Origin of the sequence: Mycobacterium palustre, assembly GCF_002101785.1 — a bacterium.
Classification (GTDB): domain Bacteria; phylum Actinomycetota; class Actinomycetes; order Mycobacteriales; family Mycobacteriaceae; genus Mycobacterium; species Mycobacterium palustre.
This window is the reverse complement of record NZ_LQPJ01000021.1, coordinates 1-54,986: the sequence shown is the minus strand read 5'-3', so window position 1 is coordinate 54,986 and position 54,986 is coordinate 1. Positions and strand designations below refer to the sequence as shown.

At 66.2% G+C, this 54,986-nt stretch carries 61 protein-coding genes and 2 pseudogenes (1 of these 63 running past the window's edge); 38 read left to right on the top strand and 25 right to left on the bottom strand.

Going from position 1 to position 54,986, the window contains the following annotated elements; genetic code table 11:
* The 4 genes in view from AWC19_RS01870 to AWC19_RS01855 are tightly spaced (at most 40 nt apart) and all read right to left on the bottom strand, a layout consistent with a single transcriptional unit that may run on beyond the window.
* Positions 1–586, bottom strand: partial view of a cytochrome P450 gene (locus tag AWC19_RS01870; RefSeq protein WP_085076398.1) — the 5' end (the start) only. Its footprint begins 791 nt before the window's first position; only the first 586 of its 1,377 coding nucleotides appear in the window; it begins with the start codon at positions 584–586; its stop codon lies beyond the left edge, outside the window.
* Positions 587–600: 14 nt separating this feature from the next.
* A complete protein-coding gene (locus AWC19_RS01865) occupies positions 601–801 on the bottom strand; it encodes a ferredoxin (protein ID WP_085076397.1) in 201 nt (66 codons plus the stop codon).
* Between the two features lie 19 nt (positions 802–820).
* Positions 821–1,696, bottom strand: coding sequence for a mycofactocin-coupled SDR family oxidoreductase (locus tag AWC19_RS01860; RefSeq protein ID WP_085076396.1), 876 nt, complete (start codon positions 1,694–1,696; stop codon positions 821–823).
* Between the two features lie 40 nt (positions 1,697–1,736).
* Positions 1,737–2,438, bottom strand: coding sequence for an SDR family NAD(P)-dependent oxidoreductase (locus AWC19_RS01855; RefSeq protein ID WP_085076395.1), 702 nt, complete (start codon positions 2,436–2,438; stop codon positions 1,737–1,739).
* 410 nt (positions 2,439–2,848) lie between these two features.
* Between AWC19_RS01855 and AWC19_RS01850 the strand changes: the two genes are divergently transcribed.
* From AWC19_RS01850 to AWC19_RS01805, 9 genes are all read left to right on the top strand, one after another.
* Positions 2,849–4,054 carry a CaiB/BaiF CoA transferase family protein gene (locus AWC19_RS01850; RefSeq protein WP_085076394.1) on the top strand — a complete coding sequence of 402 codons (1,206 nt, stop codon included), beginning with the start codon at positions 2,849–2,851 and terminating at the stop codon, positions 4,052–4,054.
* A 325-nt stretch (positions 4,055–4,379) separates the two neighbouring features.
* Positions 4,380–5,198 carry an MlaE family ABC transporter permease gene (locus tag AWC19_RS01840; RefSeq protein ID WP_085076392.1) on the top strand — a complete coding sequence of 273 codons (819 nt, stop codon included), beginning with the start codon at positions 4,380–4,382 and terminating at the stop codon, positions 5,196–5,198.
* Between the two features lie 19 nt (positions 5,199–5,217).
* Positions 5,218–6,063 (top strand): ABC transporter permease, encoded by an 846-nt coding sequence (locus tag AWC19_RS01835; RefSeq protein WP_085076488.1) that lies wholly within the window; start codon positions 5,218–5,220, stop codon positions 6,061–6,063.
* A gap of 82 nt (positions 6,064–6,145) precedes the next feature.
* Positions 6,146–7,360, top strand: coding sequence for an MCE family protein (locus tag AWC19_RS01830; RefSeq protein ID WP_245848647.1), 1,215 nt, complete (start codon positions 6,146–6,148; stop codon positions 7,358–7,360).
* Positions 7,357–8,379: an MCE family protein gene (locus AWC19_RS01825; protein ID WP_085076390.1), complete on the top strand. Its 1,023-nt coding sequence runs from the start codon at positions 7,357–7,359 to the stop codon at positions 8,377–8,379. The genes AWC19_RS01830 and AWC19_RS01825 overlap by 4 nt, the downstream gene beginning before the upstream one ends.
* The gene (locus AWC19_RS01820) at positions 8,380–9,498 is read left to right on the top strand and encodes an MCE family protein (protein ID WP_085076389.1); all 1,119 of its coding nucleotides are present in this window, start codon (positions 8,380–8,382) and stop codon (positions 9,496–9,498) included. It begins immediately after the preceding gene.
* The gene (locus AWC19_RS01815; RefSeq protein ID WP_085076388.1) at positions 9,495–10,916 is read left to right on the top strand and encodes an MCE family protein; all 1,422 of its coding nucleotides are present in this window, start codon (positions 9,495–9,497) and stop codon (positions 10,914–10,916) included. Before AWC19_RS01820 ends, AWC19_RS01815 begins: the two co-directional genes overlap by 4 nt.
* A gap of 77 nt (positions 10,917–10,993) precedes the next feature.
* Complete coding sequence (locus AWC19_RS01810) at positions 10,994–12,289, top strand: MCE family protein (RefSeq protein ID WP_085076387.1); 1,296 nt, start codon at positions 10,994–10,996, stop codon at positions 12,287–12,289.
* Positions 12,290–14,047 carry an MCE family protein gene (locus tag AWC19_RS01805; RefSeq protein WP_085076386.1) on the top strand — a complete coding sequence of 586 codons (1,758 nt, stop codon included), beginning with the start codon at positions 12,290–12,292 and terminating at the stop codon, positions 14,045–14,047.
* A gap of 22 nt (positions 14,048–14,069) precedes the next feature.
* Here AWC19_RS01805 and AWC19_RS01800 read toward each other — a convergent pair whose 3' ends face one another.
* From AWC19_RS01800 to AWC19_RS01790, 3 genes are all read right to left on the bottom strand, one after another.
* The gene (locus AWC19_RS01800; RefSeq protein WP_085076487.1) at positions 14,070–14,591 is read right to left on the bottom strand and encodes an Rv2253/PknI dimerization domain-containing protein; all 522 of its coding nucleotides are present in this window, start codon (positions 14,589–14,591) and stop codon (positions 14,070–14,072) included.
* A gap of 129 nt (positions 14,592–14,720) precedes the next feature.
* Positions 14,721–15,362, bottom strand: a complete 642-nt coding sequence (locus AWC19_RS01795; RefSeq protein ID WP_085076385.1) for a hypothetical protein — start codon at positions 15,360–15,362, stop codon at positions 14,721–14,723.
* Positions 15,359–16,165 (bottom strand): hypothetical protein, encoded by an 807-nt coding sequence (locus AWC19_RS01790; RefSeq protein ID WP_085076384.1) that lies wholly within the window; start codon positions 16,163–16,165, stop codon positions 15,359–15,361. The genes AWC19_RS01795 and AWC19_RS01790 overlap by 4 nt, the downstream gene beginning before the upstream one ends.
* Positions 16,166–16,461: 296 nt before the next feature.
* On the opposite strand from AWC19_RS01790, the gene AWC19_RS01785 reads away from it, so the two are divergent.
* Entirely contained in the window at positions 16,462–16,761 is a 300-nt protein-coding gene (locus tag AWC19_RS01785) for a hypothetical protein (RefSeq protein ID WP_085076486.1), read from the top strand.
* An 88-nt stretch (positions 16,762–16,849) separates the two neighbouring features.
* Positions 16,850–17,269: a hypothetical protein gene (locus AWC19_RS01780; protein ID WP_211284820.1), complete on the top strand. Its 420-nt coding sequence runs from the start codon at positions 16,850–16,852 to the stop codon at positions 17,267–17,269.
* 36 nt (positions 17,270–17,305) lie between these two features.
* Here the strand turns inward: AWC19_RS01780 and AWC19_RS01775 are convergent, their stop codons facing one another.
* Positions 17,306–17,908, bottom strand: coding sequence for a TetR/AcrR family transcriptional regulator (locus tag AWC19_RS01775; RefSeq protein WP_085076382.1), 603 nt, complete (start codon positions 17,906–17,908; stop codon positions 17,306–17,308).
* A 98-nt stretch (positions 17,909–18,006) separates the two neighbouring features.
* Here AWC19_RS01775 and AWC19_RS01770 point away from each other — a divergent pair, with 98 nt between their 5' ends.
* From AWC19_RS01770 to AWC19_RS01755, 4 genes are read left to right on the top strand one after another with little or no spacing between them, the layout of a single operon-like run.
* Positions 18,007–18,783 (top strand): hypothetical protein, encoded by a 777-nt coding sequence (locus AWC19_RS01770; RefSeq protein WP_085076381.1) that lies wholly within the window; start codon positions 18,007–18,009, stop codon positions 18,781–18,783.
* On the top strand, positions 18,780–19,595 hold the full coding sequence (locus tag AWC19_RS01765; protein ID WP_085076380.1) for a hypothetical protein: 816 nt from the start codon (positions 18,780–18,782) through the stop codon (positions 19,593–19,595). The genes AWC19_RS01770 and AWC19_RS01765 overlap by 4 nt, the downstream gene beginning before the upstream one ends.
* Positions 19,592–20,170, top strand: coding sequence for a cytochrome c oxidase subunit 3 family protein (locus tag AWC19_RS01760; protein ID WP_085076379.1), 579 nt, complete (start codon positions 19,592–19,594; stop codon positions 20,168–20,170). Before AWC19_RS01765 ends, AWC19_RS01760 begins: the two co-directional genes overlap by 4 nt.
* A gap of 6 nt (positions 20,171–20,176) precedes the next feature.
* Positions 20,177–20,458: a cytochrome C oxidase subunit IV family protein gene (locus AWC19_RS01755; protein ID WP_085076378.1), complete on the top strand. Its 282-nt coding sequence runs from the start codon at positions 20,177–20,179 to the stop codon at positions 20,456–20,458.
* Positions 20,459–20,461: 3 nt separating this feature from the next.
* Here the strand turns inward: AWC19_RS01755 and AWC19_RS01750 are convergent, their stop codons facing one another.
* Positions 20,462–21,739 (bottom strand): cytochrome P450, encoded by a 1,278-nt coding sequence (locus tag AWC19_RS01750; protein ID WP_085076377.1) that lies wholly within the window; start codon positions 21,737–21,739, stop codon positions 20,462–20,464.
* A gap of 201 nt (positions 21,740–21,940) precedes the next feature.
* Here AWC19_RS01750 and AWC19_RS01745 point away from each other — a divergent pair, with 201 nt between their 5' ends.
* The gene (locus tag AWC19_RS01745) at positions 21,941–22,651 is read left to right on the top strand and encodes a TetR/AcrR family transcriptional regulator (RefSeq protein ID WP_085076376.1); all 711 of its coding nucleotides are present in this window, start codon (positions 21,941–21,943) and stop codon (positions 22,649–22,651) included.
* Here the strand turns inward: AWC19_RS01745 and AWC19_RS01740 are convergent.
* Both AWC19_RS01740 and AWC19_RS01735 read right to left on the bottom strand, forming a co-directional pair.
* On the bottom strand, positions 22,567–22,890 hold the full coding sequence (locus tag AWC19_RS01740; protein WP_085076485.1) for a hypothetical protein: 324 nt from the start codon (positions 22,888–22,890) through the stop codon (positions 22,567–22,569). The genes AWC19_RS01745 and AWC19_RS01740 overlap by 85 nt on opposite strands.
* Positions 22,891–22,988: 98 nt before the next feature.
* The gene (locus AWC19_RS01735; protein WP_085076483.1) at positions 22,989–23,735 is read right to left on the bottom strand and encodes an enoyl-CoA hydratase/isomerase family protein; all 747 of its coding nucleotides are present in this window, start codon (positions 23,733–23,735) and stop codon (positions 22,989–22,991) included.
* A 166-nt stretch (positions 23,736–23,901) separates the two neighbouring features.
* Between AWC19_RS01735 and AWC19_RS01730 the strand changes: the two genes are divergently transcribed.
* The 5 genes from AWC19_RS01730 (at position 23,902) to AWC19_RS01710 (ending at position 27,821) form a co-directional block, all read left to right on the top strand.
* Positions 23,902–24,279 (top strand): lipoprotein LpqH, encoded by a 378-nt coding sequence (locus AWC19_RS01730; protein WP_142280921.1) that lies wholly within the window; start codon positions 23,902–23,904, stop codon positions 24,277–24,279.
* A gap of 81 nt (positions 24,280–24,360) precedes the next feature.
* On the top strand, positions 24,361–25,551 hold the full coding sequence (locus AWC19_RS01725) for an amidohydrolase family protein (RefSeq protein WP_085076375.1): 1,191 nt from the start codon (positions 24,361–24,363) through the stop codon (positions 25,549–25,551).
* 32 nt (positions 25,552–25,583) lie between these two features.
* Positions 25,584–26,987, top strand: a complete 1,404-nt coding sequence (locus AWC19_RS01720) for a FadD3 family acyl-CoA ligase (protein WP_085076482.1) — start codon at positions 25,584–25,586, stop codon at positions 26,985–26,987.
* On the top strand, positions 26,984–27,610 hold the full coding sequence (locus AWC19_RS01715; RefSeq protein WP_085076374.1) for a fatty-acid--CoA ligase: 627 nt from the start codon (positions 26,984–26,986) through the stop codon (positions 27,608–27,610). Before AWC19_RS01720 ends, AWC19_RS01715 begins: the two co-directional genes overlap by 4 nt.
* Before the next feature lie 10 nt (positions 27,611–27,620).
* Entirely contained in the window at positions 27,621–27,821 is a 201-nt protein-coding gene (locus AWC19_RS01710) for a (2Fe-2S)-binding protein (RefSeq protein WP_085076373.1), read from the top strand.
* A gap of 109 nt (positions 27,822–27,930) precedes the next feature.
* Here the strand turns inward: AWC19_RS01710 and AWC19_RS01705 are convergent, their stop codons facing one another.
* Positions 27,931–28,476: a TetR/AcrR family transcriptional regulator gene (locus tag AWC19_RS01705; RefSeq protein WP_085076372.1), complete on the bottom strand. Its 546-nt coding sequence runs from the start codon at positions 28,474–28,476 to the stop codon at positions 27,931–27,933.
* A gap of 119 nt (positions 28,477–28,595) precedes the next feature.
* Here AWC19_RS01705 and AWC19_RS01700 point away from each other — a divergent pair, with 119 nt between their 5' ends.
* On the top strand, positions 28,596–29,891 hold the full coding sequence (locus AWC19_RS01700) for a cytochrome P450 (RefSeq protein WP_085076371.1): 1,296 nt from the start codon (positions 28,596–28,598) through the stop codon (positions 29,889–29,891).
* A gap of 7 nt (positions 29,892–29,898) precedes the next feature.
* Here the strand turns inward: AWC19_RS01700 and AWC19_RS01695 are convergent, their stop codons facing one another.
* Positions 29,899–31,593 carry an alpha-keto acid decarboxylase family protein gene (locus AWC19_RS01695; protein WP_085076370.1) on the bottom strand — a complete coding sequence of 565 codons (1,695 nt, stop codon included), beginning with the start codon at positions 31,591–31,593 and terminating at the stop codon, positions 29,899–29,901.
* Between the two features lie 67 nt (positions 31,594–31,660).
* Between AWC19_RS01695 and AWC19_RS01690 the strand changes: the two genes are divergently transcribed.
* From AWC19_RS01690 to AWC19_RS01675, 4 genes are read left to right on the top strand one after another with little or no spacing between them, the layout of a single operon-like run.
* The gene (locus tag AWC19_RS01690) at positions 31,661–32,104 is read left to right on the top strand and encodes an SRPBCC family protein (RefSeq protein WP_085076481.1); all 444 of its coding nucleotides are present in this window, start codon (positions 31,661–31,663) and stop codon (positions 32,102–32,104) included.
* 4 nt (positions 32,105–32,108) lie between these two features.
* On the top strand, positions 32,109–33,188 hold the full coding sequence (locus AWC19_RS01685) for a CaiB/BaiF CoA transferase family protein (protein ID WP_085076369.1): 1,080 nt from the start codon (positions 32,109–32,111) through the stop codon (positions 33,186–33,188).
* Positions 33,189–33,246: 58 nt separating this feature from the next.
* Positions 33,247–33,690 carry an SRPBCC family protein gene (locus tag AWC19_RS01680; RefSeq protein ID WP_085076368.1) on the top strand — a complete coding sequence of 148 codons (444 nt, stop codon included), beginning with the start codon at positions 33,247–33,249 and terminating at the stop codon, positions 33,688–33,690.
* Positions 33,691–33,729: 39 nt separating this feature from the next.
* Positions 33,730–34,170 carry an SRPBCC family protein gene (locus AWC19_RS01675; protein WP_085076367.1) on the top strand — a complete coding sequence of 147 codons (441 nt, stop codon included), beginning with the start codon at positions 33,730–33,732 and terminating at the stop codon, positions 34,168–34,170.
* On the opposite strand, the gene AWC19_RS01670 is transcribed toward AWC19_RS01675, so the two are convergent.
* Entirely contained in the window at positions 34,167–35,339 is a 1,173-nt protein-coding gene (locus AWC19_RS01670) for a pyridoxal phosphate-dependent aminotransferase (protein WP_085076480.1), read from the bottom strand. The two genes, AWC19_RS01675 and AWC19_RS01670, sit on opposite strands and share 4 nt — an antisense overlap.
* Positions 35,340–35,559: 220 nt before the next feature.
* Between AWC19_RS01670 and AWC19_RS01665 the strand changes: the two genes are divergently transcribed.
* Together AWC19_RS01665 and AWC19_RS01660 are read left to right on the top strand one after the other, a co-directional pair.
* Positions 35,560–36,771 (top strand): acetyl-CoA C-acetyltransferase, encoded by a 1,212-nt coding sequence (locus AWC19_RS01665; protein WP_085076366.1) that lies wholly within the window; start codon positions 35,560–35,562, stop codon positions 36,769–36,771.
* Between the two features lie 5 nt (positions 36,772–36,776).
* Positions 36,777–38,921 carry a 3-hydroxyacyl-CoA dehydrogenase NAD-binding domain-containing protein gene (locus AWC19_RS01660; protein ID WP_085076365.1) on the top strand — a complete coding sequence of 715 codons (2,145 nt, stop codon included), beginning with the start codon at positions 36,777–36,779 and terminating at the stop codon, positions 38,919–38,921.
* Between the two features lie 88 nt (positions 38,922–39,009).
* On the opposite strand, the gene AWC19_RS01655 is transcribed toward AWC19_RS01660, so the two are convergent.
* Positions 39,010–39,867 carry an LLM class F420-dependent oxidoreductase gene (locus tag AWC19_RS01655; RefSeq protein WP_085076364.1) on the bottom strand — a complete coding sequence of 286 codons (858 nt, stop codon included), beginning with the start codon at positions 39,865–39,867 and terminating at the stop codon, positions 39,010–39,012.
* Positions 39,868–39,888: 21 nt separating this feature from the next.
* Positions 39,889–41,091, bottom strand: coding sequence for an FAD-dependent monooxygenase (locus AWC19_RS01650; RefSeq protein ID WP_085076363.1), 1,203 nt, complete (start codon positions 41,089–41,091; stop codon positions 39,889–39,891).
* A gap of 81 nt (positions 41,092–41,172) precedes the next feature.
* Between AWC19_RS01650 and AWC19_RS01645 the strand changes: the two genes are divergently transcribed.
* Positions 41,173–41,709: a TetR/AcrR family transcriptional regulator gene (locus tag AWC19_RS01645; protein WP_085076362.1), complete on the top strand. Its 537-nt coding sequence runs from the start codon at positions 41,173–41,175 to the stop codon at positions 41,707–41,709.
* Positions 41,710–41,716: 7 nt separating this feature from the next.
* Here AWC19_RS01645 and AWC19_RS01640 read toward each other — a convergent pair whose 3' ends face one another.
* The gene (locus tag AWC19_RS01640) at positions 41,717–41,974 is read right to left on the bottom strand and encodes a hypothetical protein (RefSeq protein ID WP_142280920.1); all 258 of its coding nucleotides are present in this window, start codon (positions 41,972–41,974) and stop codon (positions 41,717–41,719) included.
* Positions 41,975–42,145: 171 nt separating this feature from the next.
* Here AWC19_RS01640 and AWC19_RS01635 point away from each other — a divergent pair, with 171 nt between their 5' ends.
* Complete coding sequence (locus tag AWC19_RS01635) at positions 42,146–42,511, top strand: P-loop NTPase family protein (RefSeq protein WP_211284819.1); 366 nt, start codon at positions 42,146–42,148, stop codon at positions 42,509–42,511.
* Positions 42,512–42,522: 11 nt separating this feature from the next.
* A complete protein-coding gene (locus AWC19_RS01630; protein ID WP_085076359.1) occupies positions 42,523–43,512 on the top strand; it encodes an LLM class F420-dependent oxidoreductase in 990 nt (329 codons plus the stop codon).
* On the opposite strand, the gene AWC19_RS01625 is transcribed toward AWC19_RS01630, so the two are convergent.
* The 4 genes from AWC19_RS01625 to AWC19_RS01610 are packed head-to-tail and all read right to left on the bottom strand — an operon-like array spanning position 43,509 to position 46,296.
* On the bottom strand, positions 43,509–43,802 hold the full coding sequence (locus tag AWC19_RS01625; RefSeq protein WP_085076358.1) for a putative quinol monooxygenase: 294 nt from the start codon (positions 43,800–43,802) through the stop codon (positions 43,509–43,511). The genes AWC19_RS01630 and AWC19_RS01625 overlap by 4 nt on opposite strands.
* 18 nt (positions 43,803–43,820) lie before the next feature.
* Positions 43,821–44,837: an ABC transporter substrate-binding protein gene (locus AWC19_RS01620; RefSeq protein ID WP_085076357.1), complete on the bottom strand. Its 1,017-nt coding sequence runs from the start codon at positions 44,835–44,837 to the stop codon at positions 43,821–43,823.
* On the bottom strand, positions 44,834–45,571 hold the full coding sequence (locus AWC19_RS01615; protein WP_085076356.1) for an ABC transporter ATP-binding protein: 738 nt from the start codon (positions 45,569–45,571) through the stop codon (positions 44,834–44,836). Before AWC19_RS01615 ends, AWC19_RS01620 begins: the two co-directional genes overlap by 4 nt.
* Positions 45,568–46,296, bottom strand: a complete 729-nt coding sequence (locus tag AWC19_RS01610) for an ABC transporter permease (RefSeq protein WP_372508565.1) — start codon at positions 46,294–46,296, stop codon at positions 45,568–45,570. The genes AWC19_RS01615 and AWC19_RS01610 overlap by 4 nt, the downstream gene beginning before the upstream one ends.
* 331 nt (positions 46,297–46,627) lie before the next feature.
* Between AWC19_RS01610 and AWC19_RS01605 the strand changes: the two genes are divergently transcribed.
* Together AWC19_RS01605 and AWC19_RS01600 are read left to right on the top strand one after the other, a co-directional pair.
* Positions 46,628–47,041, top strand: coding sequence for a Zn-ribbon domain-containing OB-fold protein (locus AWC19_RS01605; protein WP_085076355.1), 414 nt, complete (start codon positions 46,628–46,630; stop codon positions 47,039–47,041).
* A 12-nt stretch (positions 47,042–47,053) separates the two neighbouring features.
* Complete coding sequence (locus AWC19_RS01600; protein WP_085076354.1) at positions 47,054–48,199, top strand: thiolase family protein; 1,146 nt, start codon at positions 47,054–47,056, stop codon at positions 48,197–48,199.
* Positions 48,200–48,246: 47 nt separating this feature from the next.
* Here the strand turns inward: AWC19_RS01600 and AWC19_RS28745 are convergent, their stop codons facing one another.
* Entirely contained in the window at positions 48,247–48,459 is a 213-nt protein-coding gene (locus AWC19_RS28745) for a hypothetical protein (RefSeq protein ID WP_142280918.1), read from the bottom strand.
* Between the two features lie 71 nt (positions 48,460–48,530).
* Here AWC19_RS28745 and AWC19_RS01595 point away from each other — a divergent pair.
* Positions 48,531–48,971, top strand: a pseudogene (locus tag AWC19_RS01595) (SpoIIAA family protein); the annotation flags it as partial.
* On the opposite strand, the gene AWC19_RS01590 reads toward AWC19_RS01595, so the two are convergent.
* Together AWC19_RS01590 and AWC19_RS01585 are read right to left on the bottom strand one after the other, a co-directional pair.
* Positions 48,931–50,580 carry a DNA repair helicase XPB gene (locus tag AWC19_RS01590; protein ID WP_085076353.1) on the bottom strand — a complete coding sequence of 550 codons (1,650 nt, stop codon included), beginning with the start codon at positions 50,578–50,580 and terminating at the stop codon, positions 48,931–48,933. The pseudogene AWC19_RS01595 and the gene AWC19_RS01590 sit on opposite strands and share 41 nt — an antisense overlap.
* An 82-nt stretch (positions 50,581–50,662) precedes the next feature.
* On the bottom strand, positions 50,663–52,915 hold the full coding sequence (locus AWC19_RS01585) for a helicase-associated domain-containing protein (RefSeq protein ID WP_085076352.1): 2,253 nt from the start codon (positions 52,913–52,915) through the stop codon (positions 50,663–50,665).
* A gap of 104 nt (positions 52,916–53,019) precedes the next feature.
* Between AWC19_RS01585 and AWC19_RS01580 the strand changes: the two genes are divergently transcribed.
* From AWC19_RS01580 to AWC19_RS01565, 4 genes are all read left to right on the top strand, one after another.
* On the top strand, positions 53,020–53,220 hold the full coding sequence (locus tag AWC19_RS01580; protein ID WP_211284818.1) for a hypothetical protein: 201 nt from the start codon (positions 53,020–53,022) through the stop codon (positions 53,218–53,220).
* A gap of 108 nt (positions 53,221–53,328) precedes the next feature.
* A complete protein-coding gene (gene moaC / locus AWC19_RS01575) occupies positions 53,329–53,757 on the top strand; it encodes a cyclic pyranopterin monophosphate synthase MoaC (protein ID WP_245848643.1) in 429 nt (142 codons plus the stop codon).
* On the top strand, positions 53,754–54,236 hold the full coding sequence (locus AWC19_RS01570; protein ID WP_142280917.1) for a MogA/MoaB family molybdenum cofactor biosynthesis protein: 483 nt from the start codon (positions 53,754–53,756) through the stop codon (positions 54,234–54,236). Before moaC ends, AWC19_RS01570 begins: the two co-directional genes overlap by 4 nt.
* Positions 54,233–54,658, top strand: coding sequence for a molybdenum cofactor biosynthesis protein MoaE (locus AWC19_RS01565; protein ID WP_085076348.1), 426 nt, complete (start codon positions 54,233–54,235; stop codon positions 54,656–54,658). The genes AWC19_RS01570 and AWC19_RS01565 overlap by 4 nt, the downstream gene beginning before the upstream one ends.
* Positions 54,659–54,734: 76 nt before the next feature.
* Here the strand turns inward: AWC19_RS01565 and AWC19_RS01560 are convergent.
* Positions 54,735–54,986, bottom strand: a pseudogene (locus AWC19_RS01560) (transglycosylase family protein); the annotation flags it as partial.

Below are 54,986 nucleotides of genomic sequence, written 5' to 3'. Positions count from 1 at the left end.
AGTGCTCAGGGGTGTACACGGCGGCGTGCGTGGGCTCGCTGTACATTTTCCATTTCTTCAGCGGGATGCCCATCAGCGCGAGCGTCAGCACTGCCGGCACGATGTTGGCCAGATCATCGACGAAGTCGATGCTGCCCTGCTCGATCCGTTCATCCAGGCAGGCCCGCGTCACGTCGTCGATTAACGGCACCCACCGCTTGACCGCGGCCGGCGACAGATAAGGGTTGAGCACGTTGCGATAGATGCGGTGCTCGGGGTCGTCCATCTCCAGGATGCCGCCGCGCACGCCGTTGATGCGGCTGGCCGTGGGGATCGAAATGCCTTTGTAGCCACGGCGTTCGTTATTGACGTCGTGATCGTTGGACACCGCGGGGCAGCGAGCCAGTTCGAACACCTCGTGGCTGCCGGCCGCCACCCAGTGGCCGCCGTAGGTGTCGCTCCAGGCCACCGGGCACCGGGCGTGCATCTCCTCGGTGATCGCCTTGAATTTCGAGCGGTACTCGGGGGAGTGGCGTTCGAAGTGATACCGAATCCGCTTGCGATCGCTGTCACTGACATGGTCAGCAACGCTGTCGTCGACACTCAATGCGCTGTCTCCCTTTATGTTTCGTCAGTGATGATGATGGCCTGCTCGGGGCAGGATTGTGCGGCTTCGCGGACCTGGTCCTCCCGATCGGCGGGCACCACCTCGTCGATCGCCGACGAGCTGCCGTCGATGTCGCTGAGCTGGAACGAATCCGGAGCGATCATTGAGCACAGGGTGTGGCCCTGGCAGCGTTCTGAGTCGACCCAGACCTTCACGGTGTCTCCTTAAGGTTCGTCAATCGCGGTAGTCGTACCACTTGAGGTAGCCGCCGGCGTCGACGCGCAATTGCATGCCGGTCACGTACCGGGCCTCGTCGGAGGCCAACCACAGGACGGCGTTGCTGATGTCCTCGGGCTCGACGTAGGGAACCTTCATGGCCTGTTGCACGCCGAACACCGGCTCGGCGTCGCTGCGCGTGGGGTGCTCGAGGTCCGGGCGGAACGAGCGGTACATCGGCTCGCTCTGCAGCATCGGGGTGTTGGTGTTCGTCGGATGAACCACGTTGGCCCGAATCCCCAAGGGGGCGAGTTCGGTTGCCAAGTCGTGGACATAGTGCGACAGCGCCCGTTTGGAGTGGATGTAGGCCATGCCGCCCGGGTCGGCGCCGGGGTTGTCCTTCTTGGCGGTGTCCATCAGCGCGGCGGTCGACCCGGTGGCCACGATCGAGGCGCCTGCGTTCAGGTGCGGCAACGCGACCTGGATCGCGTTGATGGTGCCGATCAGGTTGGTGTTGATCACGTCGCACCACGCCCGCAGCGGGGGCTGGCCCTTCATGCCGGCGACGCCGGCCTGGGCGACCACGATGTCGAGCCTGCCGAACTCGGCCAGTCCGCGGTCCAGCGCCGCGCTCAGCTGTCCGGCATCGCGCACGTCCGCCTGGGCGATCACCGCGCCCCGGCCGGTCTTCTCGATCAGCCTGGCGGTTTCGTCGAGGTCTTCGGGCGCCGCCATCGGGTAGCCGATGGAGTCGATGTCACGGCACAGGTCGACGGCGATGATGTCGGCGCCCTCCTCGGCCAGGCGCACCGCATGGCTGCGGCCCTGACCGCGTGCCGCGCCGGTGACGAAGGCAACCTTGCCCCTGACGCGGCCCTGTGCGCCGTCTCCCACATCTTCTCCTTGTCGGTGCTGCGGTGTTGTTTTGGTGTTGCTAGGTGTTCCTGCCGCCGTTGACGCCCAAAATCTGACCCGTGATGTAGCCGGCCTCCTCGGACACCAGGAAGGCGCACGCGGCGGCGATGTCCTCGGGTTTGCCCATCCGGCGCACCGGGGTACGGGCGATGGTCTCCTCGATGTCGCCGAGGAACCCGTTCTTTTCCGCGGCGCGCAGCATCGGGGTGTCGATGAAACCGGGGGGCACGGCGTTGACCGTGATGCCGTTGGGTCCGTACTCGAGCGCCAGCGATTTGGTCAGCCCGTTGACCGCGGACTTGGCCGCCACGTAGTGAGCCATGTAGGGCGCGCCGGAATGCGTGCTCGACGACGAAATGTTGACGATCCGCCCCCAGCCGGCCTCGACCATGTCCGGCAGGACGGCCTGGATGGTGTGGAAGACCCCGTTGAGGTTGACGTCGATCACCCGCTGCCAGTCCTCGAACGTGATGTTGGTGAAGCGCTTGAACCCGTCCAGGCCCGCCGCGTTTACCAGAACCGCCACCGGGCCCAGCCGGGAGCGGATCGCCGAGAGGGCGGTATCCACCTGTGCTCGGTCGGTAACGTCGGCGGTGAACGCGAGGTCGGCGTCCGGTGGCCTGAGATCGATCGTGGCGACGTCAAGCCCGTCGGCGCGCAGGCGCTGCGCTACGGCCCGACCGATTCCGGATCCGCCACCGGTGACAACAGCGGTCTTCACCTCGAGCCTTCACTTTCCAACGGGGGCCCGTCTCGCCCACAAAGAATCACGCTTACGATTATGAGAACCTTACTCTCGGTCTGAAGTCGCGTGCAACACCGGTGCAAAATCGCGCGCGGCCTGCGCCAAGAGGTCGACGAGCGCCAGCTTCGGGCTGGTCAGCCGCGGGTTCTGGATTCCTGAGATTTCTTGAATTCTCGAGAGTCGAATGTAAGATTCGCCCCGGAAGAGAATGAAATTTTCGTGACCGCCACCACAATGAGGGGGCCCTGGATGCCAGCGCAGGACACGGCCGACGCCGCCCTGGGGACCACCTTGGTAACTGTTACAGCCCCCGCGTCCGAGTCACATTCGAACCGCCGATTGCTGAACGCGACGTTTCCCGTCGTTCCGGCGCAGGGGGTTCCCGCATGAGGCCGCTGGAGGGCATCCGCGTCTTGGAGGTCGCCATGTACGGGTTCGTCCCGTCGGCGGGTGCCGTGCTGGCCGAGTGGGGCGCCGACGTGGTCAAGGTCGAGCACGCCGTCACCGGGGACCCCCAGCGTGGGCTCCGCCAGACCGGCATGTTGCGCGTCGAAGGCGACCCGAACCCCAACATCGAGCATGCCAACCGCGGCAAGCGCAGCATCGGGCTGGACATGTCGGTGCCTGAGGGCCGGGAGGTGCTCTATGAGCTGGCCCGCCGCGCCGATGTGTTCCTGACCAGTTTCTTGCCCGATGCCCGGCAGAAGTTCGGCATCGACGTCGACGACATCCGGGCGGTGAACCCGTCGATCGTCTACGCGCGCGGAAGCGCGCTCGGCCCCCGGGGTCAGGAGGCGACCAAAGGCGGCTACGACATGACCGCGTTCTGGTGCCGGGCCGGAACGGCGGCCACCATCACCCCGATGGGTTACGAGGGGATGATCAATCCGCCGGGGCCCGCCTACGGTGACACCATTTCGGGCACCAACCTGGCCGGAGGCATCGCCGCGGCGTTGCTCAAACGCGAACGCACCGGAGTGCCGTCCGTCGTGGATGTGTCGTTGCTGGGCAGCGGCCTGTGGTCGTTGGGCCACACGGTGGCGTTGACTAAGCACCTCGGGCAGCGGTTGGAAGCGCCGCCGCCCGGCATCCATGGGTCGCCGGTCAACCCGCTGGTGGGCGTCTACGCGACGGCCGACGGCCGCTACATCTCTTTGGTGATGATGCAGCCAACCAAGTTCTGGGCCGACGTGTGCCGGCACGTCGACCTGCCCGAGCTGGCGGACGATCCGCGGTTTGCCACCGCCGAAAGCATTGCCGCCCATACCGCCGATGCCGTGGAGATCTTGACCAAGGTGATCGCCACCCGCACCCTTGCCGAGTGGAGCGAACGCTTCGCCACGCTCGCCGGCCCGTGGGCGCCGGTGCAGGACACGTTGCAGGCGGTCGACGACGCACAGATCCGCGCGAACGAGTATCTGGTGCGCGCAGGTGAACTCGACTTGGTCGCCAACCCGGTCCAGTTCGACGTCACCGCGCCGCAGACGGGACCGGCGCCCGGATTCGCCGAGCAGACCGACGAAATACTGATGGAGATCGGGCTCGATTGGGACCGGATCATCGAACTCAAGACGGCCGGTGCGGTCACATGAGTGTCATAGGGACCGGACCCGGCACGGTGGTGTCCAAGCCGAACAAGGGCTGTCCGATAACGGTTTTAGATTTTTCGTTCCCACGGGACGCGGCATGAGTCATAATCGCCGGACGCTTCAAGACTTGGGGCCCCTGGTCCTGGAGCGCCAACTCACGCGACAGAACGGAGGAGTGGCGTGAGGATGGTAGCGGTCGCCTCACCCGGCATACGTGCCGAAATATGTTTGCCCGCTAAGCATTTCGCGCTGAACCACACGAATCCAGTGTCGCCGCGGCCAATTTTTCAGACTAGCGGTCTCGTGACGCCGGGAGGATTTGACGCCTATGGCAGATAACCGTGGCGACCGTTGGTCACCGGGATTGCCTCCGCTGAAGCTGAAAGGCAACCTCTCCGGGCCCATGCAGGCGGTCGGGGGCTTGTTCGCGATGTCGGCCGACGCGATCAAATTCGCGTTCCGCCGGCCGTTTCAGGGGCGCGAGTTCTTGGAGCAGTCCTGGTTTATCGCCCGCGTCTCGCTGGCGCCGACCTTGTTGGTGGCCATCCCGTTTACCACGCTGATCAGCTTCACGCTCAACATTCTCCTGCGCGAACTCGGCGCGGCCGATTTGTCCGGTGCGGGGGCGGCGTTTGGCGCGGTTACCCAGGTCGGCCCCGTCGTGACCGTGTTGATCGTCGCGGGAGCGGGTGCGACGGCGATCTGCGCGGATCTGGGCTCGCGCACCATCCGCGAAGAGATCGACGCGATGGAGGTGCTGGGGATCAACCCGGTGCAACGCTTGGTCACGCCTCGAATGCTGGCCGCCGGGCTCGTCGCGTTGCTGCTGAATAGCTTGGTTTGCATCATCGGCATCGTGGGCGGCTACATCTTTTCGGTGTTCGTCCAAGACGTCAATCCGGGCGCTTTCGCTGCGGGGATCACGTTGCTGACCGGCGTGCCGGAAGTCATCATTTCGTGTGTCAAGGCAGCGCTTTTCGGCCTCATCGCCGGATTGGTTGCCTGCTATCGCGGCCTGATAATCAGCAGCGGGGGCGCCAAGGCCGTCGGGAACGCGGTGAACGAGACGGTGGTCTACGCCTTCATGTCGCTGTTCGTCGTGAACGTGCTGGTTACAGCAATCGGCATCAAGATGACTGCGAAGTGACGGCGGAAAGACGCGGATGATGACGCTGCGAGCCGCCTATCCCAGGCTTTTCCGCCAACTCGAACGCCCGGTGGGTACGCTCGGCCGAATTGGCGATCACACGCTTTTCTACGGAAAGGCGCTAGCCGCTGCACCGTTCGCGGCGGTTCACTACCGGCGCGAAGTCATCCGGCTGATCGCCGAGATCAGCATGGGCGCAGGCACTTTGGCGATGATCGGCGGAACGGTGGTCATCGTCGGGTTTTTGACGCTTGCCACCGGTGGCGTACTGGCGGTGCAAGGGTATTCGTCGCTGGGCAATATCGGCATCGAGGCGCTGACCGGCTTTTTGGCCGCGTTCATCAATGTGCGGATTTCGGCACCGGTGGTCGTAGGGATCGGTCTGGCGGCAACCTTCGGCGCCGGGGTGACCGCTCAGCTGGGTGCGATGCGGATCAACGAAGAGATCGACGCGCTGGAAAGCATGGCTATCCGCCCGATTTCGTACCTGGTCAGCACCCGAATCCTGGCCGGGATGCTCGCGATCACGCCGCTCTACTCCATCGCGGTCATCCTGTCGTTCGTCGCGAGCCAGTTCACCACGACGTTTCTGCTCGGGCAGTCCTCCGGGCTGTACCAGCACTACTTCAACACGTTCCTGAACCCGATCGATTTGTTGTGGTCGTTTTTGCAAGCGATCCTCATGGCCCTGACCGTCTTGCTGATACACACCTATTACGGATATTTCGCTTCCGGCGGACCATCGGGGGTGGGCGTCGCGACAGGAAACGCGGTGCGCACCTCGCTCGTCATCGTGGTGTCGGTAACGCTACTGGTCTCGTTGTCCATTTACGGAAGCAACGGCAACTTCAACCTATCGGGATAGGAGAGGTGGGAGCGCGTAAGTGACGAGAAATCTCGGGCCGGGTCCCATCCATCGGTCCGAAACCACCAGTGCCGCAGGGCCGATCGGAGCTTCGCCGGGGCAGCACTTCGGCGTCCGGTCCTACGCGCGGCCGCTGGCGGGCCTTGCGACCGTCGCCGTGGTGATCGCGATCTTCGCGCTGGCGGTGGCCCTGTTTCAGGGCGACTTCACCAAAACCGTGCCGGTGACCGTCATTTCGCAGCGAGCCGGGCTGGTGATGAATGCCGACGCGAAAGTCAAGTTGCGCGGCGTGCAGGTGGGCAGGGTGGCCTCAATCGAGTCGCTGCCGAACGGGCAAGCGGCGCTTCACCTGGCGATGTACCCGTCGGAGATGAAGTTCATTCCCGCCAACGTTCTCGTCGACATCACGTCATCGACGGTATTCGGCGCGAAGTTCGTCGAACTGGTACCACCCGCCGAGCCCTCGGCCCAACGGCTCCACGCCGGCCAGACGCTGGAGGGCCAACACGTCATGGTCGAAATCAACACGGTGTTCCAACAATTGGTGTCCGTTCTGGCCCAGATCGACCCGCCTAAGCTCAACGAGTCACTGGGTGCGCTCGCGCAGGCGTTTAGTGGACGGGGCCCACAGCTGGGCCAGTCGCTGAGCGACCTGGATTCGTTTCTGGCCAGACTGGAGCCGAGCCTTCCCGCATTCAGGCATGACCTCTCAGTCCTGCCGGCGGTGTCCAGCGCCTACGCCGACGCGGCACCGAACCTGGTGAAAACCGCCTCCAACGCGACCCGGATCAGCAAGACAGTTGTCGATGAGCAGCACAACCTGGATGCGTTGCTGATCAGCGCGATCGGATTGGCCGACATCGGCAACGACGTCTTGTCGACGAACCGCCAACCGCTGACGGATGTGATGCATCTGCTGGTGCCGACCACCGATCTGACCAACGAGTACAGTCCAGCGCTCACCTGTAGTTTCGGCGGGCTGATACAGATAGCGCACGGTGCTCCGCTGCCGGAACCGAGCATCAACATATCGGCGAGCCTGACCTGGGGCGCCGAACGCTATCGGTATCCGACGAACCTGCCGAAGGTTGCGGCCACGGGCGGCCCGCACTGCATGGGCCTGCCTAAGCTGCCGTTCAACACCAACCCGCCGCAATTGATTGCCGATATCGGCGCCAACCCGGTGGGGTACGGAAACCAACAGCTGCTGATCGACTCCGACCTCCTCAAACAGCTGTTGTACGGGCCGATCGCGGGCCCGCCACGCAACCCAGCGCAGATCGGACAACCCGGATGAGAACGCGCGCTACGCTGATCAAGTTCGCGATCTTTGCCGTCGTGATGGCGATGCTGACCGCCTTCCTGTTCTTCATCTTCGGCCAGTACCGCACGGGTGCGACGACCGGCTATTCGGCGGTGTTCACCGACGTGTCGCGGCTCAAAGCGGGGCAGTCGGTGCGGGTCGCCGGGATCCGGGTGGGCACGGTCAACAGCGTTTCGCTGCAGCCCGACAAGAAGGTCGTGGTGAAGTTCGACGCCGACCGCAGCGTCGTCCTCACCGAGGGCACCCGGGCGGCGGTCCGCTACCTCAACCTGGTGGGCGATCGCTACCTCGAGCTCGTCGACGGTCCGGGCCCGACCAAGCGTCTGCCGCCCGGCGGTCAGATTCCGGTCAACCGCACCGCGCCGGCGCTCGACCTCGATCTGCTGCTCGGCGGCCTGAAACCCGTTACCCAGGGCCTGAATGCGCGCGATGTCAACGCACTCACCTCGGCGCTGTTGCAGGTCTTCCAGGGGCAAGGCGGCACTCTCGATTCCCTGTTCGCCAAGGCGACCTCGTTTTCGAACGCCTTGGCGGACAACGATCGAACCGTGCAGCAACTGATCGACAACCTCAACATCGTGATCGGCACGATCTCGAAGGACGGCACCAAGTTCTCCGGTGCGGTCGATCGTCTCGAGCGGCTTGTCAGTGGGCTATCCGACGACCGCAACACCATCGGGTCCGCCATCGACGCCCTGGACAAGGGAACCGCCTCGCTGGCGGATCTGCTGGCCAGCGCGCGGCCGCCGCTGTCGGGCACCATAGCGCAATTGAATCGGCTGGCGCCGATACTCGATGGGGACAAGGACCGCCTCGACGCCGCAATCGCCAAGGCGCCCAAGAACTATCGCAAGCTGGTCCGACTGGGCGTAACCGGCGCCACCATCCCGTACTACCTGTGCCAGTTGTCGATCCGCGGCACCGATCTACAGGGCAGGACGGTAAGAGCGAACCTTTTCAGGTCAGATGCGGGAAGGTGCACGGAACCCTAAATGCTGAGGTATCGCGGAACGGGGCTCGTCAAGGCCGGACTCATCGGTGCGATCTTGATCGTACTGATCATCCTGGTGGGGCTGTCGCCCGACCGGTTCATCACCTGGGCGACGATGGTCAGGTACCAGGCGCTGTTTTCCGAAGCCGGCGGTCTTGCGACGGGCAACCCCGTGACGGTGTCGGGGATAAAGGTCGGCACGGTGTCGGATGTGAAGCTGCGACACGGCGATGCGCTGGTGACGTTCGCGATGAAGGGCAACATCCTGCTCGGGTCGGAGACTTCCGCGCACATCCGCACCGGCACGCTGCTGGGCGAGCGGGTGCTGACGCTGGAGTCCGCCGGCAGCGGCACGTTGCATCCGATGGCTCTCATCCCCGTCTCGCGCACGTCTTCGCCTTACTCGCTGACCGAAGCGGTCAGCGACCTGACAACCGACGCTGCGGGAACGAACACCACGGCGCTGAACCAGTCGTTGGACACGTTGTCGGCGACGCTCGACCAGATCGCGCCTCAGATGGGGCCTGCCTTTGACGCACTCACCCGGCTGTCACGCACCCTCAACAGCCGCAACAAGACCCTGGGCGACCTCTTCAAAAGTGCCAGCGACGTCACCGGCGTACTTTCCGAACGCAGCATGCAGGTCAACAAGCTCATCCTCAACTCGGACTCTTTGCTCCAAGTCTTGGTGGCGCGGCGACAAGAGATTGTGGATCTGTTGGCCAACACGTCGGCGGTGGCCAAGCAACTGACGGCATTGGTGCACGACAACGAAAGCACGTTGGCACCGACGCTGGAGAGACTCAATAGGGTGGTCGGGGTCCTGGAAAAGAACCGCGACAACATCGGCAAAGCGCTGCCGGGCCTCGCGAAATTCGAGATCACGGTCGGTGAGGCCATCTCCAATATGTACGCCTACTCGGCGTTCGTCCCGAACCTCCAGCAAGAGGCAATCCTGCAGCCGTTCATCGACTATCTTTGGGGATTCCGCACCTTCGACACGGCCCGCGGTCCAGGCTTCCCTTCGCCGGTACCTCGGTCGCTGTTCCCCTGGCCGTACAACGGTATTCCGCTATGCCCCGGTTGCACGATCGGCGGCAGGGTTGGGGGATCGCAATGATCGCCCGGATGCCCCGCGGCAGGTTGACGACCGTGGCGGCGGTCGTGCTGGCCGGGCTCATCATTGCCGGAGCCGCGGTACTCGTCCGCAATACCGTCTTCGGACCACGCACGATCACCGCGTATTTCACCACCGCCACCGCGATCTATCCCAATGACGAGGTGCGGGTCTCGGGTGTCAAAGTCGGCCACATCAAAGCCATTCAGCCGCAGGGCACGCAGGCCAAGATGACCCTCGAGGTCGACCGCGGCGTGCCCATTCCGGCGGACGCGAAGGCAGTCATCGTCGCCCCGAACCTGGTCGCTTCCCGCTACGTGCAACTCACACCGGCCTATCGCGACAGCGGACCGGTCATGCACGATGGGGCAGTTATACCGGTTGAACGGACCGCGGTACCAGTGGAGTGGGACGAAGTCAAAACCCAATTGATGCGGTTGGCAACGGATTTGGGGCCCAAAAGCGGCGTATCGGGCACGTCGGTGGGCCGGTTCATCGACAGCGCCGCGAACGCGCTCGATGGCAACGGTGACAAACTACGGCAAACGCTCGGTCAGCTGTCCGGGGTGGGCCGGATCCTCGCCAACGGCAGCGGCAACATCGTAGACGTCATCAAAAACCTGCAGACCTTTGTCGACGCGCTGCGCGACAGCAACGTTCAGCTCGTGCAGTTCAACGACCGCTTGGCCACACTTACCAGCGTCGTCGACGACAGCAAATCCGACCTGGACGCGGCGCTGACCGACCTGTCGACGGCGGTCGGCGAGGTACAGCGATTCGTCGCCGGCACTCGCAACCAGACCAGCGAGCAGATCGCCAGGTTGGCCGATGTCACGCAGAACCTAGTCGATCACCACATGGCCCTGGAGAACATCCTGCATACATCGCCCAATGCGCTCGGCAACTTCTTCAACGACTACAACGCCGACACCGGAACCATCGTGGGAGGGTTCGGGTTAATGAACTTCGCGAATCCCACGTTCTCGGGGATGCTGCTTCCGCTACCCGTGCCTGGCTGCGCGACGACCGGCTCCATCGAGAATGTCACCGCGGTGGAATCGGGCAAGCTGTGTTCGCTGTTTCTCGGTCCCGGATTGCGACTGCTCAACTTCAACGAGTCGCCGCTTCCCATCAGCATATTTCTGCAGAAATCGATCGACCCTTCCAAGATCCTCTACACCGAACCGCGCCTAGCACCCGGCGGCGAGGGTCCAAAACCCGGACCACCCGAAATCCCGCCCGCGGTGTCGGCCTACACCGGCCTGCCCGGTGATCCCGTGGGACCGCCGGGGGCGGTGCCACCGGCGCGGATCCCGGGCGCCGCGATGCCGCTGCCGCCGCCACCGTCGACACCGGTGCCGCCACCACCGGCGCCGACCGTGTCGGGCATGCTGCTGCCAGACGAAGGGCCACAACAATGATCGCCCGGATGGCGGCCCGGCGACGATGCGGGCCCTCGTCCCGAAAAGGAGCCGGGCCATCGCGTCTAGCCCGGCGAATGTTCGCCGTCGGCTGTTGCGTGGTGGTGACGTCGACGGGATGCGCGTTCCACGGCCTGAATTCGCTACCGCTGCCCGGCGCGGTGGGACGGGGGCCGGGGGCCAACATCTACCACGTAGAACTCCCGAATGTCGGCACGATGGAGTCGAATTCGCCGGTGATGATCGACGACGTCATCGTCGGCAGTGTCGGCACGATGAGGGTGCGGGGCTGGCACGCCGACGTCGAGATCTCGGTCAAGCGCGACGTCGTCGTCCCGGCCAACGTGGTAGCCACCGTCGGCCAGACCAGCCTGCTGGGATCCATGCATGTGGAACTCAATACGCCGCTCGGCCAGCGGGGAAGCGGACGGCTACAGCCGGGCGCGACCATCCCGCTGAGCCGGACATCGGCCTACCCGTCAACCGAGCAGACGCTGTCGTCGCTCGGGGCGGTCGTCAACGGCGGGGGACTGGGACAAATCGGGGAAGTCATTCACAATTTTTCCGCCGCCCTGTCCGGGCGTGAGGGGGCCGTGCGCGATCTGATCACTCGTCTCGACACGTTCGTGGGGACTCTGGATCAACAGCGGGATAACATCGTTGACTCCATCCAGGCGCTGAACCGGCTTGCAAGGACATTCGCCGATCAACACGCCGTTGTCACCGAGGCGTTGCGCAAGATACCGCCCGCACTCGATGTGCTGATCAAAGAGCGGCCGCGCCTGACGGCCGCTCTGGACAAACTTCGTGTCTTCAGCAACACCGCCACCCGGCTCGTCAACGACGCCCAGGCTGACCTGGTCCAGAACCTCAAGAACCTGGAGCCGACCATCAAAGCGCTCGCCGACGTCGGGCCGGAGCTCGGTACGGCGATCGCGGCGGGGTTCGTGTTCCCCTTCACCCAGAACTTTGTCGACCGGGCTGTCCGAGGCGACTACTTCAACCTGCACGTCGATTTCGACATGTCGATTCCACGGCTCAAGCGGGGACTGTTGTTGGGAACCCATTGGGGACAGCTCGACGAGCCGGAGCCACCGTTGCCCGGGGATCCGTATCGCATGACTTACACGCTCGATCCGCTGCATAACCCCGTGCGGCCACCGTGGGTCGATCCCAATGCGTTGCCGCTGCCCCCACCGCCGCCGGGTGCGGTGCCCGGACCGGGCCCGGGCAACCATGGGCCGCTGCCCGGCCCCCCGCCGAGTGCGGCCCCGCCACCCGGTCCTCCGCCGGGCGCGGCCCCGTCGCCCGACGCGGGTCTCGGTCAGGCGCCGCCGCCCGCAGAAGCGCCGCCGGCGGGATCGGGTGGATAGATGCTGACTCGTTTCGTTCGGATCCAACTGGCGATTTTCGCGATCGTCGGGACCATTGGCGTGATCGCGATGGTCCTGTTCTACATCCAAGCGCCAACCCTGCTGGGCATCGGCCGTATGACGGTCACACTGGAGCTGCCGGCCACCGGCGGGCTGTACCGGTTTTCCAACGTGACCTACCGTGGGGTCCAGATCGGTAAGGTCACCTCGGTGGGTCTGACCCCGACCGGCGCCAAAGCGACGCTGTCGCTTAGCACTTCACCCAAGGTTCCCGCGAACCTGACAGCGGAGGTGCTCAGCGTCTCCGCTGTGGGCGAACAGTACGTAGACTTGCGACCCAAGACCGATTCGCCGCCCTATTTGCACGACGGTTCGGTAATCGCGGTGCGGGACACCACGATTCCGCAGCCGGTGGGGCCGATGCTCGATCAGGTCAATGCCTTGGTCCAGAGCATTCCGAAGACCAAGCTCGGCCAATTACTCGATGAGTCCTTCCAGGGTTTCAACGGCACAGGTTACGACTTGGGGTCACTGATCGATTCCTCACAGACGATCTCCCGCGACGCCAACGGCGTCGTCGATCGCACCAAGGCCCTCACCGAAGAGACCGGGCCACTGTTGGATACCCAAGCACAGACCACCGATTCGATCAGAACCTGGGCGCGCAGCCTCGCCGGAATTTCGGATGTGTTGACCAACAACGATTCCCATTTCCGCACCATCTTGCAAAACGGTCCTGAGGCTGCGAACGAAGCGTCCCGGCTGCTCGAACAAGTGAAACCGACGCTGCCGGTGCTGCTCGCCAACCTGACCACCATCGGGCAGATCGGCGTCACCTACCACCCCTCGCTGGAGCAGCTGCTCGTGTTGCTGCCGTCGGCGGTTGCCATTGAGCAGGCTGCCCAGGGTGAAAACCATCCCGACGGCAAGGCTTACGGCGACTTCGCGGCCTCGATCGACAATCCGCCTATCTGCACGGTCGGCTTCATGCCCCCCAACACATGGCGCTCCCCGGACGACCTCACCGACATCGACACGCCAGACGGGTTGTATTGCAAACTCCCGCAGGATTCACCGATCGCGGTTCGCGGTGCCCGCAACTATCCCTGCATGGGTCACCCGGGTAAGCGCGCGCCTACCGTCGAGATCTGCAACAGCGACAAGCCGTTTATGCCGCTGGCGATGCGCCAACACGTTCTTGGTCCCTATCCACTGGATCCGAATCTGCTAGCCCAGGGCGTCCCGCCCGATGACCGGATCACCGTCAATGACAGGATCTTTGGCCCGGTCGAGGGGACGCCGCTGCCTCCGGGAGCGGTGCCGCGCGGCTCACCGTCGGGACCGCGTGGGGAAAACCCACCACCGGGTACCGTCGGCGCGGCCGTTCCGCCCGTGCCGTCGTCGGGACGCCCCGCGCTGGCGCCCATGTCGCCAATGTCGGCCGACCTTCCGCCCATCGCGCCACTCGACGTGCCCGCAGCGGGCGAACTTCCCGCACCACCCGCCGTACCCGCGCCGCCGCCCCCACCTCCGGCTCCCACACCGCCGGATCAGGTCGAGGGAGGGCAGCCCCAAGCTGCGCCAAGCGCGTTCGGAGCCAACGCACCAAAGCCCGCGCCCAAGGTACCCAAGGTAGCGGTGGCAAAGTACGATCCCCACACCGGTCGTTATGTCGGTCCCGACGGCAAGTTGTACGAGCAGTCGGATCTTGTGAATTCGAAGGCGCCCAAGACGTGGAAGGACATGCTTCCCACTTGAAAATGCGCCCCGCTACGACGGGTTAGGAGAGCTGGTCCAAGCGCAACGGCATTGTGATATCAAGCCATTGGTTTTGCCCGCAGGCGCCGCTTGGGCCGACCGTCTTATCCTTGCCGGCAAAGGTCGGTGACCCGAGTTGATACCCACCATTGTCGTTCACCGGGTAGAAAAAGAAGGTCTGCTGTCCGGGAAACGCGGTACCGTCTTGGCAGCGCTCCCAATCCGGCACCTCGCGTTTCACCTTCCACATCTCCCCATCGTTCATGTATAGGGGGGCGTTCCATCCCTGATCGCTCGTCACCGTGCCGTGGCATTCCTGAGTTGTGACGCACGTCGAGCTGATGGTCCAGGTTTGGTACACCGTCGGCTCGCCGAAGTACTGATCGTTCCTCTGGGCCCAATCGCCGATGGACGTAACGCGGAACGTCCCGTTGAGGGCGACGTCTTCCTTGGTGATCGCTTGGGCTGGGGACGCCGATGCCAAAGCGCCGAATGCAGTGGCAGCCAACAGCGTTGCGGTGGGGAGTGTTTTTACTGACCGCATCAGGTGCTCCTCGAAGCGCATAATCCGACAGTGCCTCTGGCGATTTTTCGCCATCCGTTGCGGCGTTCTCAAGCGATGACGTTACACCGATTCAGCCGACCAGGTAACGGTTGGACCAAGATGCCGCGCTCATGCGACGGGGTCGAATTTCTCGATCAGCCAGGAACCATCCACGTTTTTCAGCGTGACCAGGACACTGCTCTGGGTGTTCTCGGGATCTTTCTTTTTCGGGCTCGCCGTCGTCTGGTCGACGAAAACCAGGACGGTCGCCGAATCGGGATGCAAATCCGAAACTGCGGCCCGAATTACCTTGGCGGTCGCCGTCAGTTGCCCCTGCTGCGCCGTCGGGGCGACGACGTCGTTAGTGAATCTGCTGTAATAGGCCAGAAAACCGCCTGTGAGATGGGCTTTGCCGTTGTTGAAATCGCGGTTTAAATGGTCGAAGGAGTACGACAACACCGCCACGGTGCCGTCCGACGCCGCCTGGATTGCGCGGTGTGCCGTCGCATCGCCGACGCGCTGATCCGGCCGGTACAGAATGACGTAGATGGCGGCGGCGGTTCCCACTGCTGCAACGACCAACACGGTCGCGACCATCGAACGCCACCTCGCCAAACAGAAGCGGGCCCACTTTCGGATCGCTGCCCGCCGGCTGAGGCCTGACGCTTTCTCGGCGGGAGGTGGCTTCCCATCCTCGTCGGTGCGCAGAATGTGCGCACCGTCAGCCGCCGTTTCGGTGCCGCCGAGCGACGAGCCATGCTCAACGGTCATTTCAGGTAATCAACTTTCGACATCTTGAGCTGGCCGCCGTCGCGGTCCAAATGGACGCTGAGGCGAAACAATGCCGGTGGCGGTTTGGCGTTATCCGGCCCAATGGCATCGGTTTTCGCCGCCACCAGCACGACTCCCGAGTTGTCGCTCAACGATTCGACCGCGACGGCTTCCACGGTGACCTTGCTGCCGATCTTCGTTTCCTCGGCCCGCTTGACCATGAGAGTTGACAGCGCTGCGATGGTGTTCTTCTGGTTGCCCGTAGAAGCGTCGATCATGCGTTGGACGCTCTCTTTTGCATGATCGGGGTCAATCGACATCAGCGTGGTGACCTCTTGCCGGGCGGCCGCGGTGAACTCCGCTGCGAGCTGCCGATTATGCACCGCGGTGTGATGCTGCCACAGCATGTAACCGCTCGCGCCGAGCGATGCGAAAGCGAGCAGGATGCGAACGCCGACAGCTATCTTCTTCCGTCCCGGGCGGCGCGGCCACCGTGGCCGCTTGAGACGCCGCGGCAACCCTAGCCGTTTCCGGGTCGGTTCTGCGGGGCGCCGTTCGGTCTCTGGGGGCGGGGCGTCGTCGGCGGCGTTCGCGGCTTCTGCCGCCCGGCGCAGCCGTGCGAGGCGCGCCCGAGCCGCCTCGGCGCGGGCTTCGGCCTCGGCGACTTCGTCTTCTGCGTCCGTCTCCGACGGCACCGCTACATACACGGGGTCGACGCCTGAGCGCGACTGTGGTTCGTCCGGATCGGTCACATCCGCGGGGTGGCCACAATCGTCGCCGTCGGGTCCCTCCGGATTGTGCATGGAAATCTAGTTTATCACTGCGGTCTGGGCTCAACGCCGTCATCGGGCGGCCGCCATTGTGCCTTTACATGCGGAAATGGCGGCTCGCCGGCGGACGGGTAGAGGGCACTTTGAATTCGAATTCGCGCGAAGGTCGTTATTGCTCAAACGATCTTCTGGCTGGTGGCTCAGTTTGATTGCGAGTAGCGTGAAGCGATCATGTGTGACGTGGCTACATGATGTGGGAGAAAACCACCATGCGAATCTGCCCGAGCTGTCAAGGCCGTTCCCTGCGTGTCGTCGCTGCGGCGGTCGGCATGGGCATCGCCGTCCTGCCCATCGCCCCGGCCGTGCTGGTGGGGGCGTCGTCCGCGCACGCTGACACCGGTGTCGATGGATACGCTCATTGCCTTGGCGGCGACGCGAAGCCCCCGCCGCCGGGGGTCAGTGCAGACGATTGGTTTCCCAGCGTCCGTGTGATAGCGACGGATCTCGATTCCGGTGTGCCGTCCGCCCAAGTAATCCAGAGATTGGTGGAAATGGGAGTCAATCCGAACGATGCCGTTACCCGAGTGCAGTGTTTCCTGGCCAACCAGCCGCGCGGAGCAGGGCATTGACGCGGTCGACACACGACGCGGAGCTGTGATTGGGAAGTTCTAAGTGACCCGCCACCATCCTCGCTAAGCAGAAGAAATTTCTTTTCAGATGTGGCAAAGTAATCGAGTGCGATCAATCGTGGCGCTGTGTGCCGCGTTGCTCAGCACCAGTGTGCTGGCGGCGCCGCCATCCTTTGCCGGACCGACGGTCTGCGACTACCCCGCCTGTACGCCGGGCATCATGCCGCATCAGGTGTTAGGCGCGCCCTGCGAGAACACCACCTACTACGCCTTCGGCGTAGCCGACGGTTACGTTTCGTTCGCCTCCCAGCCTGGGCGGCTGATGTTCTGTGGCTCACCGCGGAGATATCAGCCGCGTTGGTTCCGGTCGCCTCCGATGGCGGGCGTCAAGGAAGAAGGCGCCAGTTGCGAGAATTACCAGAACTACGTCGCGCAGGCGCCCGACGGCCTGTTCTTAGTCTGCTTTGCGCACGACGGTGTTATGACCTGGATCCGCGGCGACACGTAACCTTGTCGCTTTTCGTTCGGCCGGGCGCAGCGTCGGTCAGTCGCGGCTCTCCCGGGGCAGGCCTAATAGGCGCCGGCTCAAATCGACGACCCGGTCGAGCAGTGTGCCGTCATCGATGTCGGCGACCAGCGGGTGCATGACGGCGGCGCTGATCGCGCCGGAGAACATGGCCGCCTCGATCCGCCCGTCCAGGCCGGCATCGCTCAGCAGCACGTTGTAGAGGCGATCCATAAAGCGTTGCAGCGGTTCGTGTTCGGCGAGCAAGCGAACCACGACGGGATCGAACTGCAGCGTGCGCACCAACCGGCGGTCGCGAACCGCCATCTCGACCATGCGTACCAGAAGTGCGTCGCGGGCCTCTAGTCGGTCCTTGTGTTCCTCAGCTTCCTCGAGCGCTGGGCCCAGCCGAAAGAGTTCGCGCTCGGTGACCGCGAGCACGAGCTGCTCTTTGGTCCGGAACTGGTGGTACACCGCGGCTTTCGTCACCCCGACAGCGTCGGCGATCATCTGCAGCGACGTACCGCTGACGCCGTGCTGGGCGAACAGATCAAGCGCGGCATCGAGCACCCGCGTCCGGGCGGCGCTGTGCTGTACGACCGGGAACCGCCCGTCGGTGCCCGCCTGGCGTGCTGTCGTCACACGAGGAGACTAGACCACCGCTATTGACCGAGGCTAGCCGATCGGCTAGTTTCGCTGACTAGCCGTTTAGGCGGGCGACCGCGTGGGAGGGAGTACCGATGTCCGACGGCGGCGGCGGCGATGCGGCAGCACGCCGCGGAGCCCTGCGGCGGACCGACGGTGAGCTGATCCTGCTGTGGACGTTGCCGGCGACGGTGATCATTTGGGGCGCTTGCTTTTTCCTTTTTCCGGGCTTCAACCCGCCGATGTCACCGAGCATGTCGGCCGAGCAGGTGGCCGCGTTCTATCGCGATCCGGCGCACCTGCCCCAGATCCGGTACAGCATGATCGTGTTCAACTGGTTCGGCGTCTGCCTCGTCCCGATCCTGGCCCTGATCGTGCTGCAGGTCCGCCGGATGGCGCATCGCACGCCGATCTTTTCGTACGCGATTCTCGGTTGTGCGGCCGGCGGTCCGACGCTGTTCCTCGTCGCCGATGTCTGCTGGCTGCTGGCCGCCTTCCGTCCCGGGCGAAGCCCGGAATTGACTCAGCTGCTCAACGATTTCGCCTGGATCACCTTCAGCATCGTGGTCCCGTTTCTGATCGGGCAAAGCGTAATCCTCGCCGTGGCAATTTATTTCGACGATCGGACGCAGCCGGTATTTGGCCGTTGGGTGGCTCACTTCAACCTTCTGGTGGCGGCTGCGCTGGTGCCCGCAGCCTTCGTCGGGGTGTCATTGACCGGACCGCTAGCGTGGGACGGCTTCTTGACGTTCTGGGTGAAAAACGTTGCCATTGCCCTCTGGATCGGCGTCATGGGCGTGGTTCTCGGGCGAGCCATCTACCGGGAGCGCGCGGAAATCGCCAGGCGCGAAAAAGAACTGGTCAACGCGTGAGTGTGGTGGTGACATCGCCGACCTTCCCGGCCTCGCCTCCATCGGGGCCCCTGCCGCGGCGGATCACCTGGCACCTGTGGCGCGGCCCCAAGCGCGAGCTGTGGCTGGCTTGGGCGGCGATGCTCTTTTTCTACAGCGCCTTCTTCCCGGTGTTCTTCGTCGTGGCGCGGGTCCAGCCGCCGCCGCAGCCCACCTGGGGCCCCGCCACGCAAATGCACTGGTTCTCCGAACGCCATCTCGGGATACCCCTCGGATTCGGCATCATCTTCGCCATCAGCGGCCTGATCGCGACCAACAACGCCCTCATCGCCTACTCGATGCGACGGATGTCGGTCAGCCGCGCGTTCGGCTACTCGTACCTGCTCATCTACACGTTCAGCGCGGTTCCCGGCATGCTGCTGCTCAACATCGCACTCGTCGTCGGGACGCTGCGACCGGGACGCGACCCCGAAGCGATCGGTTGGCTTTACGACTTCGCCTTCTTGTCCTTCGACGGAACCATGGGAGTGTTCCTGATCGGTTCGCTGATCTGGATGGTCGCGATTCTGCTCGACAAGAATCGGGTGTTCCCCAAGTGGTTCGGCTATCTCAACCTGTGTAACGCGCTGACCGAGGTCGTCGTGGCGCCGTGCTGGATCTTTCGGCGCGGCGTGTTGGCGTGGAACGGCCAGATCGCGTGGTGGCTGGACATGGTGGTTTTTGGCATCTACCAAGTCACATTCACCGTCATGCTGTTTCGGATGATCCAGCGCGAGGACTTCGGCGACGGGCCGTTGCCCGACCGCGTGCAGCCCGAGGCGATTGCGCCATGACGGACCTGGTCGACAGGAGCAAACCCGGCAGGTCGGTGCCCGGGCAGCCAGACATGTGGGCCTTCGTGTTGTTCGAAACACTGGTCTTCACAGCGTATTTCGGCTTCTATTTGCTCTACCGCGGCCGAAGCCTGCAGCTCTTCTTGCATTCCCAGGCGCAGCTGGACCTGCGCTTGGGCGTCTTCAATACCCTTGTATTACTGCTGAGCTCGTGGTCGATGGCACGGTGTGTCCAGTCGTCGCGCGCCGGCGGCTACGGGGCGGCGCTGCGGGACGTGCGCATCACGGCCGTGTTCGCCGCGATGTTCCTTTCTTTCAAGGTGTTCGAGTGGGCCCGATTGGTCCGCATGGGAAATGGATTGGACAGCAACGACTTCTTTACCTATTACTTTTTCCTTACCGGGATCCACTTCGTGCACCTGCTGATCGGCTTCGTCGTCCTGGGCATCGCCGTCTACCAACTTCGCAGTCCGGCACGACGATCCCAGGAAGTCGTCGAAACGTGCGCAACCTATTGGCACACCGTCGATTTCCTGTGGGTTCTCATCTTTGCGCTGCTCTACGTGGTGAGGTGATCGGTTATGAAAGCCAACAGGAGGCTGCTGGTCGTCTGGGTGGTGCTGGCGGCTCTCACGCTGACCTATCTCTGGATAGATCACTCGCTCGACGGGACGCTCGGGGCCGGCGCGGTGGCTACGTCGAGCGTGATCGTGATCGCGCTGGTCAAGGTGCGCATCATCTTTCGGGAGTTCATGGAGGTCCGGCAGGCCCCCGTCCTGCTGTGTCGCCTCACCGACGCCTGGGTGATGCTCATCGCCGTCGCGCTGTTCGGCTGCTATTTCATCGGACGGACACTCGCCTGAGCCTCACCCGTTCGGCGTGAAGGTCAGGTGCAGTTCGCTCAGCCCGCGCAGAATGTACGTCGGCTCATAGACGTACTTCCGATCGCCGGCGGGCCCGTGCTTGATCTCGTTGATCTTGATGTCGCCCATCCGATCTAGGATGCGCTCGATGGAGACGCGGCCCTCCACGCGGGCGAGTGGTCCGCCCGGACAAGAGTGCACGCCGCGCGCGAACGCCATGTGCTCGCGAACATTTTTTCGGCGGAGGTCGAATTCGTGGGGATTGTCGAAGCGGCGCGGATCGCGGTTGGCCGCGCCCGGTAACACCATGACGACCGTTCCGGCGGGGATGTCCACGCCGCCGACCGTGGTAGCCCTGCGGGCGAGCCGCGAGTCGCTTTTGACCGGGCTGTCCATCCGCAACGATTCCTCGATGAAACCCGGGATCAGGCTGCGGTCCTCGCGCAGCTGCTGCTGGATGTCTGGCCGCTCGCCGATCACCTGCAGCGCGGCGCTGAGCAGCTTGGCCGTGGTTTCCTGGCCGGCGGCGAAAAGAAAAGTGGCGGAACGAACAACATCGATGACCTCCGGCGTGGACCCGTCGGGGTATTTCGCCGTCGCCAGGGAGGTCAGCACGTCGTCGCGCGGTTGGCGGCGCCGGTCCTCGATGTAGGCGCAGAACTTGTCGTCCAGCCACTCCAGTGGGTTGATGCCGACGCTCGCATGGTCGAGGGCGCCCACCTGCGAGCCGGGGCGGTCGGCGCCCAAGACGACACGGAACTCCTTGTGGTCCTCCTCGGGAACCCCGAGCAGGTCGGCAATCACCAAGGTGGCGAAGGGCTTTGAGTATTCACTGATGAACTCGCACTCGCCGTTGGTCAGGAATTCGTCGAGCTGCCGGTCGGCGAGGCGCCACATGAACTCCTCGTTTTGCTTGAGCCGGCTCGGAGTGAGCAGCTTGGACAACACCGAGCGAGCCTTGGTGTGTTCCGGCGGATCCATGGTCACCATGTGCTCGTTCATCGGGAAGTAGCTGCGGTGCTCGTCGATCTGCGCGCTGATGTCGTCGCCCTTGGGCTCGAAGGGGAGCGGCGGGAACGGGCCGCCGAGCGCGACGATGTTCGAAAAGGTGTCGGGGTCCTTGTAGACCTCGGTGGCCTCTTGGTAGCCGGTGACGGCGACGACCCCGTGATGCGGCAGCCGCTGTACCGGGTTTTGGCTGCGCAGGTAGTCGAAGTAGGGGTGCGGATCGGGCACCAAAGACGGGTCGGTGAAGAAGTCGATCGTGTCGAAGTTGCTCATTTAGATTGCGTCTCCCCTGGGCCGGGTCTCCCGTGAAGTTCGGCGCCGTGCGCCCGCTCTCGAAGGCCAAACGTGCTGAGCACCTGCTTAGCATGGCGGTAATGTCAGGGTCAAGGCCGCAACACCGTGCCGCGATACGATCCGTGTGGTCGGCACCAAAACCCGTGTGGTCGCCACCCACGCAGAATTCGGAGCAGGGACATGACTTCGGCCCGCAGAATCGGAGCGCCGGACGCGAAGAATCGCACCCTGCTGCTCGACGCGGCCGAGCGGTTGATGGTCGAAGAAGGCTACGCCGCGGTCACGTCGCGTCGTCTGGCGAGCAAGGCGGGTTTGAAACCACAGCTGGTGCACTACTACTTCCGCACCATGGACGAGCTGTTTCTCGAGGTCTTCCGCCGCCGTGCCGAGGAAGGTCTAAAGGTGCAAGCTTTGGCGCTGCGGAGCCATCAGCCGTTGTGGGCGCTGTGGAGATTCGGGACCGATCCCGCGTTCACCCGGATCGCGATGGAATTCATGGCGCTGGCCAATCACCGAAAAGAAATGCGAGCGGAAATCGCTTACTACGCCGAACGATTCCGCGAGGAGCAGCGTCAGGCGGTGGCCGCCGCGCTGCAGCGTTACGGCGTGGTTGGCCAGGATGGCGCGGAAGTGCAGCCGGTGGTCTGGACGGTCCTGATGACCAGCCTGTCGCGATTCTTGGTGCTCGAGCAGGCGGTGGGCATTTCCGGCGGTCACGCCGAGACCTTAGAGCTGGTCGAAAGCTACTTGCGGCGCCTGGAAGGCGATCCCCAGCCGGTTGAGGGGGCATCGCCCACCCGGGTGGTTCACCAGTTCCGCAGCGAACAGAGCACGCCCTTGGGTCCGTCCTTGGAGACGACGACGGCCCCGTCCACCGACAGCTCGCAGTGAAGGTTTGGCGTCCCGGGTTCTGTGCCTGTGCTCGCCACGACCATCGCGTATACGTCGGGCTTCGACAAATCCAGTTCATAGCTCCACGGCTTGTCCGGCGCGATGTCGACGTCGATGTGCGGCGTGAACGAGTAGGGATCGTGGCTGTAGTCAGAAAACCTGGCCGGTTCGTGGTCCAGGTAATAGATGTCGGTGTAAATCGGATTCTGCGCGGTGACGGTGTACTTGACGTGGTGCATGACCGGCTCATCGGCATGAGCCAGCCCGGTGCTCTTGAGCGCACCCGTTAGCGCGGCCAACGTCAACGAAACCGCGGCCAACAACCTGTACACGGTACTCATATCGCTCCTCCGGCTCCTGGGCGCGGACTGGCGGTGCGGTTCAGTACGCGTTCTGCGGCCTGCCAGTGCGCATCGGCGACCCACAGCCGCGCAAAGGATGCTATCGCCTCGTCGGGCGAAACTCCGCTGATTACGCGCTTAATAGCCGCCGCCGGGTGACGAGCGAGCGACCTCGCGATCGATCGCCAGCCGTCGTCGAATGCGGAGCGCGGAAATACCAAATCCACCAAGCCGATCCGCGCCGCCTCGTGGGCGTCGACGACGGTTCCGGTGCCGGCGAGCAGCAGTGCCTTGCTCTTCCCGACAATGCCGGCCAGCCTCTCCGCGCCGCCCCAAGCGGGCATGATTTCCAGCGCCACCTGGTTGAACGCGATCTTGATGTCGTCGGCGGCCACCCGAATGTCAGCGGCCACGGCGACTTCCGCGCCGCCGCCGAACGCGTGGCCGTTTAGCGCGGCGATCACCGGCGCCGGGAAGCTGGCGAGCTGATCGCAGATCGACCGCATCCGCTTGGCCATTGCCGCGGCGTCCTCCTCGCTCCGAAGCTTGCTCAGCTCCTTGAGGTCGCCGCCCGACACGAAAGCGCGTTCGCCGGCGCCCCGGATGGCCAGCGCTTGGGCGCCGGCCGCCGCATCGAGTGCCTTCTCGAGCTGCTCCATGGTGTCCAGCGAGATGGCATTGCGCGCGTGGGGGCGATCGATGGTGAGCACCGCCAACCCGTCATCGATCTCGAGGTCCACCATGCGTTTTCGCTCCTGGGGATAAGCCAGCAGAGAACGGCCGATATTGGCATTCTCTTTGCCGGAGAATAACATCATCGCAGCAGGCCCAGGAAGTTTCGTGACCCAGATCGGAGGCGGCCCGGTGCCCAACCGACTCCCGCCGGCGGCCGCCGCCGCGCTAGCCGCAATGCTGCTTGCCGCGTGCACGTCGCGGCCGCCAACCCAGCTTTCCAGCACTGCATCGGTGAACATCGACGGAACCGGTAAGGATTTCCACGTCGTCAAGTGCAGTCAGGTGCAGTGGAGCCGGATGATCGACATTGGCAGCGATTTCGCCGGGGCCAAGGTCGTCATCAATCAGGGAACCGACCCGGCCATCGCGGAATCCGTGCGGATCCAGAACCTGGGTGGCTTCACCGGCATGTACGCGCAAGGCGGGGTGGGCGACGCCAAGCTGACCCAAAGCAGCGACAAGGTCACGATCACCGGCACCGCCAACGGCTACAAGACCGACAAGCCCGGTGAGCCGGCTACCGCCACCTTCAACATCGTCGCTACCTGCTGACCATGTTCGACGCCAGGGGCGCACGTTGCGGTTTGGCGCCTGTAGAGAATAGTATTCTCTCAAATCAAGAAGGAGGATTTCATGGGGCAACTGTCACACCGGGAGGACGTCCCGTTCCCGATCTTTGACGCGGACAATCACCTTTACGAGCCGCCGGAGGCGCTGACCAAGTACCTGCCTAAGGAGTACAAGGACTTCGTCCAATACGTGCAGATCAACGGGCGCACCAAGATCGCGCTGCGCGGCGTGATCAGCAACTACATTCCCAACCCGACGTTCGAGGTCGTCGCCCGGCCGGGCGCCTGGGAGGAGTACTTCAAGTACGGCAACCCGGAAGGCAAGAGCAAGCGCGAGCTGTTCGGCGAGCCGATGCGCGCGATCCCGGCGTTCTTCGAGCCCGCCCCGCGGCTGGAGAAGATGAACGAGCTGGGCCTGGACCGCACCCTGATGTTCCCCACGCTGGCCAGCCTGATCGAGGAGCGGCTGCGCGACGACCCGGTCGCCATCCACGTCTTAATCCACGCGCTGAACCAGTGGCTCGACGAGGTCTGGGGCTTCAATTACCAGAACCGGATCTTCACCACCCCCGTCATCACCCTGCCGATCGTCGAGAAGGCGATCGAAGAGCTGGAATGGGTGGTCAAGCGCGGCGCCCGCGCCATCCTGATCCGCCCGGCCCCGGTCCCGGGATTCCGCGGCCCCCGCTCGTTCGCGCTGCCCGAGTTCGACCCGTTCTGGGAGCGCGTCGTCGAATACGACGTGCTGGTCGGCATGCACTCGTCCGACAGCGGCTACTCCCGCTACACCTCCGAGTGGGACGGTGCCGAACAGGAAATGCTGCCATTCCAAACCAACGCGATGGGCATCCTCAACGAGTGGCGGCCGATACAGGACGCGGTGGGCTCGTGGGTGATCCACGGCGGGCTCTACCGGCACCCCAAGCTGAAGGTCGCGATCGTCGAGGCCGGCTCGAAGTGGATGACCCCGTTGCTCGACGGCCTTGCCGAGGTCTTCCGCAAGGCCCCGGAAGCGTTCCCGAGCGACCCGGTCGAGACGGTCAAGAACCGCATCTACGTCAGCCCGTTCTTCGAAGACGGTATCGACGACCTGATCAACCTCGTCGGGGTGGACCAGGTGCTGTACGGGTCGGACTGGCCGCACCCGGAGGGGCTGGCGGAGCCGACCTACTACGTCAACGCATTGTCGCACCTGCCCGTCGACGACCAGGCAAAGATCATGGGCGGCAACCTCGGTCGGCTCGTCACGGTGTGACAGCCACTGAGAAGTGGCAGACCATCCCCGAGATGGTCTTGAGCGCGGCGGACCGCTTCGGCGACGCGGAAGCGGTGGTCGACGGTCCGCTGCGCCTCACCTTCGCCGAGCTCGTCGAGCGAATACGTTGTGCCGCAGGCGCCTTCGCCGAGCTCGGGGTGAACAAGGGGGACCGGGTCGCCGTGTGGGCACCCAACTCCGCGGAGTGGATCATCGCGGCTTTCGGGCTGCTCACCGCGGGCGGGGTGTTGGTTCCCGTCAACACGCGGTTCCGGGCCGAGGAGGCGGGCGACATCATCGTCCGCAGCGGGGCCAGGGCCGTCCTGGTGCAAAAGGGCTTTCTCGGCCAGGACTACGCGGTGCCCGCGGGGATACCCGTGATCGACCTGAAGTCCGACTTCCTCTCGGGCGGTTCCCCGTTCGAGCGCGAGGTGGCCGGCACCGACGTCTCCGACATCATCTTCACCTCGGGCACGACCGGGCGCCCGAAGGGCGCGATGCTCAACCACCGTCAGACGCTGCGGATGTATGAGGAGTGGGCCGCGCTCGCCGACCTGCGCGAGGGTGACCGCTACCTGATGATCAACCCGTACTTCCACACCTTCGGGTTGAAGGCGGGACTGGTGGCGTCGTTCCTGCGGGGTGCGACCATGCTGCCGGTGGCTGTGTTCGACGTCGACGCGGTGGTGAACCTCATTGAGCGCGAACGCATCACGATGTTGCCCGGTCCGCCGACGCTGTACCACTCGTTGCTGACGGTGCGCGACAAGTCCAAGCTGTCGAGCTTGCGGGCGGGGGTGACCGGCGCCGCCGACATCCCCGTCGAGCTGGTCCGCCGCATCCACGGTGAATTGCCTTTCGAGACGTTGATGACGGGCTACGGGCTCACCGAGGCCGGTAATGTCACCCTGTCCCGGCCGGGCGACTCGTTCGAGGATGTCGCCACCACCGCGGGCCTGCCCTGCGACGGGGTCGAGGTGCGCATCGCCGACGACGGCGAGATCCTGGTCCGCGGCTACAACGTCATGCAGGGCTATCTCGACGATCCCGCGGCAACCGCCGAGGCCATCGACGCGGATGGCTGGCTGCACACCGGAGATCTGGGCAGCTTCGATGACTCGGGCCGGCTGCGTGTGGCAGGCCGCAAAAAGGACATGTTCATCGTGGGCGGATTCAACGCGTATCCGGCCGAGATCGAAGGCTTCCTGCTTGGGCACCCCGCCGTGGCCCAAGCCGCGGTGATCGGAGTTCCCGACGAGCGTCTCGGCCAGGTGGGCAAGGCTTTCGTGGTGGTGGAAAGTAAGGTGTCCGAAGACGAGCTGCTCACCTGGTGCCGAACGCGGATGGCGGGGTTCAAAGTGCCGAGAAGCGTCGAATTTCGCGAGGAGCTACCGCTCAACGCCACCGGGAAGGTGATGAAGGACCAACTCCGTTGAGTAACGGCGACATCCACTCGATGGTGATCGCGTCGGACTATCGCGTTCCGGATCCGACCCGGGTGTGGCCGCTGCTCGAGCGCAACAAGGCGGCCCTGGCCGACATCGGCGCCCACCACGTGCTGGTCTACACCTCCACCCACGACTACGGCCGCGTCTTGGTGATGATCGGGGTGCATAGCCGGGAGCCCATCGTGGAGCTGCTGCGTTCGCGGGTCTTCTTCGACTGGTTCGACGCCGCCGGGGTCGACGACATCCCCGCCGTGTTCGCCGGCGAGATCGTCGACAGGTTCGATCCGGCGCCGCCGCCGACACCGGCGGCGCCCGGCGTCGTGGTAGCGGCAATCGCCGCCGTCGACGACGTGTCGACGCTGACCGCGGGAGTGCGCTCGGCGATCGACAGGTTCACCGCGGCCGGGATCCGAAAGACCTGGGTATTTCAGGCTTTCGACGATGAGCACGAGGTTTTGATCCTGCAGGAGTTCCCCGACGAGGACGGCGCCCGGCAGTGGATCGACCATCCCGACGCGGCCGCGCAATGGATGTCGGGCGCGGGGCTCGGCGCCTATCCGCCGCTGTTCGTCGGACGGTTCTTCGACATGATGCGCATCGAGGCGGACTGAGACCGGCCGGATGTTCGTATGCCTGTGCAACGGCGTGACCAGCCAGACGGTGGCCGAGGCGGTCGAGTCCGGGGCGTCGACGACCAATGACGTCGCCCGGGCCTGCGGGGCGGGCGCCGACTGCGGACGATGCCGCCGCACCGTGCAGGCGATTTTGCGGGCGTCGGCGCCGGACCGAACGGCGCGGCCGATCGAGGGGCGGCCCCGCTGATGCGAGACGCCTTTTTGACGTCCGGTAGCTTGCTTCGGTGACGACGGCTACCGGCGGGGTGTCCGACACGGTTGGTCTTCCTGGATCACTAGGCCTCGGTGGGTTGCCCTCACGCGGCTTCGACGACCGACCCGTACGTCGCCAGGCGCAGCTGGGCGAGCAGCTGCTCGCCGTCGGCACCGGGAACCAGGTAGTGGCACACCCCGATGCGGACCGCCGCGGCGGTCGCGACGACGGGGTCGCGCACGGCACCCTCGAACGCGGGCAAAAACAGCTGGCACAACGCCGGCAACGCGCGCGACATCTGCGCCAGCACCGCGTGGGGTTCGACGTCGACCATCCGGCGCAACCTGCGCGACTCATGGATGCCCACCATGAAGCCCAACGTCGCGTCGAGCCGCTGCTGTCCGACGAGACCCGCTGTGACGCTCGCCAATTCGCGGCTTAACAGTTCCTGCTCGTAGAGGCTGAACGCGTCGAGCAACTCCTCCTTGGAAGCGAAGAAGGTGTAGAGGGTGGGCCGCGAAATGCCCGCCTGCGCCGCGACGTCGGAGAGGTTGAGCTTGCTGTGCCCATGCCTGCCCAATACCTCGGCGGTGGCCTGGAGAATCCGCAGCCACCTGGCTTCCCGCGCGTGGTGCGACGTCCGCCGCATAGTTTACATCCTTTACGTTTTATGTTAAATCTGTTAAGTTTAGCGCACGCGCCGGCCGTCGGTCCCGCTGACTCGCGAATTGCGCCGGCCCGCCAGAGATGCGTGAAAGGCTCTGCCAGATGGTCGAATTCGATCAGATCGACTTCTTCACCGACCGTTCCGTCGTCGACGATCCCTACCCGTACTACGAGTACCTGCGCGAGCAAGGCCCGGTCTGGCGAGACCCGCGGAGCGGGCTGGTGGCGGTCACCGGCTACAACGAACTGGCCGCGGTGTACCGCGATCACCAAACTTTTTCGTCGATCAATTCGTCACTGGGGCCGTTTCCACTGCCCTTTTCGCACGACGGTCGCGACATCGGTGAGCAGATCGAGACACATCGCGCCCAATTCCCGATGAGCGAGCACCTGGTGTCGTTCGACCCACCGAGGCACACCGCCCACCGCAGCCTGCTCAATGGCCTGTTCACCCCGAAGAGGCTCAAGGAAAACGAAGCCTTCATGTGGCGGCTGGCGGACCGGTTGATCGACGAGTTCATCGGCGACCAACGCTGCGAGTTCCTGAGCGCTTACGGCCAGCCGTTCCCGCTCCTGGTCATCGCGGACCTGCTCGGCGTTCCCGAGCAAGACCACCCGATGTTTCGGGCGCTGCTCGCCGGCGGCGGCCCCACCGCCGACCAGCCGTGGGTCACCTCGGACGACAACGGGTCGGTAGACATGAATCCGCTTTCCTACCTGGACAAGTGGTTCACGGGCTACATCGAGGACCGGCGGGCCAATCCCCGCGACGACATCTTGACCCAATTGGCCAGCGCTGAGTTCCCGGACGGCTCGCTGCCCCCGGTGGTGGATGTCGTGCGGATCGCGACGTTTTTGTTCATCGCCGGGCACGAGACGACGGCGAAGCTGCTGACCGGCTCGATGCGGGTGCTGGCCGAGCGGCCCGAACTGCAGAACATGTTGCGAGACAGCCCAGAACGAGTCCCTAATTTCGTGGAGGAGATGCTGCGGTTCGAGGGGCCGATCAAAAGCGACTTCCGAATGACCCGGGTCGCAACCACGCTCGCCGGTGTGGAGTTACCCGCGGGGACCACCGTGATGCTGCTGCCGGGAGCGGCCAACCGCGATCCCGACCATTTCGTGTGTCCCGCCGAATTTCACGCGGACCGGCCCAATGCGCGCCACAACGTTTCCTTCGGGCGCGGCGTGCACAGTTGCCCGGGCGGTCCGCTTGCCCGGATCGAAGCGCGGGTCAGTATCGAACGGCTCCTCGAACGCACGGCCGACCTCCGGATTTGCGAAGCCACACACGGGCCGCCCGGCGCGCGGCGGTTTCGGTACGTCCCGTTGTGGATCCTTCGGGGACTGACGTCGCTGCACCTCGAATTCACGCCGCGCGACGCTCGGGTGCAATGAAGCGTCCTCAGCGGCGCGCGCTGCCTTCGGGGGACATGGACCCGACGAGTTGGCCGAGCAGGCGCGGGATCTCGAGGCGCGGCAAGACCACCTCGACGAACACCATGCGGTCCCGGTGCTCGGCGGCCGCGGTGAATGCGTCGTCGAGCTCGCCGTAGGTCTGCGCCCGGAACGCCAGGTGATTTTTGACGCCGAGGGTGTTCGGGATGTCGGTCCACTTCCAGCTGACGATGTCGTTGTAGGGGGCGGTCTCGCCGTGAATGGCCCGCTCGACGGTGTAGCCGTCGTTGTTGACCACCACGATGACCGGGGCCAGGCCTTCGCGCGAGAAGGTGCCCAGCTCCTGGATGGTCAGCTGGGCGGCACCGTCGCCGATCAGCAGCACCGTCCGGCGGTCCGGGTGTGCCAGCGCCGCCCCGACGGCCGCGGGCAGCGTGTAACCGATTGAGCCCCAGAGCGGTTGACCGATGAAGGTGACCCCGTTCGGCAGCCGGTGATCCGCCATGCCGTAGAACGACGTTCCCTGATCGGCGAGGACCACGTTGCCCGGCGTGAGCGCGACGCACAGCCGGTCCCAGACCATCTGCTGGGTGAGCGGTTGGTCGCGCGGCGGGGTCGGCGGCGGGGGCTCGGCGGGCGGCGGCGCCACCGGCGGTGAGGTGATGCCGCGGCGGGCCAGGATGGTGGCCAGCGCCTCGAGGGCGGCGCCCATTTCCAGCGGCGCGAAGACCTCACCGGCGACACTGCTTTGGTATTGTCCCACGTCGATGGTGCGGGCCGGGTCGATGCGCTGGCTGAAGAAGCCGCTGACCATATCGGTGAACACCACGCCCGCCGTCACCAGCACCGGCGCCTCTTCGATAGCCCTGCGGACCCATTCGGCGCTGGCCGCACCGGCGTAGATCCCCAGGAAGTTGGGCGAGCTCTCGTCGAGCAGGCTCTTTCCCCACATCAGCGTGGCGTGCGGCACCACGTCCGCCGCCAGCAACGCCTCGAGCTCCTTGACGGCGTGCAGGCGGTGGACCAGCAGATCGGCGAGCACGGTCAGCCGGTGGTCGCCGATGAGGCCGGCGGCCGCTTCGACGAACATGGCCAGCGCGCGTGGGCTGGTGCCGCCGGCGTAGCGGGGCAATGGGTCGGTGGGCGGTTCGGTGGGGAAGCGCGCCACGTCGGTCGACAGCAGGAGGTAGCCGGGCCGCTTCTGTTCGCGCACTTCCGACAGCACCCGGTCGATCTCCCTGCACGCCGTCGCGGGCATGAGATTTGCTTGGGCGCAGGTGATTTCGCGGCTGATCCGGAAGAAGTGCTCGAAATCCCCGTCCCCGAGCGAATGGTGTAGCGCGCGCCGGGTGGCCTGCGCGTCCTTGGAAGGGCAGCCGACGATGTGCACGACGGGCACGTGCTCGGCGTAACTGCCCGCGATCGCGTTGGTCGCCGACAGTTCGCCCACCCCGAATGTCGTTACCACGGCGGACATTCCGCGCAACCGCCCATACCCGTCGGCCGCGTAGCCGGCGTTGAGCTCGTTCGAGCTGCCCACCCACCGAATCGTGGGATGAGCGACGATGTGATCCAGAAATGCCAGGTTGTAGTCGCCGGGAACGCCGAAGATCTCGGATACGCCGAGCTCGGCGAGGCGGTCCAACAGATAGTCCCCGACGGTGTAGACGGGATCGGCCGGGCTGAGGAGGGGATCTGTCACACGCACGACGCTACCCCCGGCGAAGCGGTTCCGGCGGGCCTACCGTTTCGGCTATACCATGCGGGCCATGGCCATCAAGGAATCCCACGACATCGTCATCGAAGCCAGCCCCGAGGAGATTCTGGACGTCATCGCCGATTTCGAAGCGATGCCCGAATGGTCGGACCCCCATCAAGGCGCGGAAGTGCTCGAGACGGGCGAGGACGGTCGGCCCCGCAAGGTCAAGATGAAGGTCCGGACAGCGGGCATCACCGACGAACAGGTGGTCGCCTACACCTGGAGCGGCAACGACGTGAGCTGGACGCTGGTCAGCTCGGGCCAGCAGAAGTCACAGGACGGCAAGTACACCCTTGTCCCACAGGGCGACAGCACCTTGGTCAAGATGCAGATCACCGTGGACCCAAACGTTCCGCTGCCCGGCTTCGTGCTCAAGCGCGCCGTCAAGGGCACGATCGACTCGGCCACCAAGGCGCTGCGCGAGCGGGTGCTGCAGGTCAAGAAGGGCAACTGACACGGTGACCGGCGGGGGACCGCTGGCCGGGGTCAGGGTGATCGAACTCGGCGGCATCGGACCGGGCCCGCACGCCGGGATGGTGCTCGCCGACCTCGGCGCCGATGTGGTGCGCGTTCGGCGCCCCGGTGGTTTGGTGATGCCGCCCGAGGACCGCGACCTGCTGCACCGCGGGAAGCGGATCGTCGACCTGGACGTGAAGGCGCAGCCGGGCAGGCTGCTGGAGCTCGCCGCCAAGGCCGACGTGCTGCTGGACTGTTTTCGGCCGGGCACCTGCGAGCGGCTCGGCATCGGGCCCGACGACTGCGCCGCGGTCAACCCGCGGCTGGTCTTCGCGCGGATCACCGGCTGGGGTCAGGAGGGGCCGCTGGCGTCCACGGCGGGCCACGACATCAACTACCTGTCGCAGACCGGTGCCCTCTCGGCGCTGGGCTATCGGGACCGGCCGCCGATGCCGCCGCTGAACCTGGTCGCCGACTTCGGCGGCGGCTCGATGCTGGTGCTGCTGGGCATCGTCGCCGCGCTGTACGAGCGGGAGCGGTCCGGTAAGGGGCAGGTGATCGACGCGGCGATGGTGGACGGGGTCAGCGTGCTGGCCCAAGTGATGTGGACCATGAAGTCCACCGGCGCGCTGCGCGATCAGCGCGAATCGTTCCTGCTCGACGGCGGCGCCCCGTTCTATCGCTGCTATGAGACCGCAGACGGGAAGTACGTGGCCGTCGGCGCCATCGAGCCGCAGTTCTTCGCCGCGCTGCTGACCGGCCTGGGCCTGGCGCCCGACGAGGTGCCCGGCCAGCTCGACATCGGCTCCTACCCACGGATGTACGAGCTGTTCGCCGAGCGGTTCGCCAGTAAGACCCGCGACGAGTGGACCGAGGTATTCGCCGGCACCGACGCCTGTGTCACCCCGGTGCTGACGTGGACCGAAGCCGCGACCGACGAACACTTGAAGGCGCGGTCGACGGTGATCACCGCCCACGGCGTCGAGCAGGCCGCGCCGGCGCCGCGGTTTTCCCGCACGCCCGCCGGGCCCGTCGGGCCGCCCCCGCCGACCACCACACCGCTCGACGAAATCGACTGGTAGGCAGGGTTTTACGGCAAACACCGATCACCTGGCCGGTGCCGTTGCTACTTTATCGGCAGTGGCCGTAAAAGCATCACGGGAATTTGTCGTCGACGCGTCGCCAGAACAGGTCATGGAGGCGCTGACAGATGTCGGCCTGCTGTCATCGTGGTCGCCGCTACACCGACAGCTGGAAGTGATCGACCGTTATCCCGACGGAAGGCCCCACCACGTCAAGGCCACCGTCAAGACTTTCGGGCTCGTCGACAAAGAGGTGCTGGAATACCACTGGGGTCCCGACTGGGTGGTGTGGGACGCGACCGGCACGGCACGGCAGCATGGCCAGCATGTCGAGTACAACGTCAAACCCGAGGGTCTCGACAAGACGCGGGTGCGCTTTGACATCACCGTCGAACCGGCCGGTCCCATTCCCGGCTTCGTCGTCAAGCGGCAGGCGGCCCACGTCCTCGACGCCGCGGTGAAGGGGCTCAGCGGGCTTTTGCAGCGCGGCGGGCACACTTAATCACCGCCAGCAGCTCCTGATGGGATTAATTTTGTAGCAGTGGCCGTTCAAGCGTCGTCGGAGATCGTCATTGACGCGCCCCCGGAATCGATCATGGAGGCGCTGGCCGACATGGACACCGTGCCGTCGTGGTCGGCGGTGCACAAAAAGGTTGAGGTCATCGACAGCTATCCCGACGGACTGCCGCGCCACGTGAAGGTGACGATCCGGGTGATGGGCATCATCGACACCCAAATGCTCGAGTACCACTGGGGCCCGGACTGGATGGTGTGGGACGCCAAGAAGACCATTCACCAACGCGGCCAGCACGGCGAGTACAACCTGATCCGCGAGGGGGACAACAGGACCCGCGTGCGATTCGGGATCACCGTGGAACCTTCCGCGCCGTTGCCGGAGTTTGTGATCAACCGGGCCCGCAAGAAGATCCTGCGCGCCGCGCTCGAGGGACTGCGGTGGCGGGTGACGGGCTCGGAGGCTTAGCGTCTCAGCGCCGCCAGCCGCCTGATGGCCTCGTCCAAGGTGTCGTCACGTTTGCAGAAAGTGAAGCGCACCAAGTGATTCCACATGTCGGCGTGCGGTGCCGCGGGATCGCAGAACGCCGACATCGGGATGGCGGCCACGCCCACCTTTTCCGGGAGCGCCGCACAGAACGCGGTGCTGTCGTCGTACCCGAGGGGGCGGGGATCGGCGCACAGGAAGTAGGTGCCGGCGCTGTCGTGCACCGCGAAGCCGATGTCGGTCAGCCCCGCGGCCAGTCGATCGCGCCTGGCCCGCAGCGAGCGGCGCAGCTCGTCGACCCACGCGTCCTCGGTGTCGAGCGCGAGCGCGACCGCGGGTTGAAACGGCGCGCCGCCGACGTAGCTCAAGTACTGCTTGGCCGCGCGCACGCCGGCGATGAGTTGCGCTGGGCCGCAAGCCCATCCGATCTTCCAGCCGGTGCAGTTGAACATCTTGGCCGCGCTGGAGATGGTGATCGTGCGCTCGGCCATGCCGTCGAAGCCGGCCAGCGGCAGGTGCCGGTGGCGGTCGTAGACGAGGTGCTCGTAGACCTCGTCGGTGATCACGAGCAGGTCGGCGGCGACCGCGATCTCGGCGATGGCGGCCAGCTCCGCCGCGCTGAGCACGGTGCCGGTCGGGTTGTGCGGCGAGTTGACGATCAGCGCGCGCGTTCTGGGCGTAACCGCGCGCCGCAAGGCGTCGGCGTCCAGGGCGAAGCCGCGCCCATCGGCGACCAGCGGCACCGTCACCCGGTGCGCGCCGGCCATCGCCACCACCGGCGAGTAGGAGTCGTAGAAGGGCTCGATCAGCACGACCTCCGAGCCGGGCTCGATCAGCCCGATCACCGACGCCGCGATCGCCTCGGTGGCGCCGACGGTCACCAATATCTCGGTATCGGGGTCGTACTCGACGCCGAAGTGTCGCCGCCGGTGCGCGGCGACGGCGTGGCGCAGCGGGGCGACGCCGATGCCGGGCGGGTACTGGTTGGCGCCGTCGGCGATCGCGTCTTGGGCGGCCTTCAGCAGCGCCGGTGGCCCGTCCTCGTCGGGAAAGCCCTGACCGAGGTTCACCGCGCCGATCCGGGCGGCCAGCGCCGACATTTCGGCGAACACCGTGGTGGCGTAGGGCCGCAGTCGCGACACCGTCGTCATGGGGATCGAGCCTATCTTCGCGGTGCCCGCCGCGGGCGTCACGCCAGCGCCACGTGAAGCGCCCAGAGCCACGTCAGCGTGGCGTGCGGCGCCGTCACCGGCTGCTGACCTGCGCGGTTGCGCCCAACCAACAGGTTGGACGGGCGCCCTGTTAGGGTGGCCGGTACTGGACCTAGTGTTTTAGGACGGACCTACCCCAAATCCCGAAGAGGAAGTCGACATGTCCGAAGAAGCCTTCATCTACGAGGCCATCCGAACCCCCCGCGGGAAGCAGCGCAATGGGTCGCTGACCGAGGTCAGGCCGCTGAGCCTGGTCGTCGGCCTGATCGAGGAGCTGCGCCGCCGCTTTCCGGACCTTGACGAGAACCTGATCAGCGACGTCGTTCTGGGCTGCGTCTCACCCGTCGGGGACCAGGGCGCCGACATCGCCCGCACCGCGGTGCTGGCCGCCGGGCTGCCCGACACCGTCGGCGGCGTGCAGCTCAACCGGTTCTGCGCCTCGGGCCTGGAGGCCGTCAACACCGCCGCCCAAAAGGTGCGCTCCGGCTGGGACGACCTGGTGCTCGCCGGCGGCGTCGAGTCGATGAGCCGGGTGCCGATGGGGTCGGACGGCGGTGCGATGTTCACCGACGTCGCCTTCGCCTACGACAACTACATCGCCCCGCAGGGAATCGGCGCCGACCTGATCGCCACCATCGAGGGCTTCTCGCGAGACGACGTTGACGCCTACGCGTTGCGCAGCCAGCAGCGCGCGGCAGCGGCGTGGTCGGGCGGTTACTTTGCCAAGTCGGTCGTGCCGGTGCGCGACCAGAACGGTTTGACGATCCTTGACCACGACGAGCACATGCGTCCCGAGACCACGCTGGAGGGACTGGCCAAGCTGAAGCCGGCCTTCGAGGGCGTTGGTGAGATGGGCGGGTTCGACGACGTGGCGCTGCAGAAGTACCACTGGGTCGAAAAGATCAACCACGTGCACACCGGCGGCAACAGCTCGGGCATTGTCGACGGCGCCGCGCTGGTACTCATCGGCTCCGAGGCCGCCGGCAAGTCGCAGGGCCTGACGCCGCGGGCCCGAATCGTGGCCACTGCCACCAGTGGCGCCGACGCGACGATCATGCTGACCGGTCCCGCCCCTGCCACCCGGAAGGTGCTCGATCGCGCGGGTCTCACGGTTCAGGACATCGACCTGTTCGAGCTCAACGAGGCATTCGCGTCGGTGGTGCTGAAGTACCAAAAGGAGCTCAACATTCCCGACGAGATTCTCAACGTCAACGGCGGCGCCATCGCGATGGGCCACCCACTGGGCGCCACCGGCGCCATGATCCTGGGGACCATGGTCGACGAACTGGAGCGCCGCAACGCGCGTCGCGCGCTGATCACGCTGTGCATCGGCGGCGGCATGGGTGTCGCCACCATCATCGAGAGGGTTTAACAACCATGGCAGAGAACACCATTCAGTGGGACCAGGACGCCGACGGCATCGTCACCCTGACCATGGACGACCCCACCGGGTCGGCCAACGTGATGAACGAGCATTACAAGGAGTCCATGCACAAGGCCGTCGAACGCCTTGTCGCGGAGAAGGATTCGATCACCGGTGTGGTGATCACCAGCGCGAAGAAGACCTTCTTCGCCGGTGGTGACCTGAAGAGCATGATCAACCTCGGGCCCGAGGACGCCGGCGAAGCATTCGACACCGTCGAAGCGGTCAAGCGCGACCTGCGGGCGCTGGAGACCCTGGGCAAGCCGGTGGTGGCGGCCATCAACGGCGCCGCGTTGGGTGGCGGCCTGGAGATCGCGCTCGCGTGTCACCACCGCATCGTCGCCGACGTCAAGGGCCTCGTTGTCGGGCTGCCCGAAGTGACGCTGGGGTTGTTGCCCGGCGGTGGTGGGGTAGCCCGCACCGTGCGGATGTTCGGCATCCAGAACGCGTTCATGAATGTGCTCTCGCAGGGCACCCGCTTCAAGCCTGACAAGGCCAAGGAGATCGGGCTGGTCGACGAGCTCGTCGGCTCGGTCGATGAGCTGGTGCCCGCGGCGAAGGCGTGGATCAAGGCCAATCCCGAGGCGCACGAACAGCCTTGGGACAAGAAGGGCTATAAGATGCCGGGCGGCTCCCCGTCCAGCCCCTCGCTCGCCGCGATCCTGCCGTCGTTCCCGGCGCTGCTGCGCAAGCAGCTAAAGGGCGCTCCGATGCCGGCGCCGCGGGCCATCCTGGCCGCCGCCGTCGAGGGCGCGCAGGTGGACTTTGACACCGCCAGCCGCATCGAGAGCCGATACTTCGCCTCGCTGGTCACCGGCCAGGTCGCCAAGAACATGATCCAGGCGTTCTTCTTCGACCTGCAGGCAATCAACGGCGGCGGGTCGCGGCCGGACGGCATCGAGCCGGTCAAGATCAACAAGATCGGCGTGCTGGGCGCGGGCATGATGGGCGCCGGCATCGCGTACGTGTCGGCCAAGGCCGGCTTCGAGGTGGTGCTGAAGGACGTCAGCATCGAGGCCGCGCAGAAGGGCAAGGGCTACTCGGAAAAGCTTGAGGCCAAGGCGCTGCAGCGGGGCAAGACCACCGAGGAGAAGAGCAAGGCGCTGCTGGATCGCATCACGCCGACGGCGGACGCGGCCGACTTCAAGGGCGTCGACTTCGTGATCGAGGCGGTGTTCGAGAACCAGGAACTCAAACACCAGGTGTTTCAGGAGATCGAGGACATCGTCGAGCCCAACGCGCTGCTCGGGTCCAACACCTCCACGCTGCCCATCACCGGCCTGGCGGCCGGGGTCAAGCGGCAGGAGGACTTCATCGGGATCCACTTCTTTTCGCCGGTCGACAAGATGCCGCTGGTCGAAATCATCAAGGGCGAGAAGACTTCCGACGAGGCGCTGGCCCGCGTGTTCGACTACACGCTGGCCATCGGCAAGACCCCGATCGTGGTCAACGACAGCCGCGGCTTCTTCACCAGCCGCGTCATCGGCACGTTCGTCAACGAGGCGCTGGCGATGCTCGGCGAGGGCGTGGAGCCGGCTTCGATTGAGCATGCCGGTTCGCAGGCCGGCTACCCGGCGCCGCCGCTGCAGCTGTCCGACGAGCTCAACCTGGAGCTGATGCACAAGATCGCCGTCGCCACGCGCAAGGGCATCGAGGACGCCGGCGGCACCTACGAGCCGCACCCGGCCGAGGCCGTCGTCGAGAAGATGATCGAGATCGGGCGGTCGGGCCGGTTGAAGGGCGCCGGGTTCTACGAATACCCCGACGGCAAGCGCACGCGGTTGTGGCCGGGCCTGCGCGAGACGTTCAACTCCGGCAGTTCGCAGCCGCCGCTGCAGGACATGATCGACCGCATGCTGTTCGCCGAGGCGCTCGAGACGCAGAAGTGCCTCGACGAGGGCGTGCTGACGTCGACCGCCGACGCCAACATCGGGTCGATCATGGGCATTGGCTTCCCGCCGTGGACGGGCGGCAGCGCGCAGTTCATCGTCGGCTACGAGGGGCCGGGCGGAATCGGCAAGGACGCCTTCGTGGCGCGGGCCCGCGAGCTGGCCGCCAAGTACGGCGACCGTTTCCTGCCGCCGGAGTCGCTCACCTGACCGCGTCGCGTCGCGGGGCATAACGTATGCGACTCGTCACGGCGTGTCGTCGCTAGCAGTTATGTTTCGCGGCGGTGATCAGAGGTGATCAGCAGGCGGCGGCGAGGCGGCGCCACTGCTCGCGCGGGAATTCTCTCGGGTCGGCCGTCAGCACTTGGACGCAGACGTGGTCGGCGCCGGCCGCGCGATGCTCGTCGACCCTGCGCATGACGGCGGCCTCGTCGCCCCAGGCGATGATCGCGTTGAAGAGCCGGTCGTTCACCTGCGCCAGGTCGTCCTCGGAGAACCCGCTGCGCAGCAGGTTGTTAGCGTAGTTGGGCAGCGCCAGATACGCCCGGAGCCAATCGGTTCCGATGCTGCGGGCCTCGTCGGCGCTGTCGGTGAGGATCACGGTCTGCTCGGGCAACAGCAGCGGGCCCTCGCCCAAAGTCGCACGGGCGGAAGCGGTGTGGTCGGGGGTGACGAGGTAGGGGTGGGCGCCGCGGGCGCGGCTCGCCGACAGGGCCAGCATCTTCGGGCCGAGCGCGGCGAGCACCCGCGCCTCGGCGGGCACCGGTTGCGGCGCGGCGTCCAACCCGTCCAGGAATGACGCCGTCGCCGCCAGCGGCTTGCGATACCGCCCGGGCTGGCCGGCGTCGATCAGCGGCGCGTGGCTGACCCCGATGCCCAGCAGGAAGCGGTCGCGGTGCTCGGCCGTCAGGGCGTCATACGACGCGGCGACGTCGCCGGGCGTGTGCATCCACAGGTTGAGGATCCCCGTCGCGATCACGGTCCGCTTGGTCGCGCCAAGCAGGCGGCCCACCGCGTCGAACACCGGCCCGCCCACGTCGGGAATCCACAGCGCGGTGAATCCCAGGTCGTCCAATTCCGCTGCCGCGTCAGCTGATTCGGACGGATCGCCGTAGCGCAGTTGACTGCTCCATATCCCGACACCGGCCAGGTCCATCGGCGATTCCTTCCTTCTGTGTCACACCTCGCTGTAGTCGGGCACCGGCATCGAGTCGTACATGCGCACGCCCTTGGTGTTGAGCCTCGCCAGCGACCGGGAGAGCGAGCCCGGCATCAACGAGACTAGCTGCAGCCCGCGGGTCAGCGCCCAGACTCCGGCTCGGGAACCGGGGATGACGGTGCGGGCGGCCGCGCGCGCAAAGGCCCGGCTGAGGTGCACGGGCTCGCGCATCTGCAGTTCGTAGGCGGCGAACGCGCGCAGGTGATCGCCGTCCGCGCGGGCCAGCTCGCCGGCCAGCACGTAGGCGCCGAGGACGGCGAGGCTGGTGCTGCCGCCGACCGCGGGACCGGGGCAGTAGCCGGCGTCACCTACGAGGGTGACCCGCCGCCGTGACCAGATGTTCATGCTCAGTTGACTGATCGCATCGAAGTAGAACGCCGGCGTCCCGTCGATTTCCTCCAGCCAGCGGTCCACCCGGGGATGCATGTCCGCATACGCGTCGCGCAGTAACTGCTTCTGCCGCAACGAATCTCGGTAATCGTAGTCGAGTTCGGATTTGCTGCGGAACATGAACACCATCCGGGCGTCGTCCAGATGCTCCGCGGTGTAGATCGCCGCGAGCCGTCCGACCCCGACGTGGCCGACCATCTCGTTGGGCGTGGCTAGGGACTTGGGGGCGGACACCACCGCCAGGTAGCCGCCGAGGAACCGGGTCAGGCTGTCCTCAGCGCCGAACGTCAGGCGCCGGACGTTGGAGTGCAGCCCGTCGGCGCCGACGATGACGTCGAACCGGCGGGTGGGGGAGCGCTCGAACGTCACCTCGCCGTCGTGCTCGATCGCCGTGATGGAGTCGCCGAAAAGGTAGTCGACGTCGTCGCGGGTGGCGTCGTAGTAGATTCCGCTGAGGTCGTCGCGCATGATCTCCACGTGGCGGTCCGAGGCGACACCCACCAGCTTGGTGAGGTCGACCTCGGTGGCCCGCGGCCGGCCCTCCCGATGCACGGTCATGCGATCGGTTCCGGTGGCGAGCGCCTCGATGCGAGGCAACACGCCCATCTTCTCCGAGATCTCCATGGCCGGACGGAACAGGTCGACGGCGTGACCGCCGGTCTTGCGCAGCGTCGGCGCACGCTCGACGACGGTGACGTCGAAGCCGTGGCGCGTCAGCCAGTACGCCAGCACCGGCCCGGCGATGCTGGCGCCCGAGACCAGGATTCGCATGACGGCCTCCTCTCGCTTACTTAACGTTCGGTAAGCGTAACATGCCCGCTTACCTATCGTTAAGTCAGTTAAGCTCGGGGGGTGAGTGGTTCCCGGTCGGACACCCGGCAGCGCATCCAAGAGGTCGCTCGGGAGCTCTTTTTGCAACAGGGCGTGCAGCGCACCAGCCTGCAGGACATCGCGGACAAACTCGGGATCACCAAACCCGCGCTGTACTACCACTTCGCCTCGCGGGAGGAACTGGTCCGCAGCATCCTGGTGCCGCTGATCGACGAAGGTGAGCAGTTCGTCGAGGACCAGGAAGGCCGCGCCGGTGTTAATGCGCGCGAATTGCTCGAGGGCTATTTCGATTTTCACTACCGGCACCGTCACGACATGATGCTGGTACTGGCCGAAATTGCGATGCTGGCCGACCTGGGATTGATCGACAAGGTGCTGGCGTGGCGTGGCCGGCTCGGAAAGCTCGTTTTCGGCCCGCGGCCCACCCTCGAGCAGTCCACCCGCGCGGTCCTCGCGTTCGGCGGGCTGCAGGACTGCTGCCTGCAGTTCCCCGACACCGATTACGACGCGTTGCGCGCCACGTCGGTGCAGGCCGCGCTCGACGCGCTGGGGATCTGAAGAAGGGTTACGACGTTCCCGCCCCGCTCGCGGTGCTCTGGTCCTGGGCGTTCTGGGCGAAGATGTCGCCTGAAGTCTGACCGTTGTCGTTGACGGAGTTGCCGGGGTCGTCGGCGGCGAAGCCGCCCGCCGTGGCCGAGGGGGCCGACACGATCGCAGTCGGGGCCGCACCGGCTTGCGCGACGTTGCAGAGCGCCAACGTGGCGACGGTGGCGACCCCGGCGAAAATCAGTTGCACGGCGGAGATAACGCGCCTACTTGTCATGCATCAAGGAATATCGCCCGGATTTAGCCTGCGGCTGAGCCGTGGCTATCGATCCGCTGTGAAGCGCCGGAGGTCAGCACGCAACGCGTCGTCATCCTCGGCCGCGGCGCCGCCGGGAAATCGGCTCTGGCGCGGGCGCTTTCGCGGAAGCTTGGCCTTCCGGTTGTCGAGTTGGACACGCTCTTCTGGCAGTCGGGCCTGCGGCCGGCACCCGAGTCGGACTGGTCGGAGATCCAGCGCCGGCTGGTGGCGCGTGGGTGCTGGATCATCGACGGCGACCTCGGTCCGTACGACACTGGCCTGGCTCTGCGGTTGCGCGCGGCCGACACGATCGTCGTGCTGGATTTCCCGTTGTGGCGCTGCGCGTGGCGGGCAGTGCGCCGGTCGCGAGAAACCGGCGAATTCTGGAGTTGGGTTGCTCGTTACCGCCGCGACAGCTTGCCCGCGATCGAGCGGGCCATCGCGACTCACGCACGCGGTGCGACCGTGCATCTCTTGCACAACCCGCATCAGGTGCGGCGTTTTCTCGGGAGCTAGAGTCCTGGTTCATGCGCTTTGGCTTGTTTATTCCGCAGGGCTGGCGGATGGACCTGGTAGGCATCGAACCGAAGCAACACTGGGCGGTGATGCGGGACCTCGCCGCGTACGCCGACGGCGGGGCCTGGGATTCCCTATGGGTCTACGACCATTTCCACACCGTCCCGGTGCCGTCCGGTGAAGCGACCCACGAGGCGTGGTCGCTGATGGCGGCGTACGCGGCGACCACCTCGCGGATCAAGCTCGGCCAGATGTGCACGGCGATGAGCTACCGCAACCCGGCGTATCTGGCCAAGGTGGCGGCGACCATCGACATCATCTCAGGCGGCCGGATTCAAATGGGTATCGGCGGCGGCTGGTACGAACACGAGTGGCGCGCATACGGTTACGGCTTTCCGTCGGCCAAGGTGCGGCTGGGTCGGCTGGACGAGGGCGTGCAGATCATGCGCGCCGCCTGGCGCGACGGCAAGGTCACCTTCAACGGTGAGCACTACCAGGTCGACGGCGCGATCGTGGCCCCGAAGCCGTTGCAAGACAACGGAATACCACTGTGGATCGCCGGCGGGGGCGAGAAGGTAACGCTGCGCATCGCCGCGAAATACGCCCATTACACGAACTTCGCCCCCGCGCCGGAGACGTTCGCCCATAAGTCGGAGGTGTTGGCGGGCCATTGCGCCGACGTGGGCACCGACTTCGACGCCATCGTGCGTTCGGTCAACGTCAACGCCGTGGTGGGCGAGTCGGACGCCGACGTCAAGGAACGGCTGCAACGGGTCCGCGACCGTCTCGTCGGGTATCTGCCCGAGGCGACGGCCGACGCGATGATCGCCGGCACCAGCGGGCCGGAGTCGGCGGTGGGCACACCGGAACAGGTGATCGAGCGGCTGACCAAGATCCGCGACCTCGGTTGCCAGTACGCGATCTGCTATTTCCCGGAAGCAGCGTACGACCGTTCCGGAATCGAGCTGTTCGAACGCGAAGTGATCCCCGCGCTGGCCTAGATGTCGGCGGTGACGTAGCGCGTCTTGACAGGCGACGCCGCCAGCAACGGAGGAAGATCAACGATCTTCCCGTCGCCGGCCCGGAACCTGCGGTAGGCCTCGTCGTGTTCGACCGTCTCCCACAGTTCGTAGATCAGCCAGTGGGCCTCGTCGTCCTCGTCGACGAGCACGTCGGTACCGAGATTGCCGTCGAAGGCCCGGGTCTCCTTGAGCGCCCGGCCCATGACCTCGCGCGCCGCGGCCACCGACTCCGGCTTCAACCTCAGTTCAAGTGTCACCGTGACCGGCATCGCCGTCTCCTTCGTTCGTCAGGTCGTCGCGCTCGCGACGAGCACACTGTTGAACCTACGGTCGACCCACTTGGCGAAGTCGGGCGCCTCCGGAATCTGGTCGGCGGCCGCGAACAGGTTGGCCAGTCTCTGCTCGGCGGCCACCACCTTGTCGTCGAGGGGTATCGGCAACCGCTGCAGGTGGCTCTGGGCGAGCTCGGCGATCTTGATGTCCAGACCGACGGCCTTGGCGTACTTGCCGGCCCACTCCGAAGGGTTGTCCCGCGACCATTGCGCGGCCCTCTCGTAGCGACCCAACAGGTCGGCGAGCGCGGAATTGCGTTTCGGATCCGTCAGCGCCTCGACAGACGCGCTGCCGAACCAGTAGCCGTTGGCGGCGGACCCAATGCTGCGGACCTTGAGCGTCAGGTGGGCTTGCGCGGTGTAGGGCTCCCAGATAACCCACGCGTCGCCCTGTCCGCTGGCGAATGCCGAGAGCGCGTCGGCGGGCTGCAGGAAGACCAGCTTGACGTCCGCGGTCTTTAGCCCCGCGTCGGCGAGGTGCTCGAGGATGTTTGCGTGCGCGGCGCTGCCCTTGGCTAACAGGATCGTCTTCCCCTTCAGGTCGCGCACCGAATTGATCGACGACCCGGCGCGCACCAGAATCTGCTCGCCCGCTGCCGCGCCGTCCCAGGCCGCCACCACCCGCGTCTTGGAGTTGGCCGCCGCACCGAACACCGGAGGCGTATTCCCGGTGATCGCGAAGTCGATCTTGCCGGCGGTCAAGGCCTCGATTTGGGGCGGTCCGGAGGTAAACGTCGAGAAGACGATTTTGTAGGGCACATTGTCCAGCGCGTGGGCGGCGCGCAGTAACGCCTCGGTGCCGCCCTTCTGATCGCCGACCTGAAGGGTTACCCCGGACAGCTCCGCCAACGGCACCGTCGCCGGCACCCCGATCAGCTGCGGTCCCAGGGATTTCGACGCACACGCCGGCGCCGCGACCAGAAGCGTCACGACCGCGGCGAGGCGAGCGGCGACGCGGCGGTATGCCGTCAAAGCCGGACGCCGAGCTTGTCGAGAAGTTCGACCCGGTATTGGTCGTGTTCTGCGGTGCGCGTAGACGGCGTGGGCCGTGGGTGTTCGATCTCGATGGTGTCGGCGATGCGGCCGTCCTGGAGGATCAGCACCCGGTCGGCCAGCTCGATCGCCTCGTCGACATCGTGGGTCACCAGCAGCACGCCGAATCCGTGATGGCGCCACAAATCCAGCAGCAGCGCCCGCATGGAAAGCCGGGTGAGCGCATCGAGCGCCCCGAACGGCTCGTCGAGCAGCAGCAGGCGGGGTTCGGCGACCAGCGCCCGCGCCAGGGAGACTCGCTGTGCCTGGCCACCCGACAGGGTCAACGGCCAGGCCGAGGCGTGCTCGGCTAGCCCGATCTCGGCCAGCGCTTGCTCGGAACGCTTTTGGGCCGCATCGTGCGACAGCGCGGTGCGGTTGAGGCCGTACCGAACGTTGGTGAGGACGTCGCGCCACGGCAGCAGGCGTGGCTCCTGGAAGGCGACGGCGGGTGCTCCGACGACCTCGCGCCTGCCGGTATGGTCGGGGGCGAGCCCCGCCAGCACCCGCAGCACGGTCGATTTGCCGGAGCCACTGCGACCGACCAATGCGACGATCTCGTGAGTGCCGATCTCCAGCGAAATGCCGTGGAGCACCTGCCGGTTGTCGTACCACTTGTCGACGTTGCTCAGCCGGCCGACGACGGTGGTCTGCCGCTGCGTTGTCACGGTCATGTGCGGTACCTCAAGGCTCGACGTTCAAGGACTCGGACGATGGCATCGGTGGTGAGGCCCAGCAGGGCGTAGATGACCAGGCAGAAAATGATGATGTCGATGCGCAGGAAGTCCCGCGCGTTGTTGATCAGAAACCCGATGCCTTTGTCGGCGTTAATTTGTTCGGCGACGATCAGCGTCAGCCACGCGATCGCCAGCGACTGTCGCAGCCCGACCAGAACCTGCGGGGCGGCGCTCGGCAGGATGATTATGCGCAGCCGCTGCCCCAGTGAAAAGCCGAGCACGTCAGCGGTTTCGAGCAGCTTGGGGTCCACCTGCCTGATAGCGGAGAAGGTGTTGAGGTAAAGCGGGAAACTGACTCCGAGCGCGACCAGCAGGACTTTCGGGAGCTCGCCGATACCGAACCACAGGATGAACAACGGAATCAGACCCAGGTGCGGCAGGGCGCGAACCATCTGTAGTGGCGGGTCGACGGTGGCCTCCAACCACCGCGACAATCCGACGGCCACGCCCCCGACGACCCCGAGGACGCCGCCCAGCAGCAGGCCTTCGGCCACGCGGAGGCCGGAGACCTCCAGGGCCTCGGCGAGCTTGCCGTTTCGGATCAGTTGTAGCCCGGCGTCGAAGATCAACTGCGGCGCCGGCAGCACGTCCTGAGGTATCGCGCCGATGGCGCTGAACGCCTGCCACAGGGCCAGCAGCACCACCGGCGACGAAAACCGGATCAGGGCCCACCGTCGCTGGTGCCAAACCTTGCGCGTTGCGGATAGCGGCGGCGTTTCGGTGACCGCCTCGGCGGGGGTGCTCACAGCTATGAAGAAACCTCGTGTCCTAAACGGGCGGGCGCTAGCGGGCAACCGCGGTGGTGTCCGGGACGACGGTAGGCGGATCGGCCCAAGACCCTGAAGGGTTTGGCTCGGTATGACGGGAAGAGCGAGCAGCACTGGCCACCCGGCTCGGCCGCGGCCGTGCGCTAGGAGAATGCGGTTTCCGCTTTTGTTGAACGCTGTTGTACCTTTCAGTGAGCGCATTCTTTTGTTGCCACGGAGGATCCCTATGCAAAAGGCACTCGCTCCCGAAATCTCCACCTGGCCCGACGAGAACCCCCAGCTGATTGGGAGCCGCTGCGGCGCCTGCGGTGCGACGACGTTCCCCGTGCAGCAGTGGTGCCCGCGGTGCAGCGGCGGCGAGATGACCGAGGTGTTGTTGCCCCGCCGCGGCACCCTGGTGGCGTGGACCACCCAGGGCTTCCCGCCTGGGGCGCCCTATGCCGGCCCGGCCGGCAAGGACTTCGTGCCGTTCGGCGTGGGCCTGGTCCAGCTCGCCGACATCATCCGAGTCGAGGGCCGACTGACCGAAAACGACCCTGCCAAGCTGAAGTTCGGCCAGGAGGTCGAGCTGACCATGGTGCCGCTCACCACCGACGAAGAGGGCGCCGAGGTCATGACGTTCGCTTTCCGGCCGGTCTAAAGGGAGTTTGAGATGACTAACGACGTCGCCATCATCGGTGTGGGGCTGCACCCCTGCGGCCGGTTCGACAAGACCGCGATGCAGATGGGCGCCGAGGCCATCCAGTCCGCGCTGACCGACGCCGGCCTGGACTGGAAGGACATCCAGTTTGGCTTCGGCGGCAGCCACGAGGTGTCCAACCCCGACGCGGTGACCCGGCTGGTCGGGCTGACCGGCATCACGTTCACCAACGTCTTCAATGCGTGCGCCACCGCCGCCAGCGCCATCCAGCAGACAGCCGACACCATCCGGCTGGGCAAATACGACATCGGCATCGCCATCGGGCTGGACAAGCATCCGCGCGGCGCGTTCACCGACGACCCCGCCAAACTCGCGCTCCCGCAGTGGTACGCGCAGAACGGTCAGTTCGTCACCACCAAGTTCTTCGGGATGAAGGCCAACAAGTACCTGCACGACCACACCATCTCCCGGGAGACGTTGGCGCGCGTGGCCAACAAGAATTTTCGCAATGGCGCGCTGAACCCGAACGCCTTCCGACGCAAGGAGATCTCCGTCGAAGAGATCCTCAACTCGAACGTGCTCAACTACCCGCTGACGCAGTACATGTTCTGCGCGCCCGACGAGGGCGCCGCGGCCGTGGTGATGTGTCGCGCCGACATCGCGCACAAATACACCGACAAGCCGGTCTTCGTGCGGGCCTGCGAGATCCGCACCCGCACGTACGGTGCCTACGAGGTGCACGCCACGTTCGCCCCGCTGGACGAGGACGTTTCGCCGACGGTGTACGCGTCCAAGGCGGCCTACGAGGCGGCGGGCATCGGGCCCGAGGATGTCGACATCGCCCAGCTCCAGGACACCGACGCCGGCAACGAGGTCATTCACATGGCCGAGACGGGCCTGTGCGCCGACGGCGAGCAGGAAAAGCTCGTCGCCGACGGCGCCACCGAGATCCACGGTTCGATGCCGGTCAACACCGACGGCGGGTTGATCGCCAATGGTGAGCCCATCGGCGCGTCGGGACTGCGGCAGGTGCACGAGCTGGTGCGACAGCTGCGGGGCGAGGCGGGCGATCGTCAGGTGCCCGGCAACCCGCGCGTCGGCCTGGCGCAGGTGTACGGCGCACCGGGCACCGCGTCGGCGACGATCGTGTCGCTCTAATTTGCCGCTCCCGCAACCTTTCTGGGGGTCGGTTCGCGGTCGGTCGGCTATGCGACGAATTCGGGCAAGGCGATGTCGTCGCGGAATTCGCTCCGGACCACCCACTGAGCCAACGCCGGAACGTTCAACAGTTTGGACGCCAGATTGCGGGTCCACAGGCCCAGTGCGTTTTTGGCCCGAACATCGGGGCGAATTGGCGGGCTCGGCAGAAAACCCTCCCACTCTGCGCGAATTCCGGTCCGCGCCAATTTCGTCTCCACCTCGAAAGGGGCGCCGCGCGCTGCAGGAACTTACGGGTATGCCTGCCGGCGTATAGGCGCTCGAGGCCTTCGGGACTGTGACGGCGGCAGGCTACGAGCGCGTCTTTGCTCCGATAATCGATCGCGCCGAGCGCGCGGGAGGCCGGATGCGGCTGCCCTACCAGTTCGGCCCGGGCTTCGAGGGCATCACGGCGGGCGCGCTGTGGGCGGACGCGAGATTCGGGTTGAAGTATGCGCGATTGCTCGACGGCTGCCCAGTCGTCAGTGACGTTCGCTGGGTTCGGGCACCGAGCAACGCCATCGGCGGTTGGATGCCATGTCCGACTCAGGTGTACGACAACGACGAACGCGATGACGCTGTCGCGTGGCTGACGTCGCTTCCCGGAGCCGCTGACGCGTCCGTCCTCGAGATCGCCGAGGCTTTCATCGGCGGAGCCGGCCCCGCCGCCGTGAGTCTTGGCGGGCTGGTCGTCAGATCGCCGGTCCCAGAAGGTCATCCGCGTCGCGGATGACGTAGCCGTAGCCCTGCTCGGCCAGGAAGCGCTGCCGGTGCGCGGCGTACTCGGCGTCCAGGCTGTCGCGGGCCACCACCGAATAGAAGACGGCGCCGCCGCCGCCGGCCTTGGGCCGCAGCAGCCGGCCCAGCCGCTGGGCTTCCTCCTGGCGTGAACCGAAGGTTCCCGAAACCTGCACCGCCACAGAGGCTTCCGGCAGGTCGATGGAGAAGTTGGCGACCTTGGACACCACCAAGGTGGTGATCTCGCCGCGGCGGAAGGCGTCGAACAGTTCCTCGCGCTCCCGGATCCGGGTCGACCCCTGGATCACCGGGGCGTTCAGCTCGGCGCCGAGCTCGTCGAGTTGATCCAGGTAGGCGCCGATCACCAGGGTCTGGTCGCCGGGGTGTTTGTCCAGGATCGACTTCACCACCGCGATCTTGGTGTGCACCGTCGAGCACAGCCGGTAGCGCTCCTCGGGTTCGGCGGTGGCATACAGCATCCGCTCGTTGTCGGTCATGGTGACCCGCACCTCGACGCACTCCGCCGGCGCGATCCAGCCCTGGGCTTCGATGTCTTTCCATGGCGCGTCGTAGCGCTTGGGGCCGATCAGGGAGAACACGTCGCCTTCGCGGCCGTCTTCGCGGATCAACGTCGCGGTCAACCCCAGCCGCCGTTTGGACTGCAGGTCGGCCGTCATCCGGAAGACGGGCGCCGGCAACAGGTGCACCTCGTCGTAGATGATCAAGCCCCAGTCGCGGCTGTCGAAGAGTTCCAGGTGCCGATACTCGCCCTTGGTGCGGCGAGTGATCATCTGATACGTCGAGATGGTGACCGGCCGGATCTCCTTGCGCTCGCCGGAGTATTCGCCGATCTCGTCCTCGGTCAGCGACGTGCGCGCAACCAGCTCGCGCTTCCACTGTCGGGCGGCGACGATGTTGGTCACCAGAATCAGCGTCGTGGCACGGGCTTTCGCCATCGCGGCCGCGCCGACCAGCGTCTTGCCGGCGCCGCAGGGCAGCACCACCACCCCGGAGCCGCCCGCCCAGAAGGAATCCGCGGCCAACTGCTGGTAGTCGCGCAGGTGCCAGCCGTCCTGCTGCAGGCTGATCGGGTGCGCCTCGCCGTCGACGTAGCCGGCCAAATCCTCTGCGGGCCAACCGATTTTGAGCAGCATCTGCTTGACCCGGCCGCGCTCGCTGGGGTGGACGACCACGGTGTCGTCGTCGATGCGGGCGCCCAGCATCGGGGCGATCTTCTTGTTGCGCAGCACCTCCTCGAGCACCGCGCGATCCAGGCTCACCAGCGTCAGGCCGTGCGCCGGGTGCTTGACGAGCTGTAGCCGGCCGTAGCGCGCCATGGTGTCGACGATGTCGACCAGCAGCGGCTGGGGCACCGCGTAGCGGGAGTAACTGACCAGCGCGTCGACGACCTGCTCGGCGTCGTGGCCGGCGGCGCGGGCGTTCCACAGGGCCAGCGGGGTGATGCGGTAGGTGTGCACGTGCTCGGGCGCGCGTTCCAGCTCGGCGAACGGCGCGATGGCGGCGCGTGCCGCGCCCGCCAGCTCGTGGTCCACTTCGAGCAGCACCGTCTTGTCGGACTGCACGATCAATGGTCCGTCGGTCATCTAGCGCCACTCTCCCCCGCAAGCGGGTGGTACCCCCACCGCATCGCTACTTGTGTCAATGTCGTCGGCGCGCATAACCGCATTATCCTGACCCCGCCGACACCACCGACGTGATGCGGTGAACGGCGAACTCGCGCAGCCGCCCCGAGGCCGAATCGAAGGCCACGAGCTGCCCGCCGCGGACGCTGATCGGCGACACCACTCGCTGGGTGGCCACGCCGGCGGCGTCGAGGTAGCCGATGACCAGCGTCTCCCCGTCCCTGGCCGCGCGCTGCAACGTTGACATGGTGACCGCGGGGTCGACGCGGATGTTGCCGAACGGGGCGGCGGTCACCCTGCGCAGCACCGAGACGACGGCGTTGAGGGTTTCGGCGCTGGGCCGCGGCGGCGGGCGGTACGGCCGGCGTTGCTGCGGCGTGGCCACCCGGGCTCCGCGAGGACGCACGTCGACGATGGACCCGGTGGAATCCTCGGCGGCCGGGGCGAAGCCCGCGGAGCGCAGCGCGGCGAGCACCTCGGCGATCGGCGCGGGCGACACGGCCACCGTCGGCGCCAGGGCCCGCAGCTGCAACTCTTCGGAGGCGGCCATCGCCTGGGCGAGCAGCGCCGGGTCCTCGCACCGCACGAACGACGCGGCCATGCCGATGCGCAGCTGGCCGTGGCGGCGGGCGACGTCGTCGATGAGGTACGTGAGTCCTTGCGGCACAGGGGTTTTGGAGTGCTTGGTGAAAAGTTCATGCATCCAGTCGCGGGTCTTGCCGATGTCGAGCGCGTGACGGATCGACTGCTCGCTGATTCGATACACCATCGCGGTACCGGCCGACTCGACGGTGGCGACGGTGGCCAGGTCATCGGCCAGGTCGCGGTGCAGCGGCCCGGGCACCACCACCGTCAGGTCGGCCTGCAGCAGGAAGTGGTCGATCGGTGCGGGCATCGCCCGGGCCATCGCCTGGATCGCGGCGTCAGGGTCGCCGGGTTCGGCCAGCAGCGCGCGGCCGGGCGCGCTGAGGGCTCCGCGGCCCACCAGCCCCAGCGCGTGGCTCTCGGCCAGCAGGTCGGCCACCGGCTCGGGCTGCAGCCGCCGGGACCAGCGGGGGCGGCGCCAGATCAGCGCCGCCGACGCCGAGGCCGCGTCGACGCCGGCGCCCGGCGGCAACTCGGCGAGCATGCCCAGCAGCAGCCGGCGATCCAGCGGTGCAGCCGTGGAGTACAGCGAATCATTCAGGGCGCCATAGGGTTTGGCGTCGGGACCGCGTCGGCCGATCAGCGCCGGCCGACCCGGCAGGTCGAGCCAGGTGCTGGCCAATAGATGCCAACGCTCGGCGGCCGACAACGCGGTGAACCGCTCGGTGGCCGTCGTGGGCGCCCAATACGGACCGTCGCCGGTAGCGGGCTCCGGGTCGGGCATGCCGCTGGCGATCAATCCTGCCGCGGCCGCGACCTCGAGGATCAGGCCCAGCCGCGGCTCGTCGATGCCGGTCGTCTTGGCCAGCCGCTTGACGTCGCGAACACCCAGGCCGCCGCTGCGCAGCTCGGAAACCGGTGCAGCGCCCAGGGTTTGCAGCAGCACGTCGAGTTCACGGAGCAGGTCGATGACGGCCCCGGCGGCCACGGCATCGACGTCGGCGGCGGTGGTCGCCGATACCACCGGGTCGGGCGCGGTCAGCTGCATCGGGCCGGGTTCCTCGCCGCGCAGCACCTGTCCGACGTGGCGAGGCAAGATCACCGTGTCGGCATCGACGCGGCGCAGCAGGCCCATCGCCAACAGCTGCGGCACCGGGCGGTCGGCCGGGGCGCCGGGCGCGGCGTCTCGGGTGCGGCCCATCGGGGAACCCTCGAGCAGCTTGTCCAGCACATCGAGCTGGGCCGCGTCGAGGCCGTTGATGAGAGCCGCGATCTCGCCGCCGGTGCGTGAGGCGTCCTCGAGCGTGGCCTGGCCGGGATGCCACGGCAGGGCCGTGCCGGCGTCGGCGGCCACCCGGACCGCGGCCTCCCCCCACACCAGGGCACGCTCCCTCAGGTCGTCCAGCGCGGCCACGACGTCGGCCTCGGGGGCCCGCTCGCCGATCAGCGCCAGCAGCTTGGCGGTGGGCACCGGGGCGGTGTCGGCCTGCAGCACCAGCAGGGCGTCGAGGACCGCCAGCCGCAAAAAGTCGAGATCGTCGGTGGCGGCCTTGACCGACTGGCGGGCCTGCGCGCGCGCGGCCAGCGCGGCGATGCTGCCGGGCGGCGGCTGCGCGAGGTCCGGCCGCAATTGCAGCAATCGGATCAGCCGCTCGTCCGGCAAGTCGGCCAGCCAGGACCCCAGCGGGATATCCGGGGTGTTGTCGGTCATTGCTGACCAGCGTAAAGCAGCCGGCCGGCCCGAAGCTGCCGCGCAAAACGCGATGCGACGGCCTTGCGCCACGTCCGCGTGCGCGACCTGTCAGAATGAACCCCGTGGCTGACACTGCTGAAGGCAAAGATCGCAAGGCGAGGTACGTCGACAACGGCTGGCCGACGACGGACCCCGACGACCACGCGGTGAGCGAACTGGTGAGCGACCGCACCGGTGCGTTGTCACCCTTTGGTGAACTGGTGTTCCCGCTGCCCGCGACCGACCTGCCCTACCTGCACCCGGTTACCGTCGTCAACCGATAGGTCGCCGGAATGGCTAAGGCCCCTGAGGCCTCGAACGCCTCGGCGACACGGGAGTCGCGGGACTCCCCGTCGGCCCTGTCGCACCTGGATGAACGGGGGGCGGCGCACATGGTCGACGTCAGTGAAAAGGGGGCCACCACGCGCACCGCCGTAGCAACGGGCGCGCTGCGCACCTCGCGCGACGTGGTCGCGCTGATCTCGACGGGCGGCCTGCCCAAGGGCGACGCGCTGGCCACCGCGCGGGTGGCGGGCATTTTGGCCGCCAAGCGCACCAGCGACCTGATCCCGCTGTGCCACCAACTCGCGCTCACCGGGGTGGACGTGGATTTCAACGTCGGCGAATCGGATATCCAGATCACCGCGACCGTACGCAGCACCGACCGGACGGGGGTTGAGATGGAGGCGCTGACCGCCGTCAGCGTGACCGGGCTGACGCTTTACGACATGATCAAGGCGGTTGACCCGGCCGCCCGCATCGACGACATCCGGGTGCTCCGCAAGGAGGGCGGCAAGACCGGAACCTGGGTGCGGCCGTGAGACCGCGATCCGCACGGGTCATCGTCGCCTCGACCCGGGCGTCGGCCGGCGTCTACGACGACCGAAGCGGTCCAATCATCGCGGAATGGCTTGAGCAACACGGGTTTTCGACTGCGCAGCCCGAGGTCGTCGCCGACGGCGAGCCGGTCGGTGAGGCGCTGCGCAAGGCGCTCGACGCCGACGTCGACCTCATCATCACCTCGGGTGGCACCGGCATCTCGCCCAGCGACACGACACCCGACCAGACTGTGGCTGTGCTGGACTACATGATTCCCGGGCTGGCCGACGCCATCCGGCGCGCCGGGCTGCCCAAGGTTCCCACGTCGGTGCTGTCGCGCGGCGTGTGCGGCGTGGCCGGGCGCACGCTGATCGTCAATCTGCCGGGCTCGACCGGTGGGGTGCGCGACGGGCTCGGGGTGCTCGCCGACGTGCTCGACCACGCGCTGGACCAACTTGCCGGCGGGGACCACCAGCGATGACGCGCGTGCTGCGTGCCGCGATGACGGAAGAGCCGATCTACCTCGCCGAGCACGAGGAATTGGTGGGGCACCAGTCGGCCGGAGCGGTCGTCGGGTTCGTCGGCATGATCCGCGACCACGACGGCGGTCGGCGGGTGGTGCGTTTGGAGTATTCCGCGCACCCTTCGGCGGAGCAGGTCATCGGCGAGGTGGTCGCCGAGGTCGCCGAGCAGGCGGCCGGCGTGCGCGCCGTGGCGGCCAGCCACCGCATCGGGGCGCTGCACATCGGTGAGGCGGCGCTGGTTGCCGCGGTGGCCGCCGACCATCGTCAGGCGGCGTTCGACACCTGCGCCCGCCTGGTCGACACCATCAAGGCGCGGCTACCGGTGTGGAAGCACCAGTTCTTCGATGACGGCACCGAGGAATGGGTCGGTTCGGCTTAGACGCCCTTTGGCGGCCACGCCCCCGTGATCAGCGAACTCGCGGAAGCGTGGCCGAGCGTCTTTATAGGCGCGGGCGTTAGCTGGCCGGGGCCGGCTGCGCCAGGCTGTCCAGCGCGTCGTTTCCGTGAATGTCCGCGCCGCGGATGGCTTCCCACAGCTGCCGGGTGTAACCGGCGTTCGACGCCTGCGGGGCGGGCGATGCGACGTTAAAGTCACCGGGGGCCGGCGGCACGTCCGCGGGCGGCGCAGGCGGCAGGTCAGCCGGCGGAGCCGGGGGCACTGCGTCGGCGGGCGGCGCGACCTGGTCGAACGAGGCCAACTGCACGGG

Coding starts and splice junctions, on each gene's coding strand:
- moaC (WP_245848643.1), top strand. CDS start 53,329: ATGGTCGACGTCAGTGAAAAGGGGGCCACCACGCGCACCGCCGTAGCA.
- AWC19_RS01850 (WP_085076394.1), top strand. CDS start 2,849: ATGAGGCCGCTGGAGGGCATCCGCGTCTTGGAGGTCGCCATGTACGGG.
- AWC19_RS01770 (WP_085076381.1), top strand. CDS start 18,007: ATGTCCGACGGCGGCGGCGGCGATGCGGCAGCACGCCGCGGAGCCCTG.
- AWC19_RS01825 (WP_085076390.1), top strand. CDS start 7,357: ATGAGAACGCGCGCTACGCTGATCAAGTTCGCGATCTTTGCCGTCGTG.
- AWC19_RS01640 (WP_142280920.1), bottom strand. CDS start 41,974: ATGACAAGTAGGCGCGTTATCTCCGCCGTGCAACTGATTTTCGCCGGG.
- AWC19_RS01590 (WP_085076353.1), bottom strand. CDS start 50,580: ATGACCGACGGACCATTGATCGTGCAGTCCGACAAGACGGTGCTGCTC.
- AWC19_RS01780 (WP_211284820.1), top strand. CDS start 16,850: ATGTGGCAAAGTAATCGAGTGCGATCAATCGTGGCGCTGTGTGCCGCG.
- AWC19_RS01760 (WP_085076379.1), top strand. CDS start 19,592: ATGACGGACCTGGTCGACAGGAGCAAACCCGGCAGGTCGGTGCCCGGG.
- AWC19_RS01725 (WP_085076375.1), top strand. CDS start 24,361: ATGGGGCAACTGTCACACCGGGAGGACGTCCCGTTCCCGATCTTTGAC.
- AWC19_RS01660 (WP_085076365.1), top strand. CDS start 36,777: ATGGCAGAGAACACCATTCAGTGGGACCAGGACGCCGACGGCATCGTC.
- AWC19_RS01735 (WP_085076483.1), bottom strand. CDS start 23,735: ATGGTGGACCTCGAGATCGATGACGGGTTGGCGGTGCTCACCATCGAT.
- AWC19_RS01755 (WP_085076378.1), top strand. CDS start 20,177: ATGAAAGCCAACAGGAGGCTGCTGGTCGTCTGGGTGGTGCTGGCGGCT.
- AWC19_RS01630 (WP_085076359.1), top strand. CDS start 42,523: ATGCGCTTTGGCTTGTTTATTCCGCAGGGCTGGCGGATGGACCTGGTA.
- AWC19_RS01810 (WP_085076387.1), top strand. CDS start 10,994: ATGTTCGCCGTCGGCTGTTGCGTGGTGGTGACGTCGACGGGATGCGCG.
- AWC19_RS01720 (WP_085076482.1), top strand. CDS start 25,584: ATGGTCTTGAGCGCGGCGGACCGCTTCGGCGACGCGGAAGCGGTGGTC.
- AWC19_RS01605 (WP_085076355.1), top strand. CDS start 46,628: ATGCAAAAGGCACTCGCTCCCGAAATCTCCACCTGGCCCGACGAGAAC.
- AWC19_RS01710 (WP_085076373.1), top strand. CDS start 27,621: ATGTTCGTATGCCTGTGCAACGGCGTGACCAGCCAGACGGTGGCCGAG.
- AWC19_RS01615 (WP_085076356.1), bottom strand. CDS start 45,571: ATGACCGTGACAACGCAGCGGCAGACCACCGTCGTCGGCCGGCTGAGC.
- AWC19_RS01705 (WP_085076372.1), bottom strand. CDS start 28,476: ATGCGGCGGACGTCGCACCACGCGCGGGAAGCCAGGTGGCTGCGGATT.
- AWC19_RS01835 (WP_085076488.1), top strand. CDS start 5,218: ATGACGCTGCGAGCCGCCTATCCCAGGCTTTTCCGCCAACTCGAACGC.
- AWC19_RS01795 (WP_085076385.1), bottom strand. CDS start 15,362: ATGACCGTTGAGCATGGCTCGTCGCTCGGCGGCACCGAAACGGCGGCT.
- AWC19_RS01650 (WP_085076363.1), bottom strand. CDS start 41,091: ATGCGAATCCTGGTCTCGGGCGCCAGCATCGCCGGGCCGGTGCTGGCG.
- AWC19_RS01745 (WP_085076376.1), top strand. CDS start 21,941: ATGACTTCGGCCCGCAGAATCGGAGCGCCGGACGCGAAGAATCGCACC.
- AWC19_RS01700 (WP_085076371.1), top strand. CDS start 28,596: ATGGTCGAATTCGATCAGATCGACTTCTTCACCGACCGTTCCGTCGTC.
- AWC19_RS01820 (WP_085076389.1), top strand. CDS start 8,380: ATGCTGAGGTATCGCGGAACGGGGCTCGTCAAGGCCGGACTCATCGGT.
- AWC19_RS01600 (WP_085076354.1), top strand. CDS start 47,054: ATGACTAACGACGTCGCCATCATCGGTGTGGGGCTGCACCCCTGCGGC.
- AWC19_RS01750 (WP_085076377.1), bottom strand. CDS start 21,739: ATGAGCAACTTCGACACGATCGACTTCTTCACCGACCCGTCTTTGGTG.
- AWC19_RS01790 (WP_085076384.1), bottom strand. CDS start 16,165: ATGCACAATCCGGAGGGACCCGACGGCGACGATTGTGGCCACCCCGCG.
- AWC19_RS01670 (WP_085076480.1), bottom strand. CDS start 35,339: ATGACGACGGTGTCGCGACTGCGGCCCTACGCCACCACGGTGTTCGCC.
- AWC19_RS01740 (WP_085076485.1), bottom strand. CDS start 22,890: ATGCACCACGTCAAGTACACCGTCACCGCGCAGAATCCGATTTACACC.
- AWC19_RS01565 (WP_085076348.1), top strand. CDS start 54,233: ATGACGCGCGTGCTGCGTGCCGCGATGACGGAAGAGCCGATCTACCTC.
- AWC19_RS01805 (WP_085076386.1), top strand. CDS start 12,290: ATGCTGACTCGTTTCGTTCGGATCCAACTGGCGATTTTCGCGATCGTC.
- AWC19_RS01585 (WP_085076352.1), bottom strand. CDS start 52,915: ATGACCGACAACACCCCGGATATCCCGCTGGGGTCCTGGCTGGCCGAC.
- AWC19_RS01730 (WP_142280921.1), top strand. CDS start 23,902: ATGCTGCTTGCCGCGTGCACGTCGCGGCCGCCAACCCAGCTTTCCAGC.
- AWC19_RS01840 (WP_085076392.1), top strand. CDS start 4,380: ATGGCAGATAACCGTGGCGACCGTTGGTCACCGGGATTGCCTCCGCTG.
- AWC19_RS01815 (WP_085076388.1), top strand. CDS start 9,495: ATGATCGCCCGGATGCCCCGCGGCAGGTTGACGACCGTGGCGGCGGTC.
- AWC19_RS01800 (WP_085076487.1), bottom strand. CDS start 14,591: ATGCGGTCAGTAAAAACACTCCCCACCGCAACGCTGTTGGCTGCCACT.
- AWC19_RS01785 (WP_085076486.1), top strand. CDS start 16,462: ATGGGCATCGCCGTCCTGCCCATCGCCCCGGCCGTGCTGGTGGGGGCG.
- AWC19_RS01665 (WP_085076366.1), top strand. CDS start 35,560: ATGTCCGAAGAAGCCTTCATCTACGAGGCCATCCGAACCCCCCGCGGG.
- AWC19_RS01625 (WP_085076358.1), bottom strand. CDS start 43,802: ATGCCGGTCACGGTGACACTTGAACTGAGGTTGAAGCCGGAGTCGGTG.
- AWC19_RS01690 (WP_085076481.1), top strand. CDS start 31,661: ATGGCCATCAAGGAATCCCACGACATCGTCATCGAAGCCAGCCCCGAG.
- AWC19_RS01655 (WP_085076364.1), bottom strand. CDS start 39,867: ATGGACCTGGCCGGTGTCGGGATATGGAGCAGTCAACTGCGCTACGGC.